This is a genomic window from Streptomyces flavofungini (assembly GCF_014650815.1).
GTDB classification, from domain to species: Bacteria; Actinomycetota; Actinomycetes; order Streptomycetales; family Streptomycetaceae; genus Streptomyces; species Streptomyces flavofungini.
Genome location: NZ_BMVR01000003.1, coordinates 225,519 through 281,170, shown reverse-complemented (window position 1 = coordinate 281,170; position 55,652 = coordinate 225,519). Strand labels below are relative to the sequence as shown.

Genomic DNA, 55,652 nt, shown 5'->3' with positions numbered 1-55,652 from the left:
CGGGCCTCGCCCGACTGGTCCGTCACGGACACGACGGCCGGCAGGGACGCCTCGAGCTGCTCGGAGGCGGTGTCGCCGTCACGGCGGCCCTTGACGACGCCGTCCGCGACGGAGACCTCGGAGAGCAGCGTCACCTGCGGCACGCCCAGGCGCTCGGCGAGGATCGCGGGCAGCACGCCCATGGTGCCGTCGGTGGAGGCCATACCGGCGATGACGAGGTCGTAGCCCGTCTCCTCGACTGCCTTGGCCAGGACCAGCGAGGTGCCCATGACGTCGGTGCCGTGCAGGTCGTCGTCCTCGACGTGGACGGCCTTGTCGGCGCCCATCGAGAGAGCCTTGCGGAGCGCGTCCTTGGCGTCCTCGGGGCCGACGGTGAGGACCGTGATCTCGGCGTCGTCGTCCGCCGCTTCCTTGATCTGCAGGGCCTGCTCGACCGCGTACTCGTCGAGTTCCGAGAGGAGGCCGTCCACGTCGTCGCGGTCGACGGTCAGGTCCTCGGCGAAGTGCCGGTCGCCGGTGGCGTCGGGCACGTACTTCACACAGACAACGATCCTCAAGCTCACGCCGGCTCTCCTACTGCATCGTCATTACTGGGCTGCTGCCTCGGCTGCGGGCCACTGCCTTCTTGCAGGCAGCATAGGCGCCCGAAGCGGCGGGTCCCGGTTGGGGCGGCCCCCGCTCCAACCGGAATATTACTCATGAGTACACCCAGTACTTTCCCCCTGAGCAAGCGCTTTGAACTGTGACCTTCGCAACGCTCCGTAATCACGCGCACCCCGCGTCAACGGGAACTCTCAGTCACGCAGCGCGTTGAAGCGCCCCCGGTGGTACAGCAGCGGACGGCCCGCCCCCGCGGGGTCCCCGGCGACGGCCTCGGCCAGGACCACCCGGTGGTCCCCGGCGGGCACCCGCGCCACGATCCGGCACACCATCCAGGCGAGCACGCCGTCGAGCACCGGCACCCCCCCGGGCCCGTCGAACCAGCGCGTGGGCGCGCCGAAGCGGTCGGCGCCGCTGCGCGCGAAAGTGGCGGCGAGTTCCTGCTGGTGCTCGCCGAGGATGTGGACGCCGACGTGCTCGGCCCGGGATATCGCGGGCCAGCTGGAGGCGCCGGTGCCGATGCCGAAGGAGATCATCGGGGGTTCGGCGGAGACCGAGGTGAGCGAGGTGGCGGTGAAGCCGACGGGGTCCGTGTCCCGGGCGGTGATCACGGCGACTCCGGCCGCGTGCCGGCGGAAGGCGGAGCGCAGCAGGTCGGGCGTCGCGAGCCGGGGGGCGGAGAGGTCGGGCGTGGCCGTCATGGAGTTGTGTCCTTCTGCCGAGAGGTACGAGCGGGTCCGTGGCTGCTCAGCGGGACCAACAGCGCGCACTGGCATGGCGCGCGAGGTCCACGTGGACACGCTCGTAGAGAAGGAGCTCCGGGGGCATGGCAGCAGGCTGACGATAGGTGGCGGGTGCAGTCAAGCCCGTTCCGGGATGTGAAAGTCCCACGGATTTCGGCATACCACTCATATCGCCGCCCCCAAAGCCGCGATCACATCGGCCTTGCGCGGCTGTCCCGCGGCGCGCCGCACCACCTGCCCGCCGGCATCGAGGACGAGCACGGTGGGCGTCTTGTCGATGCGCAGTGCGCGGACGAGATCGAGGGCGGCCTCCGCGTCGATCTCCACGTGGGCGACGCCCGGGACCATGGCGGCGACGTCGGCGAGGACCCTGCGGGTAGCCCGGCACGGCTGGCAGAACGCGCTGGAGAACTGCACGAGCGTGGCTCTCTCGCCCAGCTCCACGCCGAGCTGCCGCGCACCGAGTTCCCCCACGCCGAGCGGCCCTTCGGCCCCTCCTCCGCGCACCCCTGTCACGCGCGCCCCGCCTTTCCCACCCCCACCGGGGGCATGCATCCGCCCCACCGGGGCACGACATACGTCCATGGCTACAGCACGCGCGCGGGCCGAAAGATTCCGACGTGACGAGAATCTCCCGCGATACGGGCACCATGGCTGGCCAGCCGCTCGTTCTTGGGGCACGATCTGGCGGAGCCGTAGACCCTACGGATCCGTAACTTAGCTTCCTGCCAAAGGCCCCCTCCTCTGGCAGAGACGAAGGGCCCTCCCCAGCCATGGCAGAACTCGTCTACCGACCGGTCATCGGCGCCGCCAAGACCTTCTTCAAGGCGCTCGACCTGAAGATCGACTGCAAGGGGTCCGAGAACATTCCGCGCTCGGGCGGGGCGGTGCTGGTCAGCAACCACATCAGCTATCTGGACTTCATCTTCGACGGCCTGGCGGCCCTGCCCCAGAAGCGCCTGGTGCGCTTCATGGCGAAGGAGTCGGTGTTCCGCCACAAGATCTCGGGTCCGCTGATGCGCGGCATGAAGCACATCCCGGTGGACCGCAAGCAGGGCGAGACGGCCTACGCCCACGCCCTGGACTCGCTGCGCTCCGGAGAGATCATCGGCGTCTTCCCCGAGGCGACGATCTCCCAGTCGTTCACGCTGAAGTCCTTCAAGTCGGGCGCCGCACGCATGGCGCAGGAGGCCGGGGTCCCGCTGATCCCGATGGCGCTGTGGGGCACGCAGCGGCTGTGGACGAAGGGGCACCCGCGCAACTTCAAGCGGCAGGGCATCCCGGTCACGATCCGTGTCGGCGAGGGCATCGAGGCCCCCAAGGACCAGTACGCAGGCGCGATCACACGCCGTCTGCGCGATGCCTGCCAGGAGCTCCTCGAAGCCGCGCAGCGCGCCTACCCCGTGCGCCCCAAGGGCCCGGAGGACACCTGGTGGATGCCGGCGCACCTCGGCGGCACGGCCCCGACGCCCGCCGAGGTCCGCGCCGCCGAGGCCGGCTGAGCCACCGCCCCGGCTGAGCCACCGCCCCGGCCGAGCCGACTACCCCACCGGCTCGTGGACGGTGATCCGGGCCCCCGGGCTGGCCTTCTCCAGGAGCTCCGCGAGTTCGGCGCCCGCCGCTTCGAGGCCCGCGTCCGGCCCCATGCCCTCCAGCAGGAAGATCGCGTTCACGCTCTCCTCCGTGAGGCGGGTGCGAGGGCCCTGCCGCCAGTTCCAGCGACGGCAGGTGACGCCCTCCTCGTCGCACCAGACGACCTCGCCCGGCTCCGGGTACTCGACGGCGCGCTCGCCCGCCGCCATGGTGACGAAGTCCTCGCCCCCGGTGGCCCGTACGAGTCGCATGCCGCCCTTGATGTGGTCCAGGTCCTCGCCCCCGACGGGGATCAGATGGGCCACGCTGATCGCGTTGTAGACGTCGACGAGTGCATTGATCCGCGGCAGGCCCCCGTCCGCGAGCGCCCGCTTGGCCAGCGCCTCGGCGGAGTTGCGGGTGCGCGAGGGCTTGGCGCCGAAGGCCGTGTACGCGGCGCGCCAGGCCACCATGTGCGGGTCCTCGTGCGGGGCGCGGCCGTCGAGGCGCGCGGCCAGACGGCGGGCGGCGTCGTCGAGCAGGGCCGATGTGTCGTCGGTGCTGGGGCCGTTGACGAGGTCGTACGCCTCGATGGCGACGTGGGTGAAGCCGGGCGCGAGCGTGCGCACCTCGTCGGACACGGTGAGGGTGAACGTCATGGCCTGCCTTGGTTCGCGGGAATCGACGGAAGTACAGCATAGAGCACCATCGAGTGCATCGCACTGAACTTTCCCGGCTTCAGCCCACGCACCGGCCTCCCGAGCTCACCCCTTGCGCTACCGTCCCGGCCTCACCTCACGCGCCGCGCCCTCCCGACCCCACCCGTGCGCCACGCACCCCTACGGCAGCCCCCAGGCGGGCTCCGTCCCGTTCGCCCGCACATCGCGCGGGCGCAGCGACGGCCTGGACCCCTTGGGTGTGACCACCGCGGCCTGTCCGCGCCGCAGCGGCACGCTGATGACGTCCCGTCCCGTGTACGGCAGCGGCCGCCCGCGCTCGTCGCGCACGTCGACGGCGCCGGTGATCCCGTGCCGCAGCCGCAGCGGCTCCCCGGCCTCGCTCGCCACCCTGATCCACTCGGTGCGCCCGCCGCGCCGCGAGGCGTCGACGAGGAACGCGCCCTGCGTCCGCACGCCTTGCAGGCTCGCGTCCGACCAGGTCCGGGACACGGCGGGGAAGACCTTCAGCACTCCCCCGTGGCTCTGCGTGAGCATGTCGAGCAGTGACTGCCCGGCGCTGATCGGGCTCTCCAGGGCGAAGTTGGAGCCCTCGCGGTACATGGTGTTGGGCGTCATCGCGCACTTGTCGGTGACGTTGCCGTCCAGGAAGAACCGCAGGTGGCCGAGCGCCTCCTCGGGCTTGCCGAAGAGGGTCTCCATGGAGGCGGCGGCCGCGTAGCTGTAGCCGTGCCAGCGGTCCTGGCGGCTCGTCCAGTGGTCGAAGGTGCGCCGGTCCAGCTTCTCCTGGAGCGGGTAGAGCCACAGCAGGTGCGAGTAGTGGCGGTGGGATTCGGCGAGCGGGACGCCGTCGCCGATCATGATGCCGTTCTCGTTCCGGTGGTACGGGACGAGCCGGTCGCGGATGTCACGCCACTGCTTCTCGTGCGGGTCGCTCGCGCGCAGCCGCCGCACGGAGTCGAGCAGGGTGGTCACGCCCCAGCGCAGCAGCGAGAGGTCGTACGTGCAGTCGGAGGCGTTGGCGTACTCCGGCGAGCGGGTCTCGGGCAGGTGGAGGCGGCCGTCGGCGCCTTCGGTGAGGTGGCGGGCGTAGTAGTTGACGGCCTTGGTGAGGACGGGGCGGATGACGTGGCGCAGGACGTCGTCGTCCATGTGGTGGCGGTAGGTGACCCAGGCGTTGTGCAGGGCCCACGTGAGGTTGCCGGTGTGGTCGTTGGGGCTTTCGCCGGGGATGCCGACGTAGCGCGGGCCCGAGCGCAGCTTCCAGTCGCCGGGGTGGCACAGGGCGTAGGTCTCGCCGTCGCGCAGCTTCGCCGCGATGTTGGACTCCAGGTTCTCGTGGTGCTTGGCGAACGTCGGTGTGACGGCGTCGAGTTCGCGGTGGTTGGAGCCGTTGGCGAGGGGATACGTCACCTGGACGTTGGTGTTCCACCAGATGCTGGTCCAGTTGTTGCCGGTCTCCGGGAACCAGGGCCCGAAGACGGGGGTGACGGGCCCGTGGCTGCGGGTGGCGCACGCCAGTTTGTAGAGCTGGATCCAGTAGAAGCGCTGCACCTTCTTGTCGGGTACGGACACGAAGCTGCGCCGGTAGAAGGCCCGCCACCAGTCGCGGTGGCGGGCGATGGCCTGCGCGGGCGAGCCGTCGAGGGCGCGCGCCACGGTGCGTACGGCCTCCTCGCGGCCCGTCGACCGGGGGTGTCCGTAGGCGATCGTGGCCGCGAGCAGCCGTCGGGTGCCGGAGCGCGTCTCGCGCCAGGCGGTGGTGTAGCCGCCGCCCGCGTGCAGGGGCTGCTCGACGACGCCGGGGCCGGTGGTGGGGTCGGGGTTCGCGGTGTAGTCGGGCGGGACGCGGGTGGTGCGGGTGGTGTGCGAGGGCAGCGCGGTGAAGCCCCAGGCGGCCGTCTCCTCGCCCGCGCTCGGCTCCAACGACACCAGCAGGACGTCTTCCTGACTGAGGATCAGGGCGGTGAACCGCACACTGCCACGGGCCGTGGTGATGGTGCCGGTCAGTTCGGCGTTGTCGAGATCGAGCCGCCAGTCGACACCGGTGATCGTGCCCGCGAGGGTGAGGGTGAGGTAGCCGACGCCGAGCCGGGAGTAGCCGATCGCGGCCTCCCACTGGCCGCGCTGGTCCTGCACGTGCGAGTGGTTGATCATGATGCGCAGGACGTTGCCCTCGCCGGGCTCGGCGTACAGATGGGCGGCGAGGAAGCCGTTGCCGAGGAACGGGCCCTCCTGCCAGCCGGTCGGCAGTCGTCGCCACACCATCGCGGCGTCGCGAAGCAGCCCGCCGTGCACGTCGTCCGGGGCGGCGGCGGAGGGTCTGCCCCAGGCGACGGGCGAGCCTGCCGCCACCAGCGCTCCGGAGGTGCCTGCGACGAACGCGCGCCGCGAGATCGGGGTCATGGCGTCGACCTTTCCAACGGGAGTGCGGCCAGGGCGAGTGGGGACACGCCGCTGGCAGCATCCGGGGCGGGCCGTGGGCACGTCAAGGAATCGGACAGGAATAGATCCGATGACTTGCCATCTCGCTTCTCTCGGGGATGACTTGAGGGCGCAGAACCGAGATCTGCGCCCCCTTGACGTCCGATGTATCTTGCTACGCGGGTAGCTCCTCGGGCAGCGTCGCCCACAGCCGGGGCCGGTCCGGCGCCTTCTTGAGGACGTCGAGGATCACGGGATGCGGCGCGGCGAACAGCGTCGGGTAGTCGACTTCACCGGCCGCGCCGTCCACGGGGAACGCCAGCCGCTCGGAGCCGAGGGAGAACCGCGCGTCCACGCCCGGCTTGTTGCCGCGGGGGTCCTGCCGGTGCCAGGAACCGTCGAAGCGGACGGCGACGAGGCCGTGCAGGACGAACCCGCTGCCGTCGTCGTGCAGGAGCCGCTGGTAGCAGAGCGCCGTGGGGATGCCCTCGGCCCGCAGCAGCGCGGCGAGCGCGTGGGCCTTGGCGTGACAGATGCCCGTGCCCTGCTCCAGGACGTCGGAGGCGCGCCAAGTGACCCGCGGATCGCCGGAGTCCGCGGAGTGCGGGACGGTGTCGCGGACGAACTCGAAGGCGGCGCGGGCGTATACGTATGAATCGGTGGCACCCTTGGCCAGGCGGGCCGCCGTGTCCCGCACCACGGGATGCGTATGGTCGATGGCTTCGTCCGCGACCAGATAGGCCGAGAGATCTGAGGTGTTCTGGATCAGCTCCATGAGCGGTGAGCATAAGAAAGCGGCCGATCGACAGTCAATGACTTTTCGATCGGCCGCATACTTATGCGCTCTTGCGCTCAGGCGATACGCCTAACGGGCCATCTCTTCCTTCAGCGCCGCCACGAACGCGTCCACGTCGTCCTCGGTCGTGTCGAAGGAGCACATCCAGCGGACGTCACCGGCCGCCTCGTCCCAGAAGTAGAACCGGAAGCGCTTCTGCAGGCGTTCGCTGACGTCGTGCGGCAGGCGCGCGAAGACGGCGTTGGCCTGGACGGGATAGAGGATCTCCACACCGTGCACCGCGCGGACGCCCTCGGCCAGGCGCTGCGCCATCTCGTTGGCGTGCCGGGCGTTGCGCAGCCACAGGTCCTTGGCGAGCAGCGCCTCCAACTGCACGGACACGAACCGCATCTTGGAGGCGAGCTGCATGGACAGCTTGCGCAGGTGCTTCATGTGCCGCACGGCGTCCTGGTTCAGGACGACCACGGCCTCGCCGAACAGCGCGCCGTTCTTGGTGCCGCCGAACGAGAGGATGTCGATGCCGACCGCGTTCGTGAACGTCCGCATCGGGACGTTCAGGGACGCGGCGGCGTTGGCTATCCGCGCGCCGTCGAGGTGCACCCGCATGCCGAGGCCGTGGGCGTGCTCGACGATGGCGCGGATCTCGTCCGGGGTGTAGACGGTGCCCAGTTCGGTGTTCTGGGCGAGCGAGACGACCTGCGGCATCGCGCGGTGCTCGTCCTCCCAGCCGAACGCCTGCCGGTCGATCAGCTCGGGGGTGAGCTTGCCGTCGGGCGTCGGCACGGTGAGCAGCTTGATGCCCGCGACCTTCTCGGGGGCACCGCCCTCGTCGACGTTGATGTGCGCGCTCTCGGCGCAGATCACCGCACCCCAGCGGTCGGTGACCGCCTGCAGCGCGACGACGTTCGCACCGGTGCCGTTGAAGACCGGGAAGGCCTCCGCGCTCGCGCCGAAGTGGCCCCGGATGACCTGCTGGAGGTGCTCGGTGTACTCGTCCTCGCCGTAGGAGATCTGGTGGCCGCCGTTGGCCAGGGCGAGGGCCGCGAGCACCTCGGGGTGCGTACCGGCGTAGTTGTCGCTCGCGAAGCCGCGGACGTCGGGGTCGTGGTGCCGGCGTGCGTCGGTCTTGGGTGGGTTCACGGCTTCTCGGTCAGCCACAGACGGTTTCCGTTCACTTCCTCGGCGGGCCGCTCCCAGACTCCGGCGATGGCCTCGGCCAGCTCCTTGACGTCGGTGAAGCCCGCGAACTTCGCGCTCGGCCGCTCCGCCCGCATCGCGTCGTGCACCAGCGCCTTGACCACCAGGATGGCAGCCGCCGCGCGCGGTCCCTCGTCGCCCCCGGCCTTGCGGAAGGCGTCGCCGAGGGCGAGCGTCCAGGCCTCGGCGGCGGCCTTGGCGGACGCGTACGCCGCGTTGCCCGCGGTCGGCTTCGAGGCGCCCGCGGCGCTGATCAGCAGATAGCGGCCGTTGCCGCTGCGCTGCAGGCCCTCCTGGAAGGCGAGCGAGGTGTGCTGGACGGTGCGGATCAGGAGGTTTTCCAGGACGTCCCAGTCGGCCAGGTCGGTCTCGGCGAAGGACGCGCTGCCGCGCCAGCCGCCGACGAGGTGCACCAGGCCGTCGATGCGGCCGAACTCCTTCTCGGTGCGGTCGGCCCAGGCGCGGGCCGCCTCCAGGTCGAGCAGGTCGACGGTGTCGCCCGTGACCGTGGCCCCGCCGTGCGCGTACCGCGCGGCGTCCACGGCCTCCGCGAGGCGGGCGGCGTCGGCGTCGGAGGCGACGACCGTGGCCCCGGCCTCCGCGAGCCTGAGCAGTGCGGCCCGGCCCGCGGGGCCCGCGGCCCCGGCCACCGCGACTACGGCTCCGTCCAGTGCGGACATGGTCCTCGCCTCCTTGCTGCGGTCGCTCACGCGGCGACCTTCCCGGCTCCCGAGCCCGCGGTGATCCCCTGGGTGGAGGCGATCACTGCCTTGAGCTTCTTGGAGAGCGCCTCATAGAACATGCTGAGCGGAAACTCGTCCGGAAGCACCTCGTCGACCAGTTTGCGCGGCGGCAGCGAGGTGTCCAGGGCGTCGGGGCCCTTGGCCCAGCGCGAGCCCGGGTGCGGGGACAGATAGGTCGAGACCAGTTCGTACCCGGCGAACCAGTGGACGAGCTTGGGGCGGTCGATGCCGTCCCGGTAGAGCTTCTCGATCTCCGCGCAGAGCTGGTTGGTGACCTGGGGTGCGCGGTCCCAGTCGATCTTCAGCTTGTTGTCGGTCCAGCGGACCACGTCGTGCTTGTGCAGGTAGGCGAAGAGCAGCTGGCCGCCCAGGCCGTCGTAGTTGCGCACGCGCTCACCGGTGACCGGAAAGCGGAACATCCGGTCGAAGAGCACCGCGTACTGCACGTCGCGGGCCTGCGCCACGCCGTCGGCCTCGAGCTTCACGGCCTCCTTGAAGGCAGTGAGGTCGCACCGCAGCTCCTCCAGGCCGTACATCCAGAACGGCTGCCGCTGCTTGATCATGAACGGGTCGAACGGCAGGTCGCCGTGGCTGTGGGTGCGGTCGTGGACCATGTCCCACAGGACGAAGGCCTCCTGGCAGCGGTCCTGGTCGTCGAGCATCGCGCGGACGTCGGCGGGCAGCGAGATGCCGAGGATGTCCACGGCGGACTCGGTGACGCGGCGGAAGCGGGCCGCCTCGCGGTCGCAGAAGATGCCGCCCCAGGTGAAGCGCTCGGGGGCCTCGCGCACGGCGATCGTCTCGGGGAAGAGGACGGCCGAGTTGGTGTCGTACCCGGCGGTGAAGTCCTCGAAGGTGATGCCGCAGAACAGCGGGTTGTCGTAGCGCGTGCGCTCCAGCTCGGCGAGCCACTCGGGCCACACCATGCGCAGGACGACCGCTTCGAAATTGCGGTCCGGGTTGCCGTTCTGCGTGTACATCGGGAAGACCACGAGGTGCTGCAGGCCGTCCTCGCGGCGGGCCGCGGGGTGGAAGGCGAGCAGCGAGTCCAGGAAGTCCGGCACCGCGAAGCCGCCGTCGGCCCAGCGGCGCAGGTCCCTCACCAGTGCTTCGTGGTACGCCTCGTCGTGCGGGAGCAGCGGACTGAGCGCCTCGACGCCGGATATGACGCGGTCGACCGCCGCCGCCGCGTCGCCCCGGGCCGGGGCGCCCTCGCGCTCGAAGTCGATGGACCCGTCCTTGGACTGCCAGAGCCTGATCTCTTCGACGGCACTCTTGAGTTCCGGCCAGGCCGGGTGATCCACCACGTGTCCGGCACGGATGGCGTCGCCACCCTCCACTGCCGTGTGCACAAGAATTTCCGTCATAACCCATCCTCCACGGGAGAACCTCGCGTATGGACACCGTATGCGTGCGGGGTTCTCCGTTTCAAGAGGGGATCCGGGAAATTATCCTGCCCTACCCCCTGCCTTGCCGCTGTTTTTCCTGCCTCCCACCGTCGAGACAATCGCTTCTCTCACTGTTTCCTGTGCGGCGCGGGCGTCCGCGAGGAGGGCGGGGAAGCCGAAGAATCCGTGGAACATGGCCGGGAAGTGCCCCTCGGTGACGGGCACCGCGGCGTCTCTCAGCCGCGCCGCGTAGGCCCTGCCCTCCGCGCACAGAGGGTCATGGCCCGCGGTGACCACGACGGCGGGCGGCAGCCCGGTGAGGTCGGGGGCGAGGAGCGGGGAGACGCGCGCGTCGGTCGGGTCGCCGCCCGCGCGCAGGTACGCGCCCAGGTACTGCTCGCGGAACCAGCGGCCGTGGACGACGGTGAGGAAGCTGCTGCCGTACTCCGTGGAGTCGTCCGAGCCGCTGCGGTCACGGCCGTCCAGCGACGGATAGATGAGCACCTGCAGGGCCAGCGGCGGACCGTCCTGGTCGCGCGCGGTGAGTGCGGACACGGCCGCGAGGTTCCCACCGGAGCTGTCCCCCGCGACCACCAACGGGCCGCCCTCGCCGCCGAGTTCGCCCCGGTGCGCGGCGGCCCACAGGACGGCGGCGTACGCGTCGTCGACGGCCGCCGGGAACGGGTCCTCCGGGGCGAGCCGGTAGTCCACGGAGACCACGGCGGCACCCGCCGCACGGCACAGTCCGCGCGCGGTCGCGTCATGGGTGTCCACGCTGCACAGGGACCAGCCGCCGCCGTGGAAGAAGACGACGGTGGGGCGGGGCTCGGGTGCCGCCCCGGTCGCGCCCCGCGCGGGCGTCCGAGCGGGCAGGTAGCACCGTACGTGGAGGTCCGGCGCCCCGGGCGGCCCCGGGATGAGCCGGTCGGACACCGCGCCGACCTGGGGCGGCGGGAACGGCGGCGCGGGCGCGGCGGCCAGGATGCGGCGCGCCTCGGCGGCGTCGGTCACGGTGCCGCCGATGTCGGGGAAGAACGCGGTGAGCGCGGCTACCAGGGGGCGGGCCTCGGGGTCCAGGGGGGTGGGTCCGGACGGGGGCGGCTCGACGGCGGCCCCGCCGAGGGGCGCCTCGCCAGAGCCTGCCCCACTGGAGCCCACCGAGCCCGGGTCCGGCGCTCCGCCAGAACCGGCCGAACCGGAACGTGCCGCGTCGGAAGCCATCTCAGGCCACCTCCCTGTGTCGGGGTCGAAAGTGCGGGATCACCGTCTTGCCCCACTGCCGCAGCGTCTCCAGGCACGCCTCCTGCGGCACCGTGCCCATCTGGATCAGGCACATCACCTCGTCCGCCCCGGCCGCCCGCAGCCGCTCCACATGGGCGATGGCGTCGGCCGCGGTGCCGTAGGCGTGGTCGGCGTGGAACACGGCCGTGGCGGCCGGGCGTACGGGGATGTCCTGCTCGTTCAGGCGCGCCACGACCTGCTCGCCCGCGGTGCGCAGCGCGGCCGCCTCGTCCATGCCGTCGACCACCGCCTCGTCGGGCAGCCCCGCGCCGCCGTACCAGTGCGCGATGGACTGCGCGAAGAACCGCTGCCCGCGCAGGCCCACACGCCGGGCGGCCGCGCCGTCGTCGAGCACGATGGTCGGGCAGAGCACGGCGAAGTGGTCGTTGACGACGCTCGACACGAAGTCGTCGGGCGTACGCGCCGCGATGGCGTCGTCGTACACGCGCCGCATCCCGGCGATCGACTCGGGCCCCGCGAAGCCCATCACCAGCGCGCCGACGCCGAGCCGGGCCGCCCGCTCCAGAGTCTCGGCCCTGCTGCACGCGAGGAACAGCGGCGGGTGCGGGGTCTGCGCGGGGCGCGGCAGGATCGGGTGCGGGCCGATGTCGAGCAGCTCGCCGTGATGCTCCAGCTCGTCCCGCTGCCAGGCCGCGGCGACGATGCGGAGCGCCTCCTCGACCTCTTGGGTGGTGCGGTCCCGGTCGACCCCGCACAGTGACGTCTCCTGGGCCGTGCCGCCGCGGCCCGCGCCCAGGTCGAGCCGACCGCCGGAGAGCAGGTCGAGCATGGCGGCCCGCTCGGCCACGCGCGCGGGGTGGTTGAAGCGGAACGGCATGCAGACGACGCCGTGCCCGACGCGGATGGTGCGGGTGCGCGCGGCCACCCAGGTCAGGAAGACCTCCGGGGCGGACATGTGCGCGTACCACTTGAGCGAGTGGTGCTCGACCGCCCAGACGCGGTCGAACCCCATCTCCTCGGCCAGGACGGCCTGTTCGACGCAGCCGTGGATGAGCCGGTGCTCACGGTCCACGGTCGGATCGGCGAGTTGCGCTTCGAAGATGACGGAGAACTGCACGTTGCCTCCAGGGAGTTGAGCCTCCGGGACGCCTCACGGGTTTCGATCATGCGCATGTTTCAAACAGTCATATGACTAGTCGTCAGATCTTGAAGAGACAAGGGGTACGGCCCCGGGAGGAGGCGAGGGGTCAACTCACGCCAGACATAGCTGACATGCGTCGCCAAGTGTGGCTGATTTCACGTTCTCCCTCAAACCCCGCACGCGCACTAGCGTTCCCCGACGCGGGGGCAGCCGAGGAGGGGACTCACAGGCATGTTCTACCGCTTCTTCAAGTGCGTCGTACTGGTCCCGCTGCTGCGGTGGCCGTTCCGGCCGCGGATCGAGGGGCTCGGGCACGTGCCCACCGCGGGCGGGGCGATCGTCGCGGGCAACCACCAGTCGTTCTGCGACCAGTTCCTGCTGGGGGTGACGCTGAAGCGGCGCATCAACTTCCTCGCGAAGATGGAGTACTTCACCGGGAAGGGGCTCAAGGGCCGCCTGGCCGCCACGTTCTTCCGGGGCATCGGGGCGATCCCGGTGGACCGGTCGGGTAACGGGGCCGGGCAGGCGGGGGTCGACTCGGGTCTCGCGGTGCTGCGCGGGGGCGGGCTGCTCGGGATCTTCCCGGAGGGGACGCGTTCGCACGACGGCCGCCTCTACAAGGGCAGGGTGGGGGTGGCGGCGATGGCGCTCCGCTCGGGCGCACCCGTGGTGCCGTGCGCGATGATCGGCACGTTCGAGGCGCAGCCCGCGGGCCGCAGGGTGCCGAGCCTGGTGCCGCTGACGCTGCGCTTCGGCGAGCCGCTGGACTTCTCCCGCTACGCGGGCATGCAGGACCAGCGCGCCGCCCTGCGGGCCGTCACGGACGAGATCATGTACGCGATCCTGGTGCTCTCCGGACAGGAGTACGTGGACCAGTACGCCGTGGACGCGAAGGCGGAGGCGCGCACGAAGGCCCTGGCCGCACCCGCGGCGACGGCCCCGCAGACACCCTGAACCCCGGCGGCCCGCAGCCGCGCCGATGTAGGGTCCGCAGATTCGTGAGCACTCGCGAGCGCCTGACCTGCGGTGTCGGTGACGGTGAGCCCTGCCAACGACGGCATCCGTCGGCGGATCATGAGCAATCCGGCCCGGCCAGTGCGGACTTCGCGGCCGCATGCTTCGAAGAGACCGCAGGTCACGCGATCCATTGCTCACCGAACCGTGGATTTGCTCGGACAGTGCTCATGATCCGCCGACAGTGCTCACGGAATCGCGGACCCTACAGCCGAGCCCCGCCGCCCGGCCGCACCCGCACCCGCACCCGCACCCGCACCCGAGCGGACTCTTGCGCCCACACCGGCCCGTTCACTTCAATGCGCCCATGGCAGCCCCGCTCCCCACCCCGTCGCCCCCGCCCGCACCGCTGCCGCCCACCGCGTGGGCCGTGCTCGGCCTGCTGTCCTTCCCGGGCGAGCGGACCGGCTACGAGCTGAAGAAGTGGGCCAGCGCCTCGTTGCGCTTCTTCTACTGGTCCCCGGCCGTCAGCCAGATCTACGCCGAGCTGCGCCGCCTGGAAGCCCTTGGGTACGCGAGCTCGCGCCGCTCGGGCCCGGAGGCGCCGCGTACGCGTCGGGCGTACGCCATCACGGACGCGGGCCGGGCGGCGCTCGCGGCCTGGGCGGCGGGCGGGCAGGACGCCGGGCCGCCGGTGCTCAAGCATCCGCTGCTGCTGCGGGTCTGGCTCGGCCACCTCACCGAACCGGCCCGGCTGCGGGCCCTGGTGGGCGAGCACATCGAGCGCACCCGGGACGAGCTGACGCAGGTCCTCGACGCCCTGGAGCACGCCCGGGGCGTCGAGGGCTGGGCGCACCCGCAGATCGCGCTGCGCTGGAGCGCCCGCCACCTGGAGGCCGAACTGGAGCTGGCCGAGGCGCTGCTCGCCGACCTCGACGGCCTCCCGCGGCCGCCCGCCGACGGCCCGGGTCAACGCCCGGGCGACGCGCCCACCCACGGGTGAGACCGCTCGCGATCAAGGGCGCCGCGGCGGTAGGACGGGCCGGGTCAGCCGACTCCGCCCGAGAGAGGCCGCGAACCCTTGAGCACCCGCGCCGTCCTTGTCGCCGCCCTCATCACCGGACTCATCCTGGGGATCGTCGGAACCAGACCGGACGACTCCACTCCGTCACGCAGGGACGGTCCCATCGCGGAGGCGGGCCATTAGGCTGCGCCTTGCCGCGTGGTCATGAGCCGCCGAGCCGCGCGGAGCCGAGCCGCCGTCGACGGAAGCGAGTGAACCTTGAACTTCCTCACCATCGGTCATCGCGGTGTCATGGGGGTCGAACCCGAGAACACCCTGCGTTCGTTCGTCGCCGCCCAAGCCGCGGGCCTCGACATCATCGAACTCGACCTGCACCTCAGCAAGGACGGCGCCCTCGTCGTCATGCACGACGCCGACGTGGGCCGCACCACCGACGGCCGGGGCGCCATCGCCGACCAGACCCTGGCCGAACTGCGTGAGCTGGACGCGGGCAAGGGCGAGCGCATCCCCGTCTTCGAAGAGGTCCTGGACGCCGTCAAGGCGCCGCTGCAGGCCGAGATCAAGGATGTCGCGGCGGCCCGCGCGCTCGCCGACGTCATGCACGCGCGCGACCTGACCGGCCGGGTGGAGGTGCTCTCCTTCCACGACGAGGCCATCGCGGAGATCGCCCGGCTGGTCCCGGGCGTGCGGACGGCGCTCGTGGCCAGCCGCTACGGCACGGACGTCGTGGAGCGCGCCACCGCGGTGGGCGCCACCACCCTCGTCCTGAACATCCGGCGCCTGACGCTGGAGGTCGTGGAGCGCGCGCGCAAGGCCGACCTGCGGATCATCGGGTGGGTCGTGAACACCCAGGACGATCTGCGCCTGGTGCGCGCGCTGCAGCTGGACGGCGCGACGACGGACTACCCGGAGATCAAACGCACGGGCCGCTTCACCGCCTGACGGCCCGCACGCCCGCCCCGCGCCCCGGGGCACCGCTCAGCCGATCTCCTTCACCAACAGCTCGAACTGCAGGTCGTCGCGCTGCGGGACGCCGAAGCGCTCGTCGCCGTACGGGAAGGGGCTCATCTTTCCCGTACGGCGGTAGCCGCGCCGCTCGTACCAGGCGATGAGCTCGTCGCGTACGGAGATCACGGTCATGTGCATCTCACGCGCGCCCCACGCCTCGCGCGCGATCCGCTCCGCCTCCGCCATGATCACCTTGCCGAGGCCCGCGCCCTGGAGGGCCGGGCTGACGGCGAACATCCCGAAGTAGGCGTGCTCACCGCGGTGTTCGAGCTGGCAGCAGGCGATGACGCGCCCCTCTATCTCGACGGCGAGCAGCTTGCTGCCGGGCTTCGCGATCACCGCGACGACACCCTCGGGGTCGGTGCGCTGCCCCTCCAGGATGTCCGCCTCCGTGGTCCACCCGGCCCGGCTGTCGTCCCCTCGGTACGCCGACTCGATGAGCGCGACCAGCGCGTCGACGTCGTCCTCGGTGGCGTCCCGGAACGTCGGGTCGCCGTGGGTGCTGGGGCGCGGTGCGGTGTGCATGGGCGCGTGTCTCCGATCTCCGGAGCCACGGCGCGTGCCGGGCCCCGGCTGCGACGGGTTTCCGTACGCCGGCGGCGCCACTCCCGCACCACCGTGCGCACCGCCGAGGGTAACCCGGCACCGGGGCCCGCCCGCTGGACAGGACCTAGTCTGCGGCGCATGGTGCACGTACTCAGCAGCAGGATCCTCCTGACCCCCACCGACCCCGAGCGCTCCCGCGCGTTCTACGGCCGCGACCTGGGCCTGGCCGTGTACCGCGAGTTCGGCACGGGACCGGACCGCGGCACGGTCTACTTCCTCGGCGGCGGCTACCTCGAACTCTCCGGCCGCTCCGACGCACCCGCGTCCCCCGCCGTCCGCCTGTGGCTCCAGGTCGCGGACGCGGCGGCCGCCCACGCGGAGCTGGCGTCCCGCGGCGTCGAGATCCTGCGCCCGCCGGCGCGGGAGCCGTGGGGCCTGATCGAGATGTGGATCGCGGACCCGGACGGCACGCGGATCGCGGTGGTGGAGGTTCCTCAGGGGCATCCGCTGCGCTATCGCCCCTGAGGACACCCGGCCCGGCCGTGCCTCCGCTCCCCGGGCCGCGCACTCGGCGGCCACGCGCGCCCGGGACGTGCTCCCGCCGTACCTCCATGCGCTCCCGTACGCCGCCCCGCTGCCGGGCATCGACCCGACGACGGCGTGACGTCGATCGAGGAGGTGCTCAGGTGCACGGACCGGGGTCGGCGAGCTGGCTGCTCGTGGTGCTCTGTGCGGGGAGCGGGGCCTACTGCCTGCTGCGGATGCGCAGTCGGGTCGAGGAGCAGCGGCGTACGGCGGGTGCTGAGGCGTTGATGGGGTTCGGCATGGCGGTGATGGCCCTGCCCGCCACGGTGGTGCAGCCGCCACGGGGGGTGTGGCTCGGGTACACGGCGGTGTTCGCCGTGGCCGGGCTGCGGATGGCGTGGCCCGTGCGGCGCGGACCGCATCAGCTCCACCATGCCGTGGGCGCGCTGGCCATGGTCTACATGTCGGCGGCGATGGTGGTGGCACCGGGGGGCCACGCGGGTCACGGAGGTGCGGGGGTGCCGGTGGTGACGGGCGCGCTGCTGCTGTACTTCGCCGGGCATGTGCTGTTCTCGGGGGCGCGCCTCGCGCCCGTGGGGGCGGTGGTGGGTGGGGGCGAAGGGGTTCCGGCCGGGCCCGGGGGGCGTCCCAGCGGTCACGTCGGGCAACTGGGCGGGCCCGGAGGGCGCCTCGACGGGCCCGGGGGCCGTGCGTCGTGCCGCGGTGCCGAGCTGGACCACGGCGTGGGCTGGGCGGACCGGCCGGAGCTGGTACTGGTGTGCCGCCTCGCGATGAGCATGGGGATGCTGGCGATGCTGGTGCTGATTTCGTGAGGGGCGCTGCGCGCCGGGCGGGTGGGTGGGGTGTGCGGGAGGGCCGCGCGCCGGTGACGCCTGATTCCGTCGTGGCGTACGTCACTTGCGGGGGCTGCCCATACCCCCGTGCGGTGCCCCCCTCATAGGGTTGACCCATGATGGTCCCCGTCGCGCTGTTGCTGCTGGGCGCGCTGACCGCCGTCGTCGCCCCCAGGCTGCTCGCGAGGGCCGACTGGGTGGAGCGCGAACCGGTGGTCGCGCTGTGGGCGTGGCAGTGCGTGGTGGCGGGTGTCCTGTTGTGCTGCGCGCTGTCGATGACGTTCAGTGCGGCGTCCGCCTGGCAGGCGGTGCGGGGGCAGCTGTTCGCGCCCGCTCCTCGTGACGTCGTGGAGGCGTACGCGCTCGGACCGACCCCGTGGGCGGCCGCGACGGCGGTGGCGCTCGCGTGCGGTGGCGTGTGGACCGCCGCGATGCTCACCCGGGAGATCGCCCGGGCCCGCACCCGGCGCGGCAAGCGGCGAGCCGAACTCGTCGTGCGGGCACCGCTGTTGCCCGGCGAGGAGCCCGGCGCCGACCGGCTCGTGGTGCTGGAGGGCGAGCGGCCCGACGCCTGGTGGCTGCCCGGCGCCGCGCCCCAACTGGTCATCACCACCGCCGCGTTGCGCCGTCTGAAGGGCCGTCAGCTCGATGCGGTGCTCGCCCACGAGCAGGGGCACGCGCAGGCCAGGCACGACTGGCTGCTGCACTGCTCGGGTGCGCTCGCCGCGGGCTTCCCGCAGGTTCCCGTCTTCGCCGCGTTCCGCGACGAGATGCACCGGCTGGTGGAGCTGGCCGCCGACGACGTCGCGTCCCGCCGCTTCGGACGGCTCACCATCGCCCTCGCCCTCGTCGAACTCAACGAGGAGCGGGGCGTGTTCGGGCCCTGCCCGACCCCGCAGGCGCATGTTCCGCAGCGCGTGCACCGGCTCCTGTCGGCCCGCCCGCGGCTCACCGCCGGGCGCCGCCTTCGGCTCACGGCGGCCGCCGCGCTCGTCCCCGTCGTCCCCCTCCTCGTGGCCTTCGTCCCGGCGCTGCGCGCCCTCGGTTAGGTGCCGCCGCCCTCCATCGGCCAGGATCACCGCATGCCTTCCGCACCGCCCGCAGCGACCCGGCGCACCACCCGCGCCCCGCGCGCCGCCCTGTTCCTCGCCGCCCCGTCCGTGCTGCTCCTCGTCCTGGTGGCCGCCGACTGGCACCCCCTGCTCAGCCTCGACGGCGACATCGCACGCACCACCCACCGCTGGGCCGTCGACCACTCGACCCTGACCCACACCGCGCGCATCCTGACGGACTGGGTCTGGGACCCCTGGACGATGCGCGCCCTGGTCACCGTCGTCGTGCTGTGGCTGCTGGCCCGGCGCACGTGGTGGCTCGCGGCCTGGCTCGCCGCCACCTGCCTGCTCGGCACGCTGGTGCAGCAGGGGCTGAAGGCCGCGGTGGGGCGGGAGCGGCCGGTGTGGCCGGACCCGGTGGACTCCGCGAACTACGCGGCGTTCCCCTCCGGGCACGCGATGACCGCGACCGTGGTGTGCGGCCTGATGCTGTGGCTGATGCGGCTGTACGGCGTGGGGGTGCCGGTGTGGCGCGCGGGGCTCGCTGTGGTCGTGGTGTCGGTGGTGGGTGTGGGGTTCACGCGGGTGTGGCTCGGGGTGCACTGGGCGTCGGACGTCGTGGCGGGCACGCTGCTGGGCGGGCTGACGGTGGCGCTGGCCGTGGCGGTGTACGAGCGTTTCGCACCGGAGGAGCAGCGGCCGGAGCGGGCCGGACGCGTCTGACGCGCGTCCGGGCGGCCCGCTTCCCCGACAGCCGGGCCGACCGCGCCGTTGTCCCCCTCCGGTACCCGGCGGCGTCCTTGACCCCCCTTCGCCCGGTCCCGGAGGATCGCCCCATGGCGATCAAGGGCGTGCTCTTCGACTTCTCCGGGACGCTGTTCCGCATCGAGTCCACCGCTTCCTGGCTGCGCGGCACCCTCGCCGCGCTTCGGCTGACCCTGCCGGAGGACGAGGTGGCGCGGCTCGCGGACGCGCTGGACCGGGCGGGCGCGCTGCCGGGCGGCTCGCCGACCGTCGACGTACCGGATGCGCTGGCGGAGCTGTGGGCGCGGCGTGACGAGAGCGCGGAGCTGCACCGGGCGGCGTACACGGGCCTCGCCCGCACCGTGGAGCTGCCGGAGCCCGCGCTGTACGACGCCCTGTACGAGCGCCATCGGACTCCGGAGGCGTGGCGGCCGTACGACGACTCGACCGAGGTCTTGCGGGGGCTGCGGGCGCTCGGCGTACGCGTGGGGGTCGTCAGCAACATCGGGTGGGATCTGCGGCCCGTCTTCCGGGCGCACGGCCTGGACCCGTACGTCGACGTGTACGTCCTGTCGTACGAGCATGCCGTGCAGAAGCCGGACGTCAGGCTTTTCGCGCAGGCCTGCGCCGGGCTCGGGGTGGCTCCGGAGGACACACTGATGGTGGGCGACGACCGGCGTGCGGACGGGGGTGCGGCCGCGTTGGGCTGTGCGGTGCACTTCGTGGAGCATCTGCCGGTGGCGCGGCGGCCCGCCGGGCTGCGGCCGGTGCTGGGGCTCGTCGAGGGCGCGGGCGCACGCTGAGGTCAGGCGCCACCCGCCCGACGTCCGGGGCAGGCCGGCCCCGTCCGGTTCAGGCGCCCACTGCCCACGCCTTCAGGACTGGTAGCCCTCGACCTGCGCCGCCGGGCGCACCCGCACCGTGTCGGGATCGCCGCCGAACTCTTCCTTCGCCCGGCGCCTGCGGAGCAGGTCCCAGCACTGGTCGAGTTCCCGTTCCAGGACGCTCAGGCGGGCCCGCTCCGTGGTCTCGTCGATCGCTCCGGACGCGAGCGATTCCCGCAGGGTCTTCTCGGCGTCGACCATGTCGGTGATCCGCGCCAGAATCTGCTGTTGGTCCATGTCCAAGCGCCTCCTCGGCCCCAGGCCCACTGTAAGGAGGCGGAGCCGGATCCGCGAGAAGAGCGCGGCGGCGGGCACGACAGCCCGGGCCCGCGGCTGCCAAAGGGCAGGCAACACTCCCCCGCGGTGTTGCCTGCCCCAGGCCGCACCGGCCCATGACGGCCAGGGCCGGGTCTTCCTGAGTATATTGGCTGTGAGCCAGTCAACGCAGGAGTTACAGGATGTCCCCGCGTAGCCCATCGGTCAATGAAGAGTTGCGCCGACGTTCCCGCGAGCGGCTTCTGCAGGCGACGGTGGAGCTGGTCAGCGAGCGCGGGTACGAGGCCACGACCCTCGGCGACATAGCCGACCGGGCCGGTTCGGCGCGCGGCCTGGTGTCGTACTACTTCCCGGGAAAGCGGCAGCTCCTGCAGTCGGCCGTGCACCGTCTGATGCACATGACGCTGCAGGCCGGGCTCGAGCGGGAGCCGCGCACGGAGGACGGCGACGAGCTGCTGGCCCGCGCCATCGACGCGATCCTCGGCCTCGCCCGCGACCAGCCGAAGCTGATGCGCACGCACATGGCGGGCATCCTGCAGGCCGAGGGCTTCGTGCAGTGCCCCGAGCAGCAGCGTCTTGCGTTCCTGCTGCGGGAGGCGGTGTCCCGGCACGGGTCGCCGGAGGCCGAGACGGACTACCGGATGCTGCGCGCCCTGCTGATGGGCGCGGTCTTCGCGCTGCTCATCCCGGGCGCGCCGATGCCGTTCGACGTACTGCGCGCCGAGCTGTTCCAGCGGTACGACCTGGACTGGAACTGCGGCGTCCCGCCGGGCGACGAGCCGCCGGAGGGGACGTTCAAGACGTGAGCCGGGTACGGACGGTCCAGGCGCCGGGGCCGGAGCCCGGCGGTGCGGAGCAGGCGGAGCCGGTCGTGCCCGAGCTGGTCTGGTACGCGGCCTACGGCTCCAACACGCGGCGGGGCCGCCTCCTGCACTACATCGAGGGCGGCCGGCCTCCCGGCGCCTCGCTGGCCTCCCCCGGCTGCCGGGACCCGCGTCCGCCCCGGGCCTCGGTGCCCGTGGAGCTGCGGGGCGTCGTGTACTTCGCGACCGAGTCCGCGCTCTGGTCGGGTGGCCGGGCGTTCTACGACCCCGACGCGCGGGGGCGGGTGTACGCGCGCGCCCATCTGGTGACGGCGGAGCAGTTCCGCGACATCGCGGCCCAGGAGATGTACCGCGCGCCGGGGACGGGCCCCGACCTGACCCCGGCGCTGCGCGACGGCCGGGCCCGGCTCGGCGAGGGGCGCTACGAGACGCTGGTGTGCCCGGGGACGCTGGACGGCCTGCCGGTGCTCACGTTCACCGCTCCGTGGGCGCTGGGGGACGTGCCGCTCAACGCCCCCGCCGAGGGATATCTCCGGCACCTGGCGGCCGGGCTCCTGGAGGCGGCGGCGTGGGACGAGACCGCCGTGGCCGGGTACCTGGCGGCGTGCCCGGGGGCGGCGGGGCGGTGGACGGCCGAGCGGGTCGCGGGGCTGCTGCGCGACTGACCGCCCAGCCGTGCGGGGTCACGTCGTCCGCCGTGCCCCCGGGGCCTGACCGGTCAGGACCCGCAGAGTTCCGCGAAGCGCCCGGCGTCGACGTTGCCGCCGGAGAGGATGATCCCGATGCGGGGCGGTACGCGGTCGACACGGCCGCTGAGGGCGGCCGCGAGGGCCGTGGCGCCGCTGGGCTCGACGACGGTCTTCAGGCGTTCGAAGGCGAACCGCATCGCGTCCCGGATGTCGTCGTCGGAGACGAGGGCGATGTCGTCGACGAGCCGCTTGTTGATGGAGAACGTCAACTCGCCCGGGATCTCGGCGGCTTGGCCGTCGGCGATGGTGCGCGGCACGGGGATCGTCACCCGGTGTCCGGCCGCGAGCGAGCGCTTGGTGTCGTCGCCCGCCGCCGGCTCGACGCCGACCACGCGGACGTCACCGCTCAGGCCCTTCACGGCGGTGGCGCTGCCCGCGATCAGCCCCCCGCCGCCGACCGGCACCAGGAGCAGGTCCAACTCGCCGACCTCCTCCATGAGTTCAAGGGCGGCAGTGCCCTGGCCCGCGATGACGTGCGGGTGCTCGTACGGCGGGATCAGGGCGAGGCCGCGCTCGGCGGCCAGGGCCGCGCCGATGGCGACGCGGTCGCCGGTGTAGCGGTCGTACGTGACGATCTCGGCGCCGTACCCCTCGGCGGCCTCCCGCTTGGAGCGCGGGGTGTCCTCGGGCATGACGATGACGGCGCTGCTGCCCAGTTCGCGGGCGGCGAGGGCGACGGCCTGGGCGTGGTTGCCGGAGGAGAACGACGCGATGCCCTTGGCCAGTTGCTCCGGCGAGAGACGCGACACGGCGTTGTAGGCGCCGCGGAACTTGAAGGCGCCGACGCGCTGGTGGTTCTCGCACTTGAGGAACACCTCCGCGCCGACACGGGCGTTGAGGGTGCGCGAGCGCAGCACGGGCGTGCGGTGCGCGACGCCCTTGAGCCGGGCCGCGGCGTCGCGGACGTCGTCGAGGGTGACCGGGGGTGTGCTGCTCATGCGGATGCTCCCTGTCTCGTCATGCGGATGCCCCCTGTGCGGTGTCGGGCCCGGCCGTCGGGGGCTCCTGGGCCCGGGCCTTGGCGAGGTAGTTGTACGCGGAGGCGCGGGAGATGCCGAGACGGGCCGCCACCTGCGGCACCGCACGCCGGACCGCGAACACGCCGCGCTCGTCCAACCCCCGGAACAGCTCGACGCGTTCGGCGCGGTCGAGCTCGCCCCACGGGCGGCTGCGCCGGAGCTGGTAGGCGTCGACCACGGACCGGACGACGGCGTCGACGACTTCGGCGGAGTCGCCGAACGTGGTCGTCGGCACCTCCGCCGGGGTCGCCACCCCGGCGAGTTCACCGATCAGCGCCCCGACCTGCTGGACGGCGGTGATGTCGAGGTTGACGCACAGCGCGCCGAACACCGCGTCGCCACTGTCGCGCAGCAGCATCGTGGACGACTTGACCAACTTGCCGTCCTGCGTGCGGGTCAGATAGTTCAGCTCGTCGCCCGCGTCGTCGCCGCGGGCGAGCATGCCCATCCCGATCTCGCTCATCGCGCCGCCGACGCTGCGCCCGGTCACGGACCCGGCGATCGACACGACGGACTCCTCCGGCCGCCGGTAGTCGTGGACGACCACTTCGCACAGCGACCCGAAGGTGGCGGCGATGCCGTCGGCCACGGGGACGAGCGCGGCGAGGATCGCGTCCCGCTCGGCGTTCCGGTCGCCGTCGAGGGCGGCATCGGCTGCTGTCGGGCTGTCCGCGGCGCTCATGTCGGTCCTCGTGCTCCCCGTCGTTGCTGCGGTCCTGTGTCGTTGCCGCGGTCCCGTTGCCGCACGGTCCCGCTCCTACGGTCCGGCCGCTGCGATCCCGACTGCTTGGACATAATGTACATGCCTTAGACGAACAATCCAGATGCCGATCAGCCGACGGGGTTCGTTCGACGCACACGGGGCCACCGGGACGGGGAGTGCGAGCGGCCGTAACGCCGAGGGCCCCCGGCCCTCCGTCCGCGGGAATGATCCGCGGACGGAGGGCCGGGGGCCCGGCGCCGTAGGGGGGAGGCGGCAGGGTCAGCGCACGGTGACCGTGAACACCGGCGACAGCGTGGCGCCGCTCTTCATGCGCAGCTCGTTCTTGCCCTTCAGGCCCAGCTTCACGCGCAGCGTGTACGAGCCGGACTTGTTGACCGTGGTGGTCGCGGGCAGCGACTTCCACGTACCGCGCTGCTTCTGCTGGAGGCCCACCTTGGTGCCGGCCTTGATGCCGGCGGCCTTGCCGCTGACGCGCAGTTCCTGCCAGGCCTTCACGGAGGTCGTGGACGGCTTGGCCGTGAGGGCGGCCTTCACCTTGGCGGTGGGGCTGGTCTTCTGGGTGCCGAGGCTCTTGCCGGTCTTGACGTCCCAGATCGCGTACGGCGTGCCGCCGCCCTGCGTCTTGCTGTACAGCTTCTTGCCGTCGGCGCTCAGGTGCAGGTAGATGCCGTCTTCGACGGTCTGGCCGGGCTTGAGGGCCTTGCCGTTGTAGTACGGCTTGCCGCCCTTGACCTGGAGGGTGACGCCGGCGCCGATGTCGATCTTCACCGGCTTGGGCGCGGCGGCCGGTGCGGCGGCGCGCTGCGGGGCCGGGGTGCTCGCCAGCGCGACGGCGGCCGGGGCGAGGAGCGCCGCACCGGCGGCGATGGCGACGGTGGCGGTACGAAGGGTGCTGCGGCGGTGGGTGGTGTGACGCATGGTGGCGATGTTCCCCTCACGGTACGTATATCCCTAAATGCCCTCTGCCTTCCGGCGAGTGCTCAATCAACCTATTGGTCCGGCATTACGGATTTCCCGAGATCATCCCGAGATCATGTAACGGACCCCCATAGATCACTTCACAGGGTTCGGCGGACCCGGTCGGTTGACACTCTTAAACATGGGATGTTCCCATGTCTGCATGGTCGGAGGGCGTCGAACGGCCCCCTCCGCTCCGCGTACCGATCCGCGATCCCGTCCGCGCCACCCGAGAGGGCACCTCACCGATGCCGCTGCGCAGCACCGCACGGACCAACCTCGTCGACCTCGTCATCGCCCAGATGGAGAGCCTGATCTCCGACGGCGAGTGGCAGGTCGGCACGAAGATCCCGGCCGAGCCCCTGCTCGTGGAACAGCTCAACGTCGGCCGCAACACCGTGCGCGAGGCCGTCCGCGCTCTGGTGCACACCGGCATGCTGGAGCCGCGCCAGGGCGACGGCACCTATGTGCGGGCGAGCAGCGACTTCGGGGCGGCCGTGCAGCGGCGGGTGCGCAAGGCGAGCGTCCTCGACGCGTACGAGGTGCGCGCGTCGCTGGAGCGCGACGCGGCCCGGTACGCGGCCGAGCGGCGCACGCCGGAGGACCTGGCCGCACTGCGCGCCGCGCTCGACGTACGCGGCCGGGCCTGGGAGAGCGGTGACATCGAGGCCTTCGTGGACGCGGACATGGCCTTCCACCGCACCGTCGCCGCCGCGGCCCACAACTCCGTGCTCGCCGAGCTGTACGGACACCTCAGCGACGCGATGCGCACCACCGTCCAGTCCGTGATCGGCGCGGCCGTCCCCGATTCCGTACGGCACCAGATCGACGCCCACAGCGCGATCGTCGACGCCATCGAGGCGCGGGACCCGGCCGCCGCCGAGGCCGCGGTGCTGGCCCATCTCGCCGAGGGCATGGCGGCGTTGCGCGAGCAGCCGCCGACCGACTGACGCCGCGGCGGCACGCGGGCCGGCCCCGACCGGTCGAACTCGACCCGGCGCGGCCCGGCCGATCGAACTCGACCCGGCGCGGCCCCGGCCCCGTCGAGCTCACCCGGTCCCGCCGGGTCCACCCCCGAACACGTACCACCGAAGCACAACCCCCAGGAGCACCTCATGCGCAGCCAAGGGCCCGCCGCCACGGACACCGTGGCGCGGGCGGACGCCGGTCCCACGGTGGCCGACCTCCCGGCAGCCGCCCCGCCGGGCGTCACCGGGCGGGCCGCCCTCTGGCTCGGCCTGGGGGTCGTGCTGCTCGCCCTCAATCTGCGCCCCGCCCTGGTCGCGGTGTCCCCGCTCGCCGACACGATCCGCGACGACAGCGGCATGTCGGCGGCGGCCACCAGCCTGCTCACCGCGCTGCCGCTGCTGTGCTTCGGGCTGCTCGCACCCGTCGCGCCGCGCCTGGGGCGCCGCTTGGGCACCGAGCGGGCCCTGCTCGCCACCATGGCCCTGATCTGCGCGGGCACGGCGCTTCGCATGCTGGACTCGGTGGTCGCGCTGTTCACCGGCACCGTCGTCATCGGCGCGGGCATCGCCGTCGCCAACGTGCTGCTTCCGGGCCTGATCAAGCGGGACTTCCCCGGGCGGGCCGGGCTGATGACAGGCCTCTACTCGATGTCGCTGTTCGGCGGTGCCGCGCTCGCGGCGGGCGTCACGCTGCCTATGCAGGAGGCGTCCGGCATGAACTGGCGGACGACGCTGGCTTGTTGGGGCGCTCTCGCGGTGGTGGCGCTCGTCGTGTGGCTGCCGCAGGCGCGCTCGCGTGCGCGGGACGGCGCGGCGGCGGCCCGGCAGGCAGCGCGTCCGGTGCGCGGGCTCTGGCGGTCGCCGCTGGCCTGGCAGGTCACCGGGTACATGGGGTTGCAGTCCCTCAACTACTACGCCGCGGCGGCCTGGCTGCCGACGCTCCTCAAGGACGGCGGCATGAGCGCGGGCGACGCGGGCTGGATGCTGTCCTTCTCCTCCCTGCTCGGCATCGCGGGTTCGTTCGTGGCTCCCGTCATCGTCGGCAGGCGGGTGCGCTCCGGCACGCTCGCCGTGCTCGGCGCGGTGCTGTGCGCGATCGCGTACGCCGGGCTGCTCGGCGCCCCCGTCGGCGGCGCCTATGTCTGGATGAGCCTGCTCGGGCTCGGCCAGGGCACGGCCATCAGCCTCGCGTTGCTCTTCATCGTGCAGCGGGCCCCGGACGCCCGGCATGTCGCGCCGCTGTCCAGCATGGCCCAGTGCTTCGGCTACATCCTCGCCGCCACCGGACCGGCCGTCCTCGGCGCCGTCCACGACGCGTCCCACGACTGGGCGCTGCCGGTCGTCCTCCTCCTGGTGCTGCTCGTGCCGCAGGTCGCGGTCGGCCTGGGAGCGGCCCGCGACCGGCACGTGGCGGGGCGGTAGGGCCCGGTCGGGCCGGTGCGTCCCGGCCAGGAACGCCGACGCCCGGTCAGAAGGACTCGGGGGCGGACTCGGCGTCGGCCTCGGTCAGCGCGGGATAGTCGGTGTATCCCTTCGCCCCGCCCACGTACATGAGGCCGTGGCCCCGCACCGGGTTGACGGGGGCGCCCGTGCGCAGCCGGTCGACGAGGTCGGGGTTGGCGAGGAAGGGGCGGCCGAGGGAGATCAGGTCGGCGCCCGCCGTGAGCAGGCGCTCGGCCTCGTGGCGGCCGCCGTCGGCGGGGATCTGGTCGCGCGGCAGCATCGGGTTGGCGATGAGGGTGCCGGTCCAGCGCTTGCGGATGTCCTGGAAGACGGGGCTGTCCGGGTCGGCGTACACGATGTGCACATAGGCGAGCGGGAGGTCCCCGAGCGCGTCCAGGAGGGCCGGGTAGAGGTCCTCGGTGTCGCCCTCGTCCATGCCGTTGACCTTGATGCCGGGTGAGAGGCGCAGGCCGACGCGCTCCGGGCCGATCTCGGCGACGACGGCGCGGACGACCTCCACGACGAAGCGGACGCGGCCCGCAACGGAACCGCCGTAGCCGTCGGTGCGGCGGTTGGTGCCCTGGCCCAGGAACTGGTGCAGGAGGTAGCCGTTGGCGCCGTGCACCTCCACCCCGGCGAAGCCCGCGTCGACGGCCCGGCGGGCCGCGGCGGCGAAGTCGGCGACGGTGGCGCCGACCTCGGCCGCCGTCATCTCGCGCGGGACGACGGCCTCTTGGTGGCCGCCGGGCGTGAAGATGGTGTCGGGCAGCGGTATCGGGGAGGGCGCGAGCGGGGTCAGGCCGCCACTGTTGTCCGGGTGCCCGACCCGGCCGCCGTGCTGCAGTTGGAGGAACATCCGACCGCCCGCGGCACGCACCGCGTCGGTGACGCCCCGCCAGCCGGTGACGTGGGCGTCGGTGTGGATGGCCGTGATGTTCGGGTACGTCCGGCCGACGGCGTTGGGCGTGGCGGCCTCGGCGATGATCAGGCCCGCGGTGGCGCGCTGGGCGTAGTACGTGGCCATGAGGGGGGTCGGCGTGCCGTCGGCGGTGGCGCGGTTGCGGGTCATCGGGGCCATCACGAGGCGGTTGGGGAGGTCGAGGGTGCCGAGGTGGGCCGGTGCGAAGAGGCGGGAGTTCGCTGCTGTGTTCGTCATGCCGGTACCGTAGAACTTGTCATCAGTGTCAAGTTCAAGCCCGGAAGGCCCGGTGGGGGACATGAGGATCGGCGAACTGGCGCGGCGCACCGGCGTGAGCGAACGCTCGTTGCGCTACTACGAGAAGCAGGGGCTGCTGACCGCGGAGCGCACGCCGGGCGGCCACCGGGACTACCCGGACGGGGCGGTCGACCGGGTCATCCGGATCCAGGAGCTGTTCGCGGCGGGGCTGTGCAGCTCGAAGATCGCCCAGTTGCTGCCGTGCATGCGGGACGCGGACGGCGGGCCCTCCGCGATCGCGACCCCGAACCTGGTCGTCGAACTCGGCGCGGAGCGGGACCGCATCGACCGCATGATCGGCGATCTGATCCGGTCCCGCGAGGTGCTGAACGAGGTGATCGACGCGGCGTCGGCGCCGGAGGTCACGGCGCCCACGCCCGCCGCCGCGGCGAGCTGAGGCGACCCCGCCCGCCGCCACCGCTCCGGCTGCTCCCACCGGCTAGAGCAACGCGGCCCGAGGCCCGTCCGGCTCCGCCAGGCGGCCGTCCACCACCGAGCGGGCGACCGACGCGACCTCGTCCTGCGGCAGTTGCCGGTAGCCGTCCTCGGTGACCAGGGCGATCCGCGGGAACAGACGGCGCGTCAGGTCGGGACCGCCCGTCGCCGAGTCGTCGTCCGCGGCGTCGTAGAGCGCCTGCACGGCGGCGACGACGATGTCCTGCTCGGACATGCCCTCGTGGTAGAGCTTCTTCAACGAGCCGCGGGCGTAGACCGATCCCGATCCGGTGGCCGCGACGCCCCGCTCCTCGCTGCGGCCGCCGGTGACGTCGTACGAGAAGATCCGGCCGACGCCCTTGGCCAGGTCGTACCCGGCGAACAGCGGGACCACGGCGAGGCCCTGCATCGCCAGCGCGAGGTTGCCGCGGACCATGGTGGTGAGGCGGCTCGCCTTGCCGACCAGGGACAGGGCCGTGCCCTCGATCTTCTCGTGGTGTTCGAGCTCCAGTTGGAAGAGCTTGACCAGTTCCACGGCGAGGCCCGCGGTCCCGGCGATCGCTATCGCGGAGTGCCCGTCGGCCGGGAAGACCTTGTCGTACTCGCGGTGGGCGATGACGTTGCCCATCGTGACCCGGCGGTCGCCCGCCACCAGGACGCCGTCCGCGTACGTGGCCGCGACGATCGTGGTGCCGTGCGGCGCCTCGAAGCCGTCGTGCGCGGCGGGCAGGGCGCGCCGCGCGGGCAGCAGGTCCGGTGCCTGCCCGGCGAGGAAGTCCAGGAAGGACGAGGTCTCGGTGGCCGTGAAGGCGGCCGGGAGGCCCCCCGACCCCCGTGGATCTGTGGTCATGCGCGCCCCTCCCGAGCAGCCCGACGCATCCTGTGGCGGACCCTACCCCCCGCCCTCAAGTCCTGAACCCCGGGCCACAGTTGCGGACGACGGCCCGGTGAACCGGCAGCGGCATCCCGTACAACCCTTGCGCACCGATCGCGGTCGAACAGGGCGCCGGACGAGGAACGGGCCCTTTCCGGACTCACCCCCGCGCTGCCCGGCCACCTTCCCGCACAGGAGTCGCTCGTGCGCAAGAACCGTTCGGCCGCCCTCGCCGCGGCCTCATTCCTCCTCGTTTCGGGCGCGGCCATCGCCGCCGCCCCCGCCGCCGTCGCGGGCACCCCCGGCGGTACGCACGCGAACGACCGCAACAGTGACTTCGACGGCGACGGGTACGAGGACGTCCTGGTCGGCGCGCCCGGCGCGACGGTCAGCGGCAAGAAGGGCGCGGGCCTCGTCACCGTGCAGTACGGCTCCTCCAGAGGCATCGGCACCAGCGACGTGGCGCGGTTCAGCCAGTCCACGGCCGGGGTCGCGGGCGCCGCCGAGGCCGCCGACGGCTTCGGCACGGCCGTCGCCACCGGCGACCTCGACGCCGACGGCTACGACGACGCGGTCATCGGCATCCCCGGCGAGGACATCGGCGACCAGGCCGACGCCGGTGGTGTCGCGATCCTCTGGGGCTCCAAGCAGGGCCTCACGGGCGCCGCGAGCGACTGGCTGCAGACCCAGGAGCCCACCAAGGGCGAGAAGTTCGGGTCCGCGGTGACCGCCGCGCGCCTCACCGGCGACACCCCCGGCGACGTCCTCGCCGTGCTGGACCGCGACGACCTGGAGCTCTTCGTGTACGACGCGGCGCCGCAGGCCCGCAGCGCGGCGCCGCTCAAGCGCCTCGCCACCGAGCACCTGGCCTCGGGCCGCGCCGCCGCGCGCGGGGATGAGCGCGCCGAGGAACGCGCCGCGGAACGCCACATCCTGCCCAAGTCCCTGACCACCGGCGACTACGACGACGACGGCTACGCCGACCTCGTGGTGTCCGGCGTGACCGTCGGCGACGAGGAGCCCGGGCACGGCTGGTCCGCGTACTTCAAGGGCGGCGCCGACGCCCTCACCCACCAGCGCGACCTGCGCGGCGGCCCGGCCGCGGCGTCCGGCGACATCAACGGCGACGGCTTCGACGACCTGGTCACGGGCGAGCCCCACTCCCCCGACGACGGCGGCGAGACGATGACCGGCGGCCTGGTCGGCGTGCGCTACGGCTCCGCCGAGGGCATCTCGCAGGACGTGAAGTGGTGGACCCAGGACGCCGCGGGGGTGCCCGGCACCGCCGAGCGCGGGGACGGCTGGGGCGCCGACCTGTCCGTCGCCGACACGGACAAGGACGGCTACGCGGACGTGGCGATCGGCGCGCCCGGCGAGGACATCGGCACGGTCGCGGACGCGGGCGCGGTGTGGGTGCTGCGCGGCACGGCCGCCGGGCTCACCGGGACCGGCGCCAAATCGTGGGACCAGAACTCCGCCGACGTCCCCGGCGACGCCGAGAAGGGCGACAAGTGGGGCGCCCAGGTGCGCCTGACCGACCCCAACCGCGACGGCCGCTTCGGGCTGCTCGCCGCGGCGCCGGGCGAGAACACCGACGACGGCGTGGTGTGGGTGCTTTCGGCGGGCGCGGGCGGGGTCACCGCCGCCGGGTCGTGGACGTACGGGGCCGGTTCGCTGGGCGCGCCCGCGCAGGACGCGGCGTTCGGGGCGGCCGTCGACGAGTGAGTGACCGGCCGTGGGCCCCTGCCGGAGGCGGGGGCGCGCGGGAACGCGTCCGTCACGGCCGGGGCAGCGGCCGTGACGGACACAGCGAAGGGGCCGACGGTGCTGAGCGCCGTCGGCCCCTTCGCCCGTCGGCCCGCCCGTACGGCAGGCGGTGCGCCCGCACGGCAGACGGTGCCGCCCGTACGGCTGTTGGCCCGCCTTTTCGGCAGTTGGTCCGCACCAACACCTTGACGGCCCCTGCGCACCTGCCTTAAATCAAGCAGTGAAGAAAGCGTCGCGGAGGATCGCGTACCGCGTTCAACTCTCGATGTGATCTTGTCATGCGCACGCCCAACGGTACGACCGCAACGCACGTCCACCATGCCCCCCCACGGCATGCGTGTCCGCTCCCCCCCCACTCGAAGCGATGTGATGACCGTGTCCCTCTCCTGGCGCCGCCGCGCGGCGCTCTGCGCACTCTCCCTGGTCTGCTGCGCCACTGCCGCGACCGCCGCTCCCAGCGCCGCCGCCGCGCCCGAGCGCGAGGCCGCCCTTGCCTTCTCCGACGACTTCAACGGCCCCGCCGGGTCCGGGGTGGACGGCGGCAAGTGGCAGGTCGAGACCGGCGACAACGTCAACAACCACGAGCGGCAGTACTACACCTCGGGCAACAAGAACGCGAAGCTCGACGGCCAGGGCAACCTGGTCATCACCGCCCGCAAGGAGAACCCCGAGAACTACCAGTGCTGGTACGGCCGATGCGAGTACACCTCGTCCCGGCTCAACACCGCGGGCAAGTTCACCTCGACGTACGGCCGCGTCGAGGCGCGCCTGAAGGTGCCGCGCGGCCAGGGCATGTGGCCCGCGTTCTGGATGCTGGGCGCCGACATCGGCAACGTGGGCTGGCCGAACAGCGGTGAGATCGACGTGATGGAGAACGTCGGCTTCGAGCCGAACACGGTCCACGGCACGCTGCACGGACCGGGCTACTCCGGGTCGGGCGGCATCGGCGCCGCGTACTCGCTGCCGGGCGGCGAGGCGTTCGCGGACAAGTTCCACACCTTCGCCGTGGACTGGTCGCCCGACAAGGTGACCTGGTCGGTCGACGGGCACGTCTACCAGACCCGCACCCCGGCGGACCTCGGCGGCAAGCAGTGGGTGTTCAACAAGCCCTTCTTCCTGATCCTCAACCTGGCCGTCGGCGGCTACTGGCCCGGCGACCCGGACGGCAGCACCACCTTCCCGCAGACGCTGACCGTCGACTACGTCCGCGTCACGAACGGCTGACCTGCCGACCTGCTGACCTGCTGACCAGCGACGGGTGCCCCGCCTTAAGTCGAAGCGCCCCTGGCCGAAAGTCGCGGCCGCCCGCACGCGGGCGCGACCCCGGTCCGGTGGACGTACACTCCCGGAGACTTGGCGGGGTACCCCCGCGCGGGGCACGATGCCCGCATGAAGAGCGACCTTTTCTCCAAGGACCACGTGGCGCAGCCCGCGACGGCGCCCGGCATGAGCCTGCACAACTCGAAGTCCATCCGGTACGTGGTGAGCGGCGAGATGATGGCGCGCCAGGGCGCGATGGTCGCCTACCGCGGCAACCTGCAGTTCGAGCGCAAGGGCCAGGGCGTCGGCGGGATGCTGAAGCGCGCGGTCACCGGCGAGGGGCTGCCGCTGATGTCCGTGAAGGGGCAGGGCGAGGCGTGGTTCGCGCACGAGGCGCAGAGCTGCTTCGTCGTCGACATCGAGCAGGGCGACTCGCTCACCGTCAACGGCCGCAACATCCTGTGCTTCGACGCGTCCCTGTCGTACGAGATCAAGACCGTGAAGGGCTCGGGGATCTCCGGCGGCGGCCTCTTCAACAGCGTCTTCACCGGCCACGGCAGGCTGGGCCTGATGTGCGAGGGCGAGCCGCTGGTGATCCCCGTGTCGCCGCAGGCCCCGGTGTTCGTGGACACCGACGCCGTCGTCGGCTGGACCACCAGCCTGCAGACGTCGCTGCACCGCTCGCAGTCGATCGGCTCGATGATCCGCGGCGGCTCCGGCGAGGCGGTGCAGCTCAAGCTGGAGGGCGAGGGCGTGGTGGTCGTCCGCCCGAGCGAGGCCACCCCGCACAAGCCGCAGTAGTCAGGCGTACGCCGAGGCGGACACCGTCGTCCCGGTCCCCGCCTCCGCGAGCCGCGTGCGCAGCGACGGCAGCGCGCACAGCGTCAGGACGAGCGCGGCGGCGCCCGCCACCAGCGCCACCGAGACCCCGGCGGTCGCGCCGAAGCGGTCGTAGACGACGCCGGTGACCGCCGCGCCGATCGCCACGCCGCTCTGCAGGCCCGCGATCATCCACGTCATCGCCTCGGTGAGCTGGTGCTCCGGCGTCATGCGCTCCACGATGCCCATGACCACCACCATGGTCGGGGCGAAGAACACCCCGGCGAGGAACACCACCACGCACATCCCCACCACCCCGTCGACGAGCAGGAACGGCAGCGTGGTCAGGGCGGTCCCGGCAACCCCGAGGAGTAGCAGCCGCGGCAGCGGCACACTCCAGCTCCGGGCCCCGAAGAGCAGCCCGGACAGGCCCGAGCCGATCGCGTAGACGGTGAAGATGACACCCCCGAGCGACTTGTTCCCCTGCTCCTCGGCGAACGCCAGACCCATCGTGTCGACCATGCCGGGGATCACCCCGCCGCAGAGCAGCACGAGCGCGAGCAGCAGCACGGGCGCCGAGCGGATCGCGGACGTGTCGTCGCCGCTCGCGACGCGCGGCTTCACGGGCGGCTCGGTGCGCTTCTGCGGTACGAACAGGGCGACGCCCACGACCAGCAGGAGCCCCGCGAACAGGGGCGCGGCCTGCGGGAACAGGGCCGTGGACAGGACCACGGCGAGCGCCGGGCTGATGACGTACGTCAGCTCGTCGACCACCGACTCCATGGAGTACGCGGTGGTGAGCTGCGGGGTGCCCCGGTAGATCTCGGTCCAGCGCGCGCGGACCATCGCGCTCATGCTCGGCATCAGGCCGGACAGCAGGGCGAAGACGAACAGGGTCCAGCTCGGCGCGTCGCCGGTGGCGCACACCAGCAGCGCCGCGAGGCCGAGCACGCTGACGCCGGTGGCGAGCGGCAGGACACGGCTCTGCCCGCGCCGGTCCACGGCCTTGGACACCTGCGGGCCGAGGAAGGCCATGGAGAAGGTGAAGGTGCCCGCGACCAGACCGGCCAGGCCGTACTCGCCGGTCGTCTCGGACAGCATCGTCAGGATGCCCATGTGCGTCAGGGGCAGCGGAAGCCGGGCTATCAGGCCGGCGGAGCTGAACGCCTTGGTGCCGGGGGCGGTGAAGATCTCGCGGTACGCGTTTGCCATCGGTCGTCCTGTCGCTGGAAGCGGCCCTCGGGCCGTGCGGGCACGCGCGGTCAACCGGCACGCGTGCCCGCACGGACAACTACCGGGACTATCGTTCCACTTTCTATCATGCCCGGTGCGCACCGCCCATCGGCACGTGCGGCCGAACCGCCTTTCCCCAACTGGCGTCGGCGCTACGTTGATTGCGCTCTCTTGCCGGTGGGCGGGCCGCGATGGCCCGCGATGGCCGCGGCCGCTGTCGCTGTCACTGCCGCTGTCACTGCCGAGAGGAGGTGACCGATGTGCGGCCTCGGACACGCCCCGGCACGCCGACCCGTCGCCACTCGGCTACGGCTTGAGCCGGCTGAGGGTGTAGCCGTTCGCGGCCGCGTCCAAGGGCTTGGTGGCCTGCTTGAAGAGGTACTCCGCCCGTTCGTAGGAGAGCCTGCGGCGGCCGGTGTCCGGGCACAGGTCGGCCGCGGCGGGCATGCGGGCGGGGGCGGGGCGGCGGTCGGCGAGGAACAGGGGGCCGCGGGTGCGGCCGGACAGCAGGGCGGGCAGGAGCCGGGCGGTGCCGGAGCGCCAGGAGACCCAGGTGCTGCCGGTGCGCGCGCGGCGGTCTTCCAGGTCCAGGTGTTCGACGTTCAGGGACAGGACCGTCGTCACCCCGGCCCCCGACTCGTGCAGGAGCCGCCACAAGGTCCGTTCACGCAGGGGCAGTCCGGTGCGGCTGAAGAGGGCGTCGAGTTGCGTCGGTGACAGCGGTCGCGTGGCGTGCCCGGGTCCGGTGCGGCGCTCCAGGTCGGCGGTGAGGTCGTCCAGGCCGGCCCAGGCGCAGAACGAGCGGACGGCCGATCGGTGCCGGTTCCACGTCGTGGCCGCGGCGTCCGTCCAGGTGGTCGCGAACACCTGCGCCACCTGCTGCGGGGTGAGGGCGTGCAGGGGCTGCCGCTCCCCCAGGCTGCGGCACAGGCGGCGCAGGGTCTGGGTGTAGGAGCGGAGGGAAGAAGGGGTGAGGTCGTCGCGGGTGAGGAAGTCCTGGGCGGCTTGCCCGAGCGTGGGGCCCTGGGCGTCGGTGGTGGTGATCTCCTGCGCCCTGCGGTGCAGGAAGGCGCGCTCGGCGACGTTCCGGGTGAGCTGGGCGGCGCGTTCGAACTCGCGGCGGGCCTCCGCGGACCGGCCCAGTCGGAACAGGAGGTCGGCGCGGACGCCGGGGAGCCGGTGGTAGTCCTGCAGGGCGGGGTCCGACGTCAAGGAGTCGACCAGGTCGAGGCCTTGCTGAGGGCCGTGCGCGTGCGCGACGGCCACGGCCCGGTTGAGCTGGACGACCGGTGTCGGCAGCAGTCGGGCGAGCGCTTCGTACAGCGCCGCGATCTGGACCCAGTCGGTGTCCTCGGCGGATGCCGCCTGGGCGTGGCTCACGGCGATCGCCGCCTGGAGTACGTAGGGCCCGGGGGCGGCTCCGATCTCCCGGGCGCGCAGCATCGCGGTGAAGCCGCGGTGAATGAGCAGTTGGTCCCAGCGGCCCCGGTTCTGCTCGTGCAGGGGGACAGGCTCCCCCGACGGTCCGGTGCGCGCGGCGGCACGGGACTGCTGGATCTCCATGAGGGCGACCAGGCCGTGCACCTCGGCCTCCCGCGGGGCGAGTTCGGCCAGGAGGCGGCCCAGGCGCAGGGCTTCGAGGGTGAGGCCGGGGCGCATCAGGTCGTCGCCGGACGTCGCCGCGTAGCCCTCGTTGAAGATCAGGTAGATGACTTCGAGCACCGATGCCAGGCGCTCCGCCAGTTCGGCGCCCGGCGGCAGCTCGAACGGCACCTGCGCGTCGGCGAGGGTGCGCTTGGCCGCGGCGATGCGCTGGGTGATCGTCTGCTCGCCGGTCAGGAACGCCCGCGCGATCTCCCCGGCGGTCAGGCCGCCGAGCAGGCGCAGGGTGAGGGCCAGGCGCTCCTGGGTCGGAAGGAGCGGGTGGCAGGAGATGAACATCAGCCGCAGGACGTCGTCCTGCTCGGGTTCGCGATCGGCTCCGGCCGGGTCCAGTTCGTGGGCGAGCTGCTCCTGCTTGCGCTCCAGGCGCTGGGAGCGCCGGATGTGATCGACGGCCCGGCGCTTGGCGATCGCGAGGAGCCAGGCGCCGGGGTTGTCCGGGACACCCGAGGTGGGCCACTGTTCCAGCGCGGCGACCAGCGCGTCCTGTGCCAGCTCCTCGGCGAGTGCGACGTCGCGCACCATCCGGGTCAGCGTGGCAAGGATCTTGGCCGACTCGAGCTTGAAGACCGCGTCGACCGTGCGGTGCACATCGGTCACGGGCATGACGGCGCCGCCTCCGCCGGGCAGTGACGGAGGCGGCGCCGTCGGCCGGTCACTGGGTGAACACCTGCCGGATCTCGCTCTCGCCGTCACCGACGATCTTGCGGAAGCGGCGGGCCAGCTCGACCGCCTCCTCCTGCGAGCGGGCCTCGATCAGCGCGAAGCCCACCACGGCCTCCGTGGCCTCGGCGAACGGCCCGTCCGTCACCGTGATCTCCCCGTCGGACGAGGTCACCCGCAGGCCGTCCGGCTCCAGGCCCCCGGTGGCCAGCAGGGCACCGGAGGCGGTCAACTCCTCGATGAACTGACCCATTTCGGCGAACAGGCTCTCGTCGGGGGTCCGCGACGAGGACTTGGTCGTCATCAGGTAGCGCATGGCTGTTCCCTTCCACTGCGGGCTGCTGTTACGCCTCCACGTCGAACAAGCGTATGTGACAGGGAATCATCCCGTTCCCTGTCACATCGCCGGATCGACGTGTGGGCAGGAACCAGCCGACGAACCGAGAAGGGCCCTCGCCATGACCACGACTCCCGTCACCGCCCGCGACGCCGCCACCAGCATCTCCACCACCGCGGTCCGCCCCGCCCGTGCGCTGCTCACCGCCGGAGTCGCCGCCACTCCGCTGTGGACCGTGGCAGCGGTGACCCAGGCCCTCACCCGGGACAGCTTCGACCTGACCCGGCACCCCTTCAGCATGCTCGCCAACGGCTCCCTCGGCTGGATTCAGATCACCAACTTCCTGCTGGTCGGGACGCTGTTCATCGCCGCGGCGACCGGGCTGCGCCGCGTCCTGCGGGGCTCGACCGGCGGCACCTGGGTGCCCCGCCTGGTGCGGGTCGTCGGCGTCGGGATGATCGCCGCGGGTGTCTTCGTCCTGGACCCGGGGGACGGGTTCCCCGCGGGCACCCCGACCGGCCGGCCGGAGAGCATGAGCTGGCACGGCGGGCTGCACCTGGTCGCCGGATCGGTGACGTTCTTCGCCCTCATCGCGGCCTGCCTCATCCTGGGCCGCCACTTCAGCCGCGTCGCGGACCGCCGCTCGGCCATCGCGTGCCGCGCCGCCGCCGTGGCGGTCGGCCTCGGCAACGGGTGGGCGATGAGCGGCGGCCCGGCCGGTTCGCTGACCCTGGCCATCGGCGTCATCGCCGGGATGACCTGCGTCTCCTCGGTCGCCGCCCGCTACCGCAGGGGCCTGTGACCCCGGGCGGCAGCGGCGGCGGAACCGCCGGATCGGGAGCCCGGGTGGCGCGGATCAGCGTCGGCCGGGCTCCCGGCTCACAGAGTCGGCCGCTCCCGGTCCCAGGGCGCGGCCGACTCCAGCTGTGCGGCGAGGGCGAGCAGCATGCCCTCGCCGCCGAGCGGTCCGCCGAACTGCACGCCCAGGGGCAGGCCTTCGGGGGTGCGGTACAGCGGGACCGACATGGCGGGGCGGCCGGTGATGTTGGCGAGCTGCGTGAACGGGTTGGGGGCGAGGTTCTGGACCACGGCCCGCCGCCACAGCTTGGTCCGGCTGAGCCGTCCCGCCACCCCCGCCTTGAGCAGCGCCCTGCCGAGCTGCCGGGTCGGCCAGGGCGTGGCGAGCTCGCCGATCCGCACCGGCGGCCGGGCGAGGGTCGGGGTGAGCAGCACGTCGTACGTCTCGTGGAACGCGGCGAGCTGCCGGGTGTAGGTGTTCCAGCGCGCGTGCCGGACGGTGTGCTCGACCGCGCCGAGGGCACGGCCCGCGGCCGCGAGGAGCCGGGTGTCGAGCTCGAACTGCTCGTCGTCCGCGCCGGTCCGGTGCCGCAGCTCCGCGAGGGTCGCGGCGTTCTCGGCGGCGTACATGGCCATGAAGTCGTCGGCCATGCGCAGCCCGTCGATGACGGGTTCGGCCTCCTCCACGTCGTGGCCGAGGCCGACGAGGAGCTTCACCGCCGTGTCGACGGCTTCGCGCGCCTCGCGGGACACCGGCGTGCCGATCGGCGAGCGGGTGCTGACGCCGACACGCAGCTTCGGCGGGGTGCGCCGGGCGAGTTCGACGTACGGCTCGTCGGGGCGGGCCACGAGGAACGGGCCGCCGGGGTCGGGGCGTGCGGTGAGGGCGTCGAGCAGGGCCGCGCTGTCGCGCACGGTGCGGGAGACGACGCCGTCGCTGGCGGCGCCCGCGAGCAGTTCGCCGTACGCGGGGCCCGCGGGCACCAGGCCGCGGCCCGGCTTCAGGCCGAAGAGCCCGCAGCAGGCGGCGGGTATGCGGATCGAGCCGCCGCCGTCGTTGGCGCCCGCGGCCGGGACGATGCCCGCGGCGACGGCGGCCGCGGAGCCGCCCGACGAACCGCCCGGCGTGTGGTCGAGGTTCCAGGGGTTGCGGGTCGCGCCGCCGGCCTCGGGCTCCGTGATGCTCTTGATGCCGAACTCGGGAGTGTTCGTCTGCCCGAAGATGACGAGCCCGGCGTCCAGCCACCGCTGAACGGGCTCGCTGTGCCGCGTCGCGACGAGCCCCTGGGCCGCGCGGGAGCCGCGCCCCGTCGGCCGGCCCGCGTAGTCCTGCATCAGGTCCTTGATCAGGAACGGCACTCCCGCGAAGGGCCCGGACAGCGCTCCCGCGGCGCGCTCCCGGGCGACGACCGGCATCGGGCGCACGATCGCGTTGATCTTCCCGTTCACCTCGTCGGCGCGCGCGAGGGCCGTCTCGAGGAGTTCGGCTGCTGATACGTCACCCCGCGCCACCAGCTCGGCGAGCCCCACCGCGTCGTACGTCCCGTAGTCCCGGTAATCCACCGCGCACCCCACTGACTTGGCGTCAAGAATGCACCGGAGCGTAGATCGCCGATGCCGCGAGCGGCAACGGTGCCGGACCCGGGTCACGGCACGGTGAAGCCGACCGGTGCGGCACGGTGAGAGGCGGCGGGCGCGGCTCGGTGGCCTAGGGGTAACGTCGGCGGAAACGGTCATGCGCGAGCGACATCTGTGAGCAGTGGAGAGCCACCCTGAACGAGACGGGCACCGACACCAGTGCGGGAACGAAGGCCGGGCCGGGCGGTACGGCGGGGGCCGGGCGGAAGGCCGCGCCGGACCTCAGACGGGCACAAGGGGCGGCTGTCACGGACGGCCGCCGGGTCAAGGGCGAGCGCCGTCGCCGGGCGCTGATCGAGGCGACCGTGCGCGTCATCGCGCGCGACGGTGCGGCGGGTGTCACGCATCGCACGGTGGCCCGTGAGGCGGGCCTGCCGACGACCGCGACGACGTACTACTTCAGCAGCATCGACGCGCTGCTGACGGCGGTCCTCACCCAGTGCATGGAGGAGGACTCGGCACGCATCGAGGCCCTGGTCGAGGCCCCGGACGAGGGGGCCGACAAGCGGAGGTCGCTTGCGGTCCTGATGGCGGAGCTGCTGACTCCGCCCGGGCATCTCCTCGCCGAGTTCGAGCTGTGCCTGCTGGCCGTGCGCCGCCCGGAGCAGCGGGCGGCGACGCGCCGGTGGCAGCAGGCCCTGTCCGCGTTCGCCCGCGTGTTCACGGACGACCCGCTGCGCGTCAAGCTGTTCGCGCGCGCCTACGACGGGCTGCTCCTGCAGGGCCTGCTCGACGACAGGCCGCCCACGGCCGACGAGTTCGAGGAACTGCTGCGGGAACTGCTGCCGGACGCCCCCGGGCGCGACGGCTGCTAGCGCTCCCGCGCCCGTGGCAGCGGCACCTGTCAACGCGTGGCGCGGGCCCCGCCGTTGACGTGCAGCACCTGGCCGGTGATGTGGCGCGCGGCGGGGGACGCGAGGAAGGCGACGGTGCCCGCGATGTCGGCGGGCGCCCCGGCGCGGCCGGTCGCGGTGGCCGCCACCAACTGCTCGCGCCGCTCGCCCGTGAGCTTGTCGCGGAAGAACTCGGTGTCGGCGATGTAGCCGGGCGACACGACGTTGGCCGTGACGCCGCGGCGGCCGAGCTGCTGCGCCAGGTCGATGTTCCAGGTGGCCAGGCCCGCCTTGGCCGCGCCGTAGGAACCGGCGCCCTGCTCGGCGGCGATCGAGCCGATGTGCACGACGGCGCCGCCGTCCCCGAGCCGGTCCTCCAGGGCCTTCGTGGTGAGCGCGGCGCTGACCAGGTTGGCGTCGAGGTTCGCGCGGAAGTCCCGGGCGTACGAGGCCAGGTCCGTCCTGCCGTCGGCGTCGAAGGCGATGTTCCCGCCCGCGTTGTTCACCAGGACGTCGATCCGCTCGGGCAGGTCGGCGAGGAGCCGGGTGAGCGCGGCGGGGTCGGTGTGGTCGCAGACCGCCGTACGGACTCCCGCCCCGGCCGCCAGTTCCGCGAGCGGGCCGGGGCGGCGGCCCGTGGCGATGACGCTGTCGCCCGCCTCCGCGAAGTGCAGCGCGATCGCGCGGCCGATGCCTGTGCCGCCGCCGGTGACCAGGATGGTGCGTGCCATATGCTGAGCTCCGAATCGTTTTCGTATAGGTCTAAATATAGGCCTCAACATAACACTGGGGAGCGCGACGGTGGCAAGGGATACGCAAGCGGGGCGCGGCTCCGACGGGGATGACGGCGCCGACCGTGGGGGCGTCGGCCAGAGCGGCGGCGGGGCCGAAGGAGCCCCCGCCCCGCCCGCCGCGAAGGCCGCGCACACCGCTCAGGAGATCGCCGCCGCCTGGGAACGCGAGCGCCCGGGCACGCCGGTCTCGTCCATCCGGATCCTCACGCCCATCTGGCAGTTGGCCAAGATGTTCGGCGACGACCGGCGCCGGGTCCTGGCCAGGGCGGGGGTGGACGCCGCGACCCTGGACCTGCTCAGCGTGCTGCGCCGCAGCGGGCCCCCGTACACCCTCAGCACCCGTGAGCTGGGGCAGCGTTCGCTGGTCACGGCGGGGGCCGTGTCGCAGCGGGTCGCTCGCGCGGAGCAGGAGGGCCTGGTGACGCGGGGGCCCGCCCGCGGCCGTACCCGCACGGTCCTCGTCACCCTGACCCCGGCCGGGCACGACCTGGTCGAGGCGACCGTGGACCAGGTCCTGCACCGCGACGACGAGCTGGTCGCGGGGCTCACGCCGGACCAGCAGGCCCAGCTCACGGACCTGCTGGAGAACCTGCTCACGGACGTGCAGCGGCGCCTCGGCGACGACTGGATCGGCCACGTCGGGCAGCAGTGAGGCGGGGCGCGCCCGCACCCGGCGCGCCCCACGCCCCACCCCCCCCGGTCGGCGCATCTCACCGAGAGGCCTCCGTCAGCGCCTCCCGCACCAACTGCACCGGATGCCACGCGTTGCGTTCCGTGCCGTGGAAGATCTGCTGACGGCACGACGCCCCGGTGGCGACCACCACGGTGTCCTCGGACGCGGCCCGCACCGCGGGGAACAGCCGGTCCTCCCCCACGGTCATCGAGACGTCGTAGTGCTCGGACTCGAAGCCGAAGGAGCCCGCCATGCCGCAGCAGCCCGCGTCGATCTCGGTGACCTCGACGCCGGGGATGCGGCGCAGCAGGGCGACGGTCGCGGCGGTGCCGACCTCGGCCTTCTGGTGGCAGTGGCCGTGGTAGAGCAGGGTGCGGCCGCTGAGCCAGGAGTCGGTGCGCAGGGTGAGGGCGCCCTCGTCGATGGCTTCGGTGAGGAGTTCCTCCAATTGGCGAACCCGGCCGGTGACGGCTTCGCGGGCCGAGTCGAGCGGCAGCAGGGCCTTGTGCTCGTCGCGCAACGTCATCAGGCAGGACGGCTCACAGCCGGTGATGGGGGCGTCGGGGGGCGAGGTCTCCGTGATGCGGTGGACCAGTTGGAAGGCCTTGTCGCTCGCCTCGTCGAGGAGCCCCTTGGACAGCGCGGCGCGTCCGCAGCAGCCGCCGCTCTCCAACTGCACGGCCCAGCCCGAGCGTTCGAGGAGTTCCACGGCGGCCTGGCCGATCTCCGGTTCGGTGTACGTGGTGAAGGAGTCGGCGAGCATGACGACCGTGCCCCGGGGGGCCGCGACGGCGGCGGCCGGGCGGCGGCCGAACCAGCGCACCAGGTTGCGGCGGGCGTAGCGCGGCATCGGCCGGTGCGGGGTGATGCCGACCGTGCGGTGGAGCAGGCGGCGCAGCAGGGGGATGCGGCCGGGCAGGTTGGACAGGGGTGCGGTGGCCGAGCCGAGGCGGTTGAGCAGGCGGATGGCGCCGAAGATCCGGGAGCGCAGCGGAATCCCGTGCTCGTCGTGGTGGTGGGAGAGGGCCTCCGCCTTCAGGGACGCCATGTCGACGCCAAGGGGGCACTCGCTCTTGCAGGCCTTGCACATCAGGCACAGGTCGAGGACCTCGTGCAGCCGCTTGTCGCCGAGCGCCTTGTGCGGGTCGGGTGCGGACAGGGCCTTGACGAGGGCGCCCGCGCGGCCGCGGGTGGAGTCCTCCTCGTTGCGGGTCGCCATGTAAGAGGGGCACATCGTGCCGACGTCGCTCTTGCGGCACAGGCCGATGTTCATGCAGCGGTCGGCGGCGGCCCGCATGCCGCCCGCGACCTCGAAGTCGAGCCGGGTGCGCAGGCCCGGCGCGGGCGGCAGCGCGGCGTCGCGCAGGTGGTCGGTCATCGCGGGCGCGTCGACGATCTTGCCGGGGTTCAGCCGGTTGTCCGGGTCGAAGAGGCCCTTGACGCGCCGCATCGCCTCGTACAGCTCGTCGCCGAAGAGCTCCCGGTTGAACTCGCTGCGCGCCAGGCCGTCGCCGTGCTCGCTGGAGTTGACGCCGCCGTACTCGGTGACCAGGTCCTTGATCTCCTCGGCGACCTCGCGCATGGTCTGACGCTGCGCGGGGTCGGTCACGTCGAGGAACGGGCGGATGTGCAGACAGCCCACCGAGCAGTGCCCGTAGAAGCCCGCGGAGAGGCCGTGGCGGTCGAGGACCTTCTTCAACCGGGCGGTGTACGCGGACAGATGGACCGGGTCGACGGCCGTGTCCTCGATGAACGCCAGCGGCCTGCGGGTGCCCTCGCTCGCCGCCATGAGCAGGCCGAGGCTGGACTTGCGGACCTTGAGGAGGGCGGTCTGGTCGGCGGGGGTGACCGCCGCGAGGGTGTGATAGCCGTGGCCGTGCTTCTGCCACAGCTTCGTCAACCGCTGGACGCTCGCGGTGAGTTCGCGTTCGTCGTCGCCGGTGAACGACACGAACAGGAGGGCGTCGGGGTCGCCTTCGAGGACGGTGGACAGCGAGGCGTACTCGATCTTCTGGCGGGACAGGTCGAGGATCGTGCGGTCCATCAGCTCGACGGCCGCCGGTCCGCAGGCGAGGGCGTCCTGGGTGGCCTCGATGGCCCCGGCGACGGAGGTGAAGTGGCCGACGGCGAACACGGTGTGCTGCGGTTTGGGCACCAGGTCGACCAGGGCGCGGGTGCTGATGGCGAGCGTGCCCTCGGAGCCGACGACGAACTTCGCCAGGTCGAACGGGGCGTCCTCGCGGGCGAGCCGGTCCAGGCGGTAACCGCCCGCCCGCCGCCAGTGCTGCGGGAATCCGGCGGCGATGGCGTCGGTGTGCGCGGCCACCAGCGCGGGCAGTTCGCGGTGGATGCGGCCGTCGAGGCCGGTGCCACGGGCCCGGTCGGCGTGCTCGCGCGCGGTGAGGGGCGCGAGATGGGCGGTGGTGGCGTCGGCGAGCACCACGTCGAGGGCGCGGACGTGGTCGATGGTCATGCCGTAGCGCAGCGAGCCGCTGCCGGCCGAGTTGTTGCCGATCATGCCGCCGATGGTGGCGCGGTTGCTGGTGGAGGTGTCGGGGCCGAACATCAGGCCGTGCGGGGCGGCGGCGCGGTTCAACTGGTCCTGGACGACGCCCGTTTCGACCAGGGCGGTGCGGCCGTCCGGTTCCAGGGCGATGATGCGGCGCATGTGGCGGGACAGGTCGAGGACGATGCCGGGGCCCGTGGTCTGTCCGGCGAGGCTGGTCCCGGCGCCGCGCGGCACGACGGACACGCCGTGCTCGGCCGCGGCGGCGACGACCGCCCGCACGTCCTCGGCGTGCTTCGGGAAGACGACACCCAGCGGGGTGATGGCGTACATGCTGGCGTCGCGGGCGAAGAGGTGGCGGCTGTAGTCGTCGAAGCGGACCTCGCCGTCGAGGTCGGCGCGCAGCCGCCGCGCGAGGTCGCCGCCGAGCGCGTCCCGCTCGGCCTCCGTGGACTCGGTGCTTGTGGTCATACGACACGCTCCTGGCGGAGAAGGGGCGTACGGGGAGACATCGATGGCGTACGAGAACCGGGGATTGGCGGGGCGTCAGTTCACGCGAAGGTGGTCGAGGGCCGCCGTGACGCCGTCGCGGCCGACGGGGATGCCGGCGAGTTCGAGGCCCATCTGCACGCCGGCCAGGGTCCCGGCGAGGGTGAGGTCGTTGAAGTGGCCGAGGTGGCCGATGCGGAAGACCTTGCCCGCGAGGCGGCCGAGTCCGGTGCCGAGCGACATGTCGAACCGCTCCAGGACGATCTTCCGTACGGCGTCGGCGTCCTGGCCCTCGGACAGGAGCACGGCGGTGAGCGAACCGGAGTGCTCGCGCTCGTCGGCGCACAGCACGTCCAGGCCCCAGCCGCGGACGGCGGCGCGGGTGGCGGCGGCGTGCCGGGCGTGCCGGGCCCAGACCTGTTCGAGGCCTTCGTCGGCGAGCATGCGCAGCGCCTCGTCGAGGCCGTAGAGGAGGTTGGTGGCCGGGGTGGAGGGGAAGAACCCGGCCTCGTTCGCGTCGAGGATCGGTGTCCAGTCCCAGTAGGACTTGGGCAGTCGGGACGAGCGGGCGGCCGCGAGGGCCTTGTCGCTGACGGCGTTGAAGCCGAGGCCGGGCGGCAGCATCAGCCCCTTCTGGGATCCGGTGACGGTCACGTCGACGCCCCAGGCGTCGTGCCGGTACTCGATGGAGCCCAGCGAGGAGACCGTGTCGACCAGGAGCAGGGCGGGGTGTCCGGCGGCGTCGAGGGCGGCGCGGATCTCCGGGACGCGGCTGGTGACGCCGGTGGAGGTCTCGTTGTGGACGACGCAGACGGCCTTGAAGCGGTGGGCCAGGTCCGCGTCCAGGAGCTGGGCGGCGGCCTCGGGCGAGGCGCCGTGACGCCAGTCGCCGGGGACGAACTCCACCTCGAGACCGAGGGATTGTGCCATGTCGCGCCAGAGCGTGGCGAAGTGCCCGGTCTCGAAGAACAGCACGCGGTCGCCCGGGCTGAGCGTGTTGACCAGGGCGGCCTCCCAGGCGCCGGTGCCCGACGACGGGTAGACCACGACCGGGCCCGCGGTGCCGAACACCGGCTTCAGGCCGTCGAGCACGCGGCGGGCAAGGGTCGCGAACTCGGGCCCGCGGTGGTCGACAGTGGGGGCGGACATGGCTCGGAGTACCTGGTCGGGGACGTTCGTGGGTCCGGGTATCTGGAGGAAGTGGCGGCCGGTCCTGACAGTCATTGAGCGGATCTCCCCTCAACACTTGTGCCGTGAGATGGCACAGCGTATCGTGATGCGGCACGACGCAGCATAGGGTTCGATCCGGAGGGGGTCAACGGTGCAGAACGTCCTGAACACCTTGCGCGTGCTGGAGGAGCTGGCGGTGCGCCAACCCGTGGGCGTGGGAGACCTGGCCCGCGCCATGGAGCTGCCGAAGAGCACCGTCCAGCGGGCGCTCGGCACCCTGCACACGGCGGGCTGGATCAAGCAGACGGGCGCCGCCCCCACCCGCTGGACGCTCACGACGAAAGCGCTGCTCATCGGGCGACAGGCCACCGGCGAACTGGATCTGCGGGACATCGCCGTGCCGGTGATGGAGGAGCTGCGCCGCGCGGTGGACGAGACCGTGCACCTGGCGGTGGCGGAGGGCGAGCGGGTCGTCCTGGTGGAGCGCCTGGAGACGACCCAGCCGGTGCGGATCGTGCTGCCGCTCGGCCAGCACCTTTCCGGCCACGCGTCCGCCAACGGCAAGGCCATCCTGGCGGCCCGCACCCCCGAGGCCGTCGAGCGCTATCTCACCCAGGACCTGACGCGGTTCACGGACACGACCATCGACGACCCGGCCGCGCTGCGCGCCGAACTGGAGTCGGTCCGCACTCGCGGCTACGCCATCAACCAGGGCGAATGGCGCGACGACGTGTCCGCGGTCGCCGCCCCCGTCCTCGGCCCCGACGGCTCGCCCGTGGCCAGCGTCAGCATCAACATGCCGACCAGCCGCTGCGACCGCGACCGGCTCATCGCGCTGGGCGAACACGTCCGCGCGGCGGCCGGGAAAATCAGCACGGCACTCGGACACCAGGCACCGGATACCGCGCGCGCGAGCTGATCCCGGCGCCGATCACCCCACCACTCGGATGTGTCCGCGACCCCTTGACGGTCCGTGACCGCCGTCACATACTCGCCAACGTTGCATCGGGTGTTCCGCATGGCGGAACTCCAAGTCCACCCTGCGGACAGTCCGGGCCTTTGAGGCTGCCCGCTCACGGCAGGGGCGCGGCCCTCTGTGCCCCTCTGCCCCCGGACGCCGCCACGGGTCCCTTCCGTATGCCCACAGCCGGTCACAGCCCGCGCGTCGATGCAGGCCCGCGCGACGTGGCCGCCGTCCGAAGGCGAGGACGTGTCACATGGCAGACCATCTCATCGCGATCGGCGCACTGGTACTCATCTTCACCATCTCCACCTTCACCTCCGTCCACATGGGGGCGCTCGCCCTCGTCGCCGCCTTCGCCGTCGGCTCGTCCGTCGCCGGCGAGAACGCGGACGATGTGTTCGGCGGCTTCCCCGGTGACCTCTTCGTCGTGCTCGTGGGCGTCACCTTCCTCTTCGCCATAGCGAAGAACAACGGCACCATCGAATGGCTCATGCACGCCGCGACGCGTGCCGTCAAGGGGCGCATCGCGCTCATCCCCTGGGTCATGTTCCTCATCACCGCGTCGCTCACGGCCGTCGGCGCGGTCGTGCCCGCGGCGGTCGGCGTCATCGCCCCCATCGGTATGAGCTTCTGCGTCCGCTACAAGATCAGCCCGCTGCTCATGGGCCTGTTGGTGATCAACGGCGCGAGCGCGGGCGGCTTCTCCCCCGCCAGCGTCTTCGGCAGCATCACCAACGGCGTCGTGGAGCGCAACGACCTGCCGGGCAACCCCGGACTGCTGTTCCTGATGTCGTTCCTGTTCAATGTCGCGCTCAGCGTCGTCGCGTACTTCCTGTTCGGGGGGCGGCATCTGATCGGGCGGCGGGCGGCGGACGGGGCCCCGGGTACGGAGGCCGGGAGCGTCCTCGAAACCGCGGGGCCCCCAGGCACCGGCGGCGCACCCGCGGCCCCCGCAGGCACCGCGCCGAAACCCGGCGGCACCGCCACGGTGGCCTTCGCGCCCGCAACCACCGACGTCGCCCCCCGGCTCGACCGGTCGCGCGTCCTGACCCTGCTGGGACTGCTGGGCATGGTCGCGGGCGCCCTGTTCCTCGACTACAACGTCGGCCTGATGGCCTTCACGGTGGTCGTCGTCCTCACCCTCGTCGACGCCGACGCGGCGAAGGGTGCCGTCGACCGCTGCGCCTGGTCGACGGTGCTGCTCGTCTGCGGTGTCGTCACGTTCGTCGGCGTGATGGAGCGCATGGGCACGATCACCTGGCTCGGCGATAGCGTCGCGAAGATCGACTCACCGCTCCTGGGCGCGCTGTTGATCTGCCTCATCGGAGCCGTGGTGTCCGCGTTCGCCTCCACCACCGGCATCCTCGGCGCCCTGATCCCGCTCGCCGTACCGTTCCTGATGGATGGTCAGGTCGGCGCGGTCGGTCTCATCATCGCCCTCGCCGTGTCCTCGTCGGTCGTCGACTCCTCACCGCTGTCCACGAGCGGCGCACTGGTCACCGCCAACGCGCCGGAGGAGCAGCGCCCGCAGGTGTTCGGCGCCCTGATGAAGTGGGGCATGTCGATGGCGCTGATCGCACCGCTGGCCACCTGGGCGCTGTTCGTGGTGCCGGGGCAGGGATGAGGATGGTGCCGAGGGTGAGCGTGGCGCCGGGGCCACGCGGGACCGTGGCGCCGGGCCGGGGCTGAGCGGCCCTCCCCCGGCGATCCCGGCGAGCCTCAGCCGTCCCGTCCGGGCGGCGGCGGGGGCTTCGGCGCGCCCGGCGGCGGGGCGATCTTCGCGTACGTCGCCGTCGGGCCCGCGCGCGTCGCCCCGACGTCGGCCCCGGCGCTCGCGGCGGCGTGGCCGAGGAGCGCGTCGCGCCGGGCGCCGGGGTCCCAGCCGGTCTCCACGACCCGCTTCTGCATGACGATCGCGCCCGCCAGGATCACGGCGCCGATCACCAGCATCAGGATCACGCCGCCCAGCGTCCCCGCCTTGGCCGCGTTGCCGACGAGCGAGCCGAACCAGCCGAAGTCCGCGTCGCCGAAGGTGGTGTTCTCCTTGCCGAAGGCACCGAGCACCTTCAGGAGCAGCGCGGGCAGGAAGGTGATGAGGACACCGTTCAGGAACGCGCCGACGACCGCGCCGCGCCGCCCGCCGGTCGCGTTGCCGTAGACCCCGGCCGCGCCGCCCGTGAAGAAGTGCGGCACCAGGCCGGGCAGCACCAGGGCCAGGCCGAAGGCGGGCTCGAAGATCCAGGCGAGCAGGCCGAGGCTGATCAGGCCGCCGACGAAGCTGGAGATGAAGCCGATGAGGACGGCGTTCTGGGCGTACGGGAACACGATCGGCGCGTCCAGGGACGGCACCGCGCCGGGCACCACGCGGTTCGCGATGCCCTGGAACGCGGGCACCAGCTCGCCGAGGATCGTCCGGACGCCGAAGAGGATGACGGCGACGGCGATGCCGAACTGCAGGCCCTGCATGACCGATTGCATGATGTACGCGCCGACGTCGGGCGCGGCGGGTCCGCCGTCGGCGGCGAACGCCTTGAAGGCGCTCTCCTTGCCGACCTTCGCGAGGAAGACCAGCGACATGATCAGGTAGATCAGGACCATGGACAGGGCCGTCGCCACCATGGAGTCGCGCAGGAACCGCAGCCCCTCCGGCAGCTTCATGTCCTCCGTGGACCGGCTGCGGCGCCCGACGACCTGACCGGTCGCACCGGCGACGACGTACCCCGCCGTACCGAAGTGACCGATCGCGACCGTGTTGTTGCCGGTGACGCGCTTGGTCCAGGGGTGCGCGAAGGCGGGCATCGCGACCAGCATGATGCCGAGCAGGACGCCGCCGACGACGACCACGACCCAGGACCGCTGTCCGGCGGTCGCGAGCACCATCGTCAGCAGCGTGGCCATGAACAGCATGTGATGGCCCGTCAGGAAGACGTAGCGCAAGGGGGTGAAGCGGGCCAGGACCAGGCTCACGGCGAAGCCGAGGATCATCAGCCAGGCGACCCGCGAGCCGTACTCGGCCTGGGCGATGCCGACGATGGCCTCGTTCGTGGGGATCACACCGTGCGCGCCCGTCGAGCCCTGGATCATCTCGCCGAGCGGGGCGAGCGCGGCCACGACGAGCCCGGCGCCCGCGCCGATGAGGAGGAAGCCGAGCGTCGCCTTGATCGCGCCGCCGAGCACCTGCCCCACCGACTTGCGCAGGGCGATCAGGCCCGCGGCGGTGATGAGCCCGATCAAGTACGCGGGCTGGCTGAGGATTTCGTTGACCAGGAACTTCGCTACGGAGACCAGCCAGTCCACGGCGCTTCCCCCTCTTTCTAGACGTCGTACGTGTCCCGCAGGACCCGGTCGGCCTCGGCGGTGGAGGTGAAGTCGTCGACGACCCGGACGGGCACACCGACGTCACCGAGGGTCTTGGCGATCTCCCGGGACGTGAGGATGGCGACGGCCTCGGAGGCCTTGCCCTTGGCGGAGATGGTGTCGGTCGCCTCGACGGTCACGTACCGGCTCCAGCCCCACCGGTCGAGGACCTGTTCCAGGGTGTTCTTCAGGAAGAGGCTGGTGCCGAGCCCGTTGCCGCAGACGGTGAGGATCTTGTGCACGGCGGGCCCGGCGGCGGCGGGCGCGACAGCCCCCGCCTCCCCCGCGAGGATCGCCCGCACCGCCCCCGGAGTCGGCGCCACCCGCAGGGCCTGTGCCGTCTCCGGATCCGCGAGCAGCCGCGCCAGGGACGCCATCGCGTCGGTGTGCGCGGTGGCGTCCTCGGCGGCGAGGGCCACGACCAGGCCGACCGGGTCGTTCGTCTCGTGCCCGAACTCCACGGCCCGGGCGAGCCGCACCCACGCCATGCCGGTCCGCAGCACCGCGGGCGAGGGCCGCGCGTGCGCGAAGGCGAGGCCGGGGGCGAGGACGATGTACGGCCCGCTGTCCTCGACGGTCCGGATCATCTCCTCGGTGTACGCGTCCGTGCCGCTGCCCGTCGCCACGAGCAGCTCGCCCGCGGCGCCGATCGCGGCACGCCAGTCCTCGGCCACGACGTCGAGCCGGATCGCCTCGACGGGCAGGAGATCACTCACAGACACCATGTGGTTGATCGTTTCACAGACCGCGGGCCCCGGCAGAGGGCTCGTGCCGAACGGACTACGACCCGGCGGGCGATGCCTTCCGCAGCGCGGTGATGCAGGTGGTGATGGCCTGCTGCAGCTCTTCGAGGCGCTGGACCATGTCGTCCTCGTAGATGTCGTCGAAGTCGACGGCGTCGTCGAGGGTCAGCTCCTCGAAGACCTTGGTGGCCTTCTGCAGGCTGCTGTAGAACTTCGTGCGCCGCTCCTGCACCCGCAGCTCGGGGTCGGCCTCGACGGTCTCGACGACGAGGTTCTTCACCGTGCCGTACGCCTCCGCGGCCCACTCCCCCGCCTCCTCGGAGTCCTCCAGCTCGTCGATCAGGGACAGGTGCCGCTCGGCCTCGGCGCGCAGCGCGGCGGGGGCGTCGAGGGTCTGCCCGGCGGGCGTGCGGATCTGCCCGTCCTCGGCGACCTTGCGTACGTACTCGATGCGGTCCGCGGCCCTGGTCTCGCCCGCCACGGCCTTCTTCAGCTCGTCGGTGCGGGCGATGTCGCGGGCCAGCTCGGTCTGGAGGGCCGGGTCCTCCTTGAGGCGGTCGAGCAGGGCGTGCCGGGCGGCCTGGGCGGTGGAGGGGTCGGCGAGGATCGCGGCGCGCAGGGCGGTGGGGTTCTCGGCGACCTCCAGGGCCTTGGTCGGGCGGATGCCCTCGGCCTCGGCGGCGGCGGTGATGGCGGTCCCGCGCGCGGAGGTGGCGCTGGAGCGCGGTACGTAGTAGGTCAGCCAGATGTCGGCGTCGGGGAGTTCGACGTCGCGGCCGGGGGCCAGGGCCTCGAAGTGCGGCACGAGCCCGTCGTCGGCGGCCTTGTCCCAGGCCCGGTAGTAGCGCATGACGCGCTCGGCGGAGCACCCGGCCAGCTCGGCGAACTCCTTCGCGGAGACCTTCGGCGTGCCCTCGGCGGCCTGCCCGCCGGGCCGCACGCTGCGGGCCACCTTCAGGCCGAAGGTCCAGGCACCGGTGCGGGCGTAGGCGCCGAAGTCACGGGCGTCACGGGCCACCAGCTCCCGGGCGTCCGCGTGCGTGGCCGCGTCCTCGTGTGCGTCAGCGGCCGCGGGGGCGTCGGCGGCCGGGGCGAGGGGCGCGGCGTCGGCTTCGGCCGGTTCGGCGGCTTCGGACGGGGCGATCGCTACGGTCACGGGTAACTCTCCGGGGTGGGTCCAGGCTGAAAGAGACAGAACATACAGCCTATATCGACCTGTTGCTCCCGCTTTCCAACGGCGCGGCCCGGCGCCCGGACATCCGCCGCCGCCCGGAGCCGGGCTCCGGGCGGCGGCGGACCCGCTCGGCTCCGCTGCCTAGCTCGCGTTCCGCAGCGGGCCGAAGAACGTCCGCAGTTCGGCGGCGACCTGGTCGGGTTCCTCGTGCGCCATGAAGTGCCCGCCGCGCCGTGGCGTGCTCCAGTGCCGCAGGTCGGTGAAAACGCGCTCGGCGAGGCTCTTCGGGTAGCCCGCGAACGCCGGTTCGTGGCTGAGGGTGACGGCGGCGGGCACGGTGATGTCCGGCATCCGCTTGTTCAGGGGGTAGTCGTAGTACTGCCGGAAGGAGGAGCCGATGCTGCCGGTGGCCCAGTAGAGCGTGGCGACGGTCAGCAGGGTGTCCCGGTCCCAGCGCCGCGCGACATCGCCGTCGCAGTCGCTCCAGTCCCGGTACTTGTCGACGATCCAGGCGAGCAGCCCGGCGGGCGAGTCCATGAGTGCGGCGGCGATCGTGTCGGGGCGGGTGCACATGATCTCGCTGTAGCCCTGGTCGCCGCTGTCGTACGCGGCCAGCGCGTCCAGGTAGGTCTGCTCCGCGGGCGTCGGCGGCTCCTTCTCGAAGTCCGCGCTCGCCACCGCGGACGTGATGTGCACCCCGGCGACCTGCTCCGGGTACAGCGCGCCCAGCCACTGGGTGACGCCACCGCCGATGTCGCCGCCGAACGCCCCGTAGCGGTCGTAGCCCAGGGTCTCGGTCATGAGGGAGTGCCAGATCTCGGCGACGCCCCGGCGCGTGAACGGCGCCGTCGGCAGGCCGGAGTAGAGGAATCCGGGCAGCGACGGCACGACCACGTCGAAGGCCTCGGCGGGGTCGCCGCCGTACGCGGCCGGGTCGGCCAGGCGGCGGGCGGCGCGCAGCATCTCCACGAAGCTGCTCGGCCAGCCGTGGGTGAGCACGAGCGGCAGCGGCGCCGGTGCGCCCTCGGGGCGGCGGGCGCGGAAGTGGATGAAGTGCACCGGGGCGCCGGCGACTTCGGCCATCTGGTGCGGGAGTTCGTTGAGGGCGGCCTCGGCAGCGCGCCAGTCGAAGCCGTCGGCCCAGTACGCGACGAGGTCACGCAGGTGGTCCGGGTCGGTGCCCGCCGCCCAGTGGGCGGAGTCGGAGGCGGTGGTGAAGCGGGTGCGGGTCAGTCGTGCGCGCAGGTCGCTGAGGACGTCGTCGGGCACGGCGATCCGGAAAGGCGTGACAGTCATGGTTCCTTCGTTCAGGAGTGCTTCGAAGCCTGGGCATTCGATGCCTGGACCGGTGGGGCCAGGCGGGGCGCTCCTGCGCGACGGCCGCGCGCTCAGACGCGTACGGCGGGCAGGAGGGCCCGGACGGTGGTGCGGTCGGCTGAGTGCTTGCGCATCGGGCTCACCTCCTTCACAGGGCACACGCGGGCGGGTGCCGCGCGGCGTTGATCGACTGTACCCCGTCGCGCCCCGGGGCGGCAGGTGGTGCTCAGGCACCAGGGCTCGTGGGTGGCTGGTCCCGGTGCACCAGGGGAAGTCGGCGGCTGTGGACGATGCCCGGCGGGGCGCCGGAGACGAGTGTGGTGGGTCACCAACTGGCTTGTCCCCAACGAGGAAAGGACGTCCGTGTCCTTGGCTGTGATTTCTCCGGTCCGCATCGGCAGGCTGTCGATCGGTGCCCTCGGCGTCCTGGCACTCGCCCTCGGCACCCTGCAATCAGTGGTGGAGCCCGCGCTCCCGCAGCTGCAACGCGAGTTGGGGGTCAGTCCCGCCGAAGGGGCGTTGATCGGCAACACCTTGCTCATCACCGGCGCGGTCGTCACACCCGTGGCGGGCAAGCTCGGCGACCGCTACGGCGGGAAGCGGGTGCTGGTCTGGCTGATGGCCGTGGTCTCGGCCGGTGGTCTGCTGGCCGGTCTGGCGCCGAGCCTGCCGGTGTTGTTGCTCGGTCAGACCTTGCAGGGCGTCATGGTGGGTGCGCTGCCGCTCTCCTTCATCCTGGTGCGCAAACACCTCCCCGCCCGGGCGTCGCAGGTGGCGATCGGTGTGGTCATGGCGCTGTTCACGGGCGGCGGCATGGTGGGAACGCTGATCGCCGGGCCGCTCTCGGAAGGACTGTCCTGGCATTGGATGTTCGCGCTGCCGACCATCGCGATCATCGCGATGACGTGCGTCGTGGCGTGGCTGCTGCCGCATGATCCGCCGGTCCGGTCGGACAGCAGGATCGACTGGCCCGGTGTGGTGCTGCTGAGCGGCACGCTGCTCGTGTTCATGGTCGGGTTCGTGCGGGTGACGGGCGACGGGCTGCCGCTCCTCGCGGTCGGTGCCCTCGTGGTGGTCGTGGCCGCCCTCGCGAGCGGGTGGGTCGCGGTCGAGCGCAGGGCCGCCGCGCCGATGGTCGATCTGCGCATGCTGGCGAAGCCCGCGATGTGGCATTCGTGCGTGCTCACCTTGGTCATCACCGCGAGTTTCGGGATGGTGGCCTTTCTGCTCCCCCAGATGTTGGCGGCACCGGCCGACGGGTACGGCTTCGGCGCCAGTACCACCGACATCGGGCTGTTCCTGCTCCCCGGCGCCATCGCCGGGGCGGTGAGCGACTCGGTCGGCGGGGTCGCGGCGCGGCGCTTCGGTCTGCGTGCCGTGCTCGTCGGGGGCGCCGTGGTCCTGGCGGCCACCACGCTCGCCCTGGCGTCACTGCACGACGCGGCCTGGCAGCTCGTCCTCGCGAAGTCGCTCACCGCGATCGCCGCGGGCGTCGGTACGACGGCGCTGCTCACCCGTACCGCCACCGCCGTCGAGACCAGGGACACCGGCATCGCCACCGGCCTGCTCGTGGTGACACGGGTGATCGGCGTGGCCCTGGGCGCCCAGGTCGGCGGCGCGATCCTCGACGCCGGGGCCGACCCGTCGACGGGCCTGCCGACCGAAGCGGCCTTCGCCACCGGCTTCGCCACCGCCGGTCTCGTCGCCGCCCTGGCACTGCTCGTCGTCCGCATCACGAAGAAGGGAACCCAGACATGACACCCGACGGTCTGCCGATGAACGTGCGTACCGCCGCACATCGCAGAGTTCTGATCTCCGGGGCGAGCATCGCCGGTCCCGCCCTTGCGTACTGGCTG

53 protein-coding genes (2 of these 53 cut by a window edge) are annotated in these 55,652 nt (G+C 72.6%); 24 read left to right on the top strand and 29 right to left on the bottom strand.

Going from position 1 to position 55,652, the window contains the following annotated elements; genetic code table 11:
• The 3 genes from IE274_RS08495 to IE274_RS08485 form a co-directional block, all read right to left on the bottom strand.
• A protein-coding gene (locus tag IE274_RS08495; protein WP_190115001.1) for an electron transfer flavoprotein subunit beta/FixA family protein crosses the window boundary here: on the bottom strand, positions 1-563 show its 5' portion. The gene continues 226 nt to the left of window position 1, outside the view; only the first 563 of its 789 coding nucleotides appear in the window; the start codon lies at positions 561-563; its stop codon lies off the left edge, out of view.
• Positions 564-794: 231 nt separating this feature from the next.
• Positions 795-1,301, bottom strand: coding sequence for a flavin reductase family protein (locus tag IE274_RS08490; protein ID WP_190115000.1), 507 nt, complete (start codon positions 1,299-1,301; stop codon positions 795-797).
• A gap of 207 nt (positions 1,302-1,508) precedes the next feature.
• Entirely contained in the window at positions 1,509-1,898 is a 390-nt protein-coding gene (locus tag IE274_RS08485) for a thioredoxin family protein (protein WP_372447215.1), read from the bottom strand.
• Between the two features lie 218 nt (positions 1,899-2,116).
• On the opposite strand from IE274_RS08485, the gene IE274_RS08480 reads away from it, so the two are divergent.
• Positions 2,117-2,845, top strand: coding sequence for a lysophospholipid acyltransferase family protein (locus tag IE274_RS08480; RefSeq protein ID WP_190114998.1), 729 nt, complete (start codon positions 2,117-2,119; stop codon positions 2,843-2,845).
• A 39-nt stretch (positions 2,846-2,884) separates the two neighbouring features.
• Here IE274_RS08480 and IE274_RS08475 read toward each other — a convergent pair whose 3' ends face one another.
• The 8 genes from IE274_RS08475 to IE274_RS08440 all read right to left on the bottom strand — a co-directional run bounded on the left by IE274_RS08475 (position 2,885) and on the right by IE274_RS08440 (position 12,499).
• The gene (locus IE274_RS08475) at positions 2,885-3,574 is read right to left on the bottom strand and encodes a B3/B4 domain-containing protein (RefSeq protein ID WP_190114997.1); all 690 of its coding nucleotides are present in this window, start codon (positions 3,572-3,574) and stop codon (positions 2,885-2,887) included.
• Between the two features lie 180 nt (positions 3,575-3,754).
• Complete coding sequence (locus IE274_RS08470; RefSeq protein ID WP_190114996.1) at positions 3,755-5,998, bottom strand: glycosyl hydrolase family 95 catalytic domain-containing protein; 2,244 nt, start codon at positions 5,996-5,998, stop codon at positions 3,755-3,757.
• Positions 5,999-6,191: 193 nt separating this feature from the next.
• A complete protein-coding gene (locus IE274_RS08465; protein ID WP_190114995.1) occupies positions 6,192-6,791 on the bottom strand; it encodes a transglutaminase domain-containing protein in 600 nt (199 codons plus the stop codon).
• Between the two features lie 90 nt (positions 6,792-6,881).
• Positions 6,882-7,952 (bottom strand): threonine aldolase family protein, encoded by a 1,071-nt coding sequence (locus IE274_RS08460; RefSeq protein ID WP_190114994.1) that lies wholly within the window; start codon positions 7,950-7,952, stop codon positions 6,882-6,884.
• On the bottom strand, positions 7,949-8,689 hold the full coding sequence (locus tag IE274_RS08455) for an SDR family NAD(P)-dependent oxidoreductase (RefSeq protein WP_190114993.1): 741 nt from the start codon (positions 8,687-8,689) through the stop codon (positions 7,949-7,951). The genes IE274_RS08460 and IE274_RS08455 overlap by 4 nt, the downstream gene beginning before the upstream one ends.
• A gap of 26 nt (positions 8,690-8,715) precedes the next feature.
• Entirely contained in the window at positions 8,716-10,119 is a 1,404-nt protein-coding gene (locus IE274_RS08450) for a DUF6421 family protein (RefSeq protein WP_190114992.1), read from the bottom strand.
• A gap of 81 nt (positions 10,120-10,200) precedes the next feature.
• Positions 10,201-11,361 (bottom strand): alpha/beta hydrolase, encoded by a 1,161-nt coding sequence (locus tag IE274_RS08445; RefSeq protein ID WP_229909377.1) that lies wholly within the window; start codon positions 11,359-11,361, stop codon positions 10,201-10,203.
• Position 11,362: 1 nt separating this feature from the next.
• The gene (locus tag IE274_RS08440) at positions 11,363-12,499 is read right to left on the bottom strand and encodes an LLM class flavin-dependent oxidoreductase (RefSeq protein ID WP_190114991.1); all 1,137 of its coding nucleotides are present in this window, start codon (positions 12,497-12,499) and stop codon (positions 11,363-11,365) included.
• Positions 12,500-12,754: 255 nt separating this feature from the next.
• Here IE274_RS08440 and IE274_RS08435 point away from each other — a divergent pair, with 255 nt between their 5' ends.
• The 3 genes from IE274_RS08435 (at position 12,755) to IE274_RS08425 (ending at position 15,443) form a co-directional block, all read left to right on the top strand.
• Positions 12,755-13,477 carry a lysophospholipid acyltransferase family protein gene (locus tag IE274_RS08435; protein ID WP_190114990.1) on the top strand — a complete coding sequence of 241 codons (723 nt, stop codon included), beginning with the start codon at positions 12,755-12,757 and terminating at the stop codon, positions 13,475-13,477.
• 367 nt (positions 13,478-13,844) lie between these two features.
• Complete coding sequence (locus tag IE274_RS08430) at positions 13,845-14,480, top strand: PadR family transcriptional regulator (RefSeq protein WP_190114989.1); 636 nt, start codon at positions 13,845-13,847, stop codon at positions 14,478-14,480.
• Positions 14,481-14,759: 279 nt separating this feature from the next.
• Entirely contained in the window at positions 14,760-15,443 is a 684-nt protein-coding gene (locus IE274_RS08425) for a glycerophosphodiester phosphodiesterase (RefSeq protein WP_190114988.1), read from the top strand.
• 36 nt (positions 15,444-15,479) lie between these two features.
• On the opposite strand, the gene IE274_RS08420 is transcribed toward IE274_RS08425, so the two are convergent.
• Positions 15,480-16,034: a GNAT family N-acetyltransferase gene (locus IE274_RS08420; protein ID WP_190114987.1), complete on the bottom strand. Its 555-nt coding sequence runs from the start codon at positions 16,032-16,034 to the stop codon at positions 15,480-15,482.
• Positions 16,035-16,193: 159 nt separating this feature from the next.
• Between IE274_RS08420 and IE274_RS08415 the strand changes: the two genes are divergently transcribed.
• The 5 genes from IE274_RS08415 (at position 16,194) to IE274_RS08395 (ending at position 20,033) form a co-directional block, all read left to right on the top strand.
• Positions 16,194-16,580 carry a VOC family protein gene (locus IE274_RS08415; RefSeq protein ID WP_190114986.1) on the top strand — a complete coding sequence of 129 codons (387 nt, stop codon included), beginning with the start codon at positions 16,194-16,196 and terminating at the stop codon, positions 16,578-16,580.
• Between the two features lie 161 nt (positions 16,581-16,741).
• Positions 16,742-17,413 (top strand): DUF5134 domain-containing protein, encoded by a 672-nt coding sequence (locus tag IE274_RS08410; RefSeq protein ID WP_190114985.1) that lies wholly within the window; start codon positions 16,742-16,744, stop codon positions 17,411-17,413.
• 137 nt (positions 17,414-17,550) lie between these two features.
• Positions 17,551-18,483 (top strand): M56 family metallopeptidase, encoded by a 933-nt coding sequence (locus IE274_RS08405; protein ID WP_190114984.1) that lies wholly within the window; start codon positions 17,551-17,553, stop codon positions 18,481-18,483.
• A gap of 33 nt (positions 18,484-18,516) precedes the next feature.
• Positions 18,517-19,209 (top strand): phosphatase PAP2 family protein, encoded by a 693-nt coding sequence (locus tag IE274_RS08400; protein WP_190114983.1) that lies wholly within the window; start codon positions 18,517-18,519, stop codon positions 19,207-19,209.
• A 113-nt stretch (positions 19,210-19,322) separates the two neighbouring features.
• Positions 19,323-20,033: an HAD family hydrolase gene (locus IE274_RS08395; RefSeq protein ID WP_190114982.1), complete on the top strand. Its 711-nt coding sequence runs from the start codon at positions 19,323-19,325 to the stop codon at positions 20,031-20,033.
• A 72-nt stretch (positions 20,034-20,105) separates the two neighbouring features.
• Here IE274_RS08395 and IE274_RS08390 read toward each other — a convergent pair whose 3' ends face one another.
• The gene (locus IE274_RS08390; protein ID WP_190114981.1) at positions 20,106-20,351 is read right to left on the bottom strand and encodes a DUF2630 family protein; all 246 of its coding nucleotides are present in this window, start codon (positions 20,349-20,351) and stop codon (positions 20,106-20,108) included.
• A gap of 221 nt (positions 20,352-20,572) precedes the next feature.
• Here IE274_RS08390 and IE274_RS08385 point away from each other — a divergent pair, with 221 nt between their 5' ends.
• Positions 20,573-21,196, top strand: a complete 624-nt coding sequence (locus IE274_RS08385) for a TetR/AcrR family transcriptional regulator (protein ID WP_190114980.1) — start codon at positions 20,573-20,575, stop codon at positions 21,194-21,196.
• A gap of 65 nt (positions 21,197-21,261) precedes the next feature.
• On the top strand, positions 21,262-21,879 hold the full coding sequence (locus IE274_RS08380) for a histone deacetylase (RefSeq protein ID WP_190115345.1): 618 nt from the start codon (positions 21,262-21,264) through the stop codon (positions 21,877-21,879).
• A 53-nt stretch (positions 21,880-21,932) separates the two neighbouring features.
• Here the strand turns inward: IE274_RS08380 and IE274_RS08375 are convergent, their stop codons facing one another.
• The 3 genes from IE274_RS08375 to IE274_RS40180 form a co-directional block, all read right to left on the bottom strand.
• The gene (locus IE274_RS08375) at positions 21,933-22,901 is read right to left on the bottom strand and encodes a threo-3-hydroxy-L-aspartate ammonia-lyase (RefSeq protein WP_190114979.1); all 969 of its coding nucleotides are present in this window, start codon (positions 22,899-22,901) and stop codon (positions 21,933-21,935) included.
• A gap of 19 nt (positions 22,902-22,920) precedes the next feature.
• Entirely contained in the window at positions 22,921-23,664 is a 744-nt protein-coding gene (locus IE274_RS08370) for a helix-turn-helix transcriptional regulator (RefSeq protein WP_190114978.1), read from the bottom strand.
• 300 nt (positions 23,665-23,964) lie between these two features.
• Entirely contained in the window at positions 23,965-24,624 is a 660-nt protein-coding gene (locus IE274_RS40180; protein ID WP_190114977.1) for a hypothetical protein, read from the bottom strand.
• A 194-nt stretch (positions 24,625-24,818) separates the two neighbouring features.
• On the opposite strand from IE274_RS40180, the gene IE274_RS08360 reads away from it, so the two are divergent.
• Entirely contained in the window at positions 24,819-25,613 is a 795-nt protein-coding gene (locus tag IE274_RS08360) for a FadR/GntR family transcriptional regulator (RefSeq protein WP_372447212.1), read from the top strand.
• Positions 25,614-25,778: 165 nt separating this feature from the next.
• Entirely contained in the window at positions 25,779-27,053 is a 1,275-nt protein-coding gene (locus IE274_RS08355) for a CynX/NimT family MFS transporter (RefSeq protein WP_229909375.1), read from the top strand.
• 46 nt (positions 27,054-27,099) lie between these two features.
• Here IE274_RS08355 and IE274_RS08350 read toward each other — a convergent pair whose 3' ends face one another.
• Positions 27,100-28,230 carry an oxidoreductase gene (locus tag IE274_RS08350; RefSeq protein ID WP_190114976.1) on the bottom strand — a complete coding sequence of 377 codons (1,131 nt, stop codon included), beginning with the start codon at positions 28,228-28,230 and terminating at the stop codon, positions 27,100-27,102.
• Between the two features lie 61 nt (positions 28,231-28,291).
• On the opposite strand from IE274_RS08350, the gene IE274_RS08345 reads away from it, so the two are divergent.
• Positions 28,292-28,687 (top strand): MerR family transcriptional regulator, encoded by a 396-nt coding sequence (locus IE274_RS08345; RefSeq protein WP_190114975.1) that lies wholly within the window; start codon positions 28,292-28,294, stop codon positions 28,685-28,687.
• A gap of 42 nt (positions 28,688-28,729) precedes the next feature.
• On the opposite strand, the gene prcB is transcribed toward IE274_RS08345, so the two are convergent.
• Entirely contained in the window at positions 28,730-29,575 is an 846-nt protein-coding gene (gene prcB, locus IE274_RS08340; protein WP_190114974.1) for a proteasome subunit beta, read from the bottom strand.
• Between the two features lie 228 nt (positions 29,576-29,803).
• On the opposite strand from prcB, the gene IE274_RS08335 reads away from it, so the two are divergent.
• From IE274_RS08335 to IE274_RS08325, 3 genes are all read left to right on the top strand, one after another.
• The gene (locus IE274_RS08335) at positions 29,804-31,324 is read left to right on the top strand and encodes an integrin alpha (protein WP_190114973.1); all 1,521 of its coding nucleotides are present in this window, start codon (positions 29,804-29,806) and stop codon (positions 31,322-31,324) included.
• Positions 31,325-31,735: 411 nt separating this feature from the next.
• Positions 31,736-32,590 carry a glycoside hydrolase family 16 protein gene (locus IE274_RS08330; RefSeq protein ID WP_229909373.1) on the top strand — a complete coding sequence of 285 codons (855 nt, stop codon included), beginning with the start codon at positions 31,736-31,738 and terminating at the stop codon, positions 32,588-32,590.
• A 165-nt stretch (positions 32,591-32,755) separates the two neighbouring features.
• Positions 32,756-33,427, top strand: coding sequence for an AIM24 family protein (locus tag IE274_RS08325; RefSeq protein WP_190114971.1), 672 nt, complete (start codon positions 32,756-32,758; stop codon positions 33,425-33,427).
• Here IE274_RS08325 and IE274_RS08320 read toward each other — a convergent pair whose 3' ends face one another.
• From IE274_RS08320 to IE274_RS08310, 3 genes are all read right to left on the bottom strand, one after another.
• On the bottom strand, positions 33,428-34,657 hold the full coding sequence (locus IE274_RS08320; RefSeq protein WP_190114970.1) for an MFS transporter: 1,230 nt from the start codon (positions 34,655-34,657) through the stop codon (positions 33,428-33,430). It abuts the gene before it with no gap.
• Between the two features lie 327 nt (positions 34,658-34,984).
• Entirely contained in the window at positions 34,985-36,946 is a 1,962-nt protein-coding gene (locus tag IE274_RS40175) for a sigma-70 family RNA polymerase sigma factor (protein ID WP_190114969.1), read from the bottom strand.
• Positions 36,947-36,995: 49 nt separating this feature from the next.
• Positions 36,996-37,319: a YciI family protein gene (locus IE274_RS08310; protein WP_190114968.1), complete on the bottom strand. Its 324-nt coding sequence runs from the start codon at positions 37,317-37,319 to the stop codon at positions 36,996-36,998.
• A 142-nt stretch (positions 37,320-37,461) separates the two neighbouring features.
• Between IE274_RS08310 and IE274_RS08305 the strand changes: the two genes are divergently transcribed.
• Entirely contained in the window at positions 37,462-38,142 is a 681-nt protein-coding gene (locus IE274_RS08305; protein WP_190114967.1) for a DUF998 domain-containing protein, read from the top strand.
• Positions 38,143-38,219: 77 nt separating this feature from the next.
• On the opposite strand, the gene IE274_RS08300 is transcribed toward IE274_RS08305, so the two are convergent.
• Complete coding sequence (locus IE274_RS08300; protein ID WP_190114966.1) at positions 38,220-39,701, bottom strand: amidase; 1,482 nt, start codon at positions 39,699-39,701, stop codon at positions 38,220-38,222.
• A gap of 365 nt (positions 39,702-40,066) precedes the next feature.
• On the opposite strand from IE274_RS08300, the gene IE274_RS08295 reads away from it, so the two are divergent.
• A complete protein-coding gene (locus IE274_RS08295) occupies positions 40,067-40,591 on the top strand; it encodes a TetR/AcrR family transcriptional regulator (RefSeq protein WP_233103556.1) in 525 nt (174 codons plus the stop codon).
• Positions 40,592-40,620: 29 nt separating this feature from the next.
• Here the strand turns inward: IE274_RS08295 and IE274_RS08290 are convergent, their stop codons facing one another.
• A complete protein-coding gene (locus tag IE274_RS08290; RefSeq protein ID WP_190114965.1) occupies positions 40,621-41,340 on the bottom strand; it encodes an SDR family NAD(P)-dependent oxidoreductase in 720 nt (239 codons plus the stop codon).
• Between the two features lie 208 nt (positions 41,341-41,548).
• Between IE274_RS08290 and IE274_RS08285 the strand changes: the two genes are divergently transcribed.
• A complete protein-coding gene (locus tag IE274_RS08285; protein ID WP_229909426.1) occupies positions 41,549-42,055 on the top strand; it encodes a MarR family winged helix-turn-helix transcriptional regulator in 507 nt (168 codons plus the stop codon).
• 58 nt (positions 42,056-42,113) lie between these two features.
• Here the strand turns inward: IE274_RS08285 and IE274_RS08280 are convergent, their stop codons facing one another.
• Complete coding sequence (locus tag IE274_RS08280; RefSeq protein ID WP_190114963.1) at positions 42,114-45,053, bottom strand: FAD-binding and (Fe-S)-binding domain-containing protein; 2,940 nt, start codon at positions 45,051-45,053, stop codon at positions 42,114-42,116.
• A 75-nt stretch (positions 45,054-45,128) separates the two neighbouring features.
• Positions 45,129-46,295, bottom strand: a complete 1,167-nt coding sequence (locus IE274_RS08275; protein WP_190114962.1) for a pyridoxal-phosphate-dependent aminotransferase family protein — start codon at positions 46,293-46,295, stop codon at positions 45,129-45,131.
• A gap of 97 nt (positions 46,296-46,392) precedes the next feature.
• Between IE274_RS08275 and IE274_RS08270 the strand changes: the two genes are divergently transcribed.
• Together IE274_RS08270 and IE274_RS08265 are read left to right on the top strand one after the other, a co-directional pair.
• Positions 46,393-47,160, top strand: a complete 768-nt coding sequence (locus tag IE274_RS08270) for an IclR family transcriptional regulator (protein ID WP_190114961.1) — start codon at positions 46,393-46,395, stop codon at positions 47,158-47,160.
• 298 nt (positions 47,161-47,458) lie between these two features.
• Positions 47,459-48,829 (top strand): SLC13 family permease, encoded by a 1,371-nt coding sequence (locus IE274_RS08265; RefSeq protein WP_190114960.1) that lies wholly within the window; start codon positions 47,459-47,461, stop codon positions 48,827-48,829.
• 95 nt (positions 48,830-48,924) lie between these two features.
• Here IE274_RS08265 and ulaA read toward each other — a convergent pair whose 3' ends face one another.
• The 4 genes from ulaA to IE274_RS08245 all read right to left on the bottom strand — a co-directional run bounded on the left by ulaA (position 48,925) and on the right by IE274_RS08245 (position 53,775).
• Positions 48,925-50,502 carry a PTS ascorbate transporter subunit IIC gene (ulaA, locus tag IE274_RS08260; protein WP_190114959.1) on the bottom strand — a complete coding sequence of 526 codons (1,578 nt, stop codon included), beginning with the start codon at positions 50,500-50,502 and terminating at the stop codon, positions 48,925-48,927.
• A gap of 17 nt (positions 50,503-50,519) precedes the next feature.
• Positions 50,520-51,287, bottom strand: coding sequence for a PTS sugar transporter subunit IIAB (locus IE274_RS08255; RefSeq protein WP_190114958.1), 768 nt, complete (start codon positions 51,285-51,287; stop codon positions 50,520-50,522).
• Positions 51,288-51,342: 55 nt separating this feature from the next.
• A complete protein-coding gene (locus IE274_RS08250) occupies positions 51,343-52,461 on the bottom strand; it encodes a hypothetical protein (RefSeq protein WP_190114957.1) in 1,119 nt (372 codons plus the stop codon).
• Between the two features lie 159 nt (positions 52,462-52,620).
• Positions 52,621-53,775, bottom strand: a complete 1,155-nt coding sequence (locus IE274_RS08245; RefSeq protein ID WP_190114956.1) for an epoxide hydrolase family protein — start codon at positions 53,773-53,775, stop codon at positions 52,621-52,623.
• 384 nt (positions 53,776-54,159) lie between these two features.
• Here IE274_RS08245 and IE274_RS08240 point away from each other — a divergent pair, with 384 nt between their 5' ends.
• The gene (locus tag IE274_RS08240) at positions 54,160-55,554 is read left to right on the top strand and encodes an MFS transporter (protein ID WP_190114955.1); all 1,395 of its coding nucleotides are present in this window, start codon (positions 54,160-54,162) and stop codon (positions 55,552-55,554) included.
• Positions 55,551-55,652: the 5' portion of an FAD-dependent monooxygenase gene (locus IE274_RS08235; protein ID WP_190114954.1), read on the top strand. The gene runs 1,122 nt beyond the window's last position; 102 of the gene's 1,224 nt are visible here — the first part of the coding sequence; it begins with the start codon at positions 55,551-55,553; the stop codon falls past the right edge of the window. The genes IE274_RS08240 and IE274_RS08235 overlap by 4 nt, the downstream gene beginning before the upstream one ends.

Coding starts and splice junctions, on each gene's coding strand:
- IE274_RS08490 (WP_190115000.1), bottom strand. CDS start 1,301: ATGACGGCCACGCCCGACCTCTCCGCCCCCCGGCTCGCGACGCCCGAC.
- IE274_RS08485 (WP_372447215.1), bottom strand. CDS start 1,898: ATGCATGCCCCCGGTGGGGGTGGGAAAGGCGGGGCGCGCGTGACAGGG.
- IE274_RS08480 (WP_190114998.1), top strand. CDS start 2,117: ATGGCAGAACTCGTCTACCGACCGGTCATCGGCGCCGCCAAGACCTTC.
- IE274_RS08475 (WP_190114997.1), bottom strand. CDS start 3,574: ATGACGTTCACCCTCACCGTGTCCGACGAGGTGCGCACGCTCGCGCCC.
- IE274_RS08470 (WP_190114996.1), bottom strand. CDS start 5,998: ATGACCCCGATCTCGCGGCGCGCGTTCGTCGCAGGCACCTCCGGAGCG.
- IE274_RS08465 (WP_190114995.1), bottom strand. CDS start 6,791: ATGGAGCTGATCCAGAACACCTCAGATCTCTCGGCCTATCTGGTCGCG.
- IE274_RS08455 (WP_190114993.1), bottom strand. CDS start 8,689: ATGTCCGCACTGGACGGAGCCGTAGTCGCGGTGGCCGGGGCCGCGGGC.
- IE274_RS08450 (WP_190114992.1), bottom strand. CDS start 10,119: ATGACGGAAATTCTTGTGCACACGGCAGTGGAGGGTGGCGACGCCATC.
- IE274_RS08445 (WP_229909377.1), bottom strand. CDS start 11,361: ATGGCTTCCGACGCGGCACGTTCCGGTTCGGCCGGTTCTGGCGGAGCG.
- IE274_RS08435 (WP_190114990.1), top strand. CDS start 12,755: ATGTTCTACCGCTTCTTCAAGTGCGTCGTACTGGTCCCGCTGCTGCGG.
- IE274_RS08430 (WP_190114989.1), top strand. CDS start 13,845: ATGGCAGCCCCGCTCCCCACCCCGTCGCCCCCGCCCGCACCGCTGCCG.
- IE274_RS08420 (WP_190114987.1), bottom strand. CDS start 16,034: ATGCACACCGCACCGCGCCCCAGCACCCACGGCGACCCGACGTTCCGG.
- IE274_RS08415 (WP_190114986.1), top strand. CDS start 16,194: ATGGTGCACGTACTCAGCAGCAGGATCCTCCTGACCCCCACCGACCCC.
- IE274_RS08405 (WP_190114984.1), top strand. CDS start 17,551: ATGATGGTCCCCGTCGCGCTGTTGCTGCTGGGCGCGCTGACCGCCGTC.
- IE274_RS08400 (WP_190114983.1), top strand. CDS start 18,517: ATGCCTTCCGCACCGCCCGCAGCGACCCGGCGCACCACCCGCGCCCCG.
- IE274_RS08395 (WP_190114982.1), top strand. CDS start 19,323: ATGGCGATCAAGGGCGTGCTCTTCGACTTCTCCGGGACGCTGTTCCGC.
- IE274_RS08390 (WP_190114981.1), bottom strand. CDS start 20,351: ATGGACCAACAGCAGATTCTGGCGCGGATCACCGACATGGTCGACGCC.
- IE274_RS08385 (WP_190114980.1), top strand. CDS start 20,573: ATGTCCCCGCGTAGCCCATCGGTCAATGAAGAGTTGCGCCGACGTTCC.
- IE274_RS08375 (WP_190114979.1), bottom strand. CDS start 22,901: ATGAGCAGCACACCCCCGGTCACCCTCGACGACGTCCGCGACGCCGCG.
- IE274_RS08370 (WP_190114978.1), bottom strand. CDS start 23,664: ATGAGCGCCGCGGACAGCCCGACAGCAGCCGATGCCGCCCTCGACGGC.
- IE274_RS40180 (WP_190114977.1), bottom strand. CDS start 24,624: ATGCGTCACACCACCCACCGCCGCAGCACCCTTCGTACCGCCACCGTC.
- IE274_RS08360 (WP_372447212.1), top strand. CDS start 24,819: ATGTCTGCATGGTCGGAGGGCGTCGAACGGCCCCCTCCGCTCCGCGTA.
- IE274_RS08355 (WP_229909375.1), top strand. CDS start 25,779: ATGCGCAGCCAAGGGCCCGCCGCCACGGACACCGTGGCGCGGGCGGAC.
- IE274_RS08350 (WP_190114976.1), bottom strand. CDS start 28,230: ATGACGAACACAGCAGCGAACTCCCGCCTCTTCGCACCGGCCCACCTC.
- IE274_RS08345 (WP_190114975.1), top strand. CDS start 28,292: ATGAGGATCGGCGAACTGGCGCGGCGCACCGGCGTGAGCGAACGCTCG.
- prcB (WP_190114974.1), bottom strand. CDS start 29,575: ATGACCACAGATCCACGGGGGTCGGGGGGCCTCCCGGCCGCCTTCACG.
- IE274_RS08330 (WP_229909373.1), top strand. CDS start 31,736: ATGACCGTGTCCCTCTCCTGGCGCCGCCGCGCGGCGCTCTGCGCACTC.
- IE274_RS08325 (WP_190114971.1), top strand. CDS start 32,756: ATGAAGAGCGACCTTTTCTCCAAGGACCACGTGGCGCAGCCCGCGACG.
- IE274_RS08320 (WP_190114970.1), bottom strand. CDS start 34,657: ATGGCAAACGCGTACCGCGAGATCTTCACCGCCCCCGGCACCAAGGCG.
- IE274_RS40175 (WP_190114969.1), bottom strand. CDS start 36,946: ATGCCCGTGACCGATGTGCACCGCACGGTCGACGCGGTCTTCAAGCTC.
- IE274_RS08310 (WP_190114968.1), bottom strand. CDS start 37,319: ATGCGCTACCTGATGACGACCAAGTCCTCGTCGCGGACCCCCGACGAG.
- IE274_RS08305 (WP_190114967.1), top strand. CDS start 37,462: ATGACCACGACTCCCGTCACCGCCCGCGACGCCGCCACCAGCATCTCC.
- IE274_RS08290 (WP_190114965.1), bottom strand. CDS start 41,340: ATGGCACGCACCATCCTGGTCACCGGCGGCGGCACAGGCATCGGCCGC.
- IE274_RS08280 (WP_190114963.1), bottom strand. CDS start 45,053: ATGACCACAAGCACCGAGTCCACGGAGGCCGAGCGGGACGCGCTCGGC.
- IE274_RS08275 (WP_190114962.1), bottom strand. CDS start 46,295: ATGACTGTCAGGACCGGCCGCCACTTCCTCCAGATACCCGGACCCACG.
- IE274_RS08265 (WP_190114960.1), top strand. CDS start 47,459: ATGGCAGACCATCTCATCGCGATCGGCGCACTGGTACTCATCTTCACC.
- IE274_RS08255 (WP_190114958.1), bottom strand. CDS start 51,287: ATGGTGTCTGTGAGTGATCTCCTGCCCGTCGAGGCGATCCGGCTCGAC.
- IE274_RS08245 (WP_190114956.1), bottom strand. CDS start 53,775: ATGACTGTCACGCCTTTCCGGATCGCCGTGCCCGACGACGTCCTCAGC.